A 57,671-nucleotide genomic window follows, 5' to 3' on the forward strand; every position below is an offset into this window, starting at 1 on the left:
GGTTGATAGGCCGGATCTGGAAGCCAGGTAACTGGTGGAGGTGACCGGTACTAATAGGCCGAGGGCTTGTCCTCAGTTGCTCGCGTCCACTGTGTAAGTTCTGAGGCAACGAACAGTTGCCGGCTTTGAGTAGAACGCATAACAGAAAAGTGTGCTTGTTCGCTCGAAACCATTAGGGTTTCGGTGGCCATAGCGTGAGGGAAACGCCCGGTTACATTTCGAACCCGGAAGCTAAGCCTCACAGCGCCGATGGTACTGCAGGGGGGACCCTGTGGGAGAGTAGGACGCCGCCGAACAATCTTTGGAGGACCCCTGGTCCCAGCGTTCAGCTGGGACCAGGGGTCCTTTTGTTTTTACAATGCTTGCGGTACCGAAGACAGGAGTCACCATGTCCACCAACTCTCCCGACGATCGACCGGAGCGCGACCAGCGGCGACGGGACAGTGGTGACCGGGGCGACCGCGGCGGCGACCGCGGCGACCGGGGCGGCTTCCGTCGCGACAACGACCGTGGCAGCTACGGCCGGCGCGACGACCGCGGACCGCGCCGTGACGACCGGGGCGACCGGGGTTCGCGTCCGGGCTTCCAGCGGGACGACCGCGGACCGCGTCGCGACGACCGGCGTGATGACCGTCGTGACGACCGGGGTGGCGACCGGGGTGGCGACCGCGGTGGTTACCGGGGTCGCGACGACCGTGGTGGCTACGGCGACCGTGGTGAGCGTGGCAGTTACGGCCGCCGCGACGACCGTCGTGAGGGCGACCGGGGTTCGCGTCCGGGCTTCCAGCGCGACGACCGCGGACCGCGCCGTGACGACCGGGGCGACCGCGGTGACCGTGGTGGCTTCCGTCGCGACGACCGTCCCGCCTACCGCCGTGACGACGAGCGTCCCGCGCACCGCCGCGACGACGACCGCGGCAGCTACGGCCGCCGCGACGACCGCGGCGGCGAGCGTCGCGACGACCGGCGTGGTGGCTACGGCGACCGGGGTTCGCGTCCGGGCTTCCAGCGGGACGACCGCGGACCGCGTCGCGACGACCGGCGTGATGACCGTCGTGACGACCGGGGTGGCGACCGGGGTGGCGACCGCGGTGGTTACCGGGGTCGCGACGACCGTGGTGGCTACGGCGACCGTGGTGAGCGTGGCAGTTACGGCCGCCGCGACGACCGTCGTGAGGGCGACCGGGGTTCGCGTCCGGGCTTCCAGCGCGACGACCGCGGACCGCGCCGTGACGACCGGGGCGACCGCGGTGACCGTGGTGGCTTCCGTCGCGACGACCGTCCCGCCTACCGCCGTGACGACGAGCGTCCCGCGCACCGCCGCGACGACGACCGCGGCAGCTACGGCCGCCGCGACGACCGCGGCGGCGACAGCCGTGGCGGTTACGGCGATCGCGGTGGCTTCCGCCGTGACGACCGCCGTGACGACCGGGGCGGCGACCGTCGTGACGACCGGGGTGGTGACCGCGGTGGTTACCGGGGTCGCGACGACCGGGGCGGCCGTGGGCCCCGCAGGGACGACCGCGGTGGTCGGCCCGGTGGCTTCCGCGGGCGGGACGGCCGTGACGACCGGCGCGACGACCGCCGTGGCGGTGGCCGCTTCCGCGACGAGCGGGACCGGGACCGTGAGCCGATCAAGCGGCTGCCGATCCCGGAGGACGTCACCGGCGAGGAGATCGACAAGGACGTCCGGCAGGAGCTGCTGAGCCTGCCCAAGACGCTCGCGGAGGACGTCGCCAAGAACCTGGTGATGGTCGCACGGCTCATCGACGAGGACCCCGAGGGCGCCTACGGCTACTCCAGGGTGGCCCTGCGTCTGGCGTCCCGAGTGGCCGCCGTGCGCGAGGCAGCCGGGTTCGCCGCGTACGCCTGCCAGAAGTACAGCGAGGCGCTCGCGGAGTTCCGGGCCGCCCGGCGCATGACCGGCACCGTCGACCTGTGGCCGGTGATGGCCGACTGCGAGCGCGGGCTCGGCCGTCCGGAGAAGGCGCTGGACATGGCCGGTGCCCCGGAGGTGCAGAAGCTGGACAAGGCGGGCCAGGTCGAGATGCGGCTCGTCGCGGCCGGTGCCCGGCGTGACATGGGTCAGCTGGACGCGGCCATCGTGACCCTGCAGAGCCCGGAGCTGGCCTCCAACTCGGTCCAGCCGTGGACCGCGCGCCTGCGCTACGCGTACGCCGACGCCCTGCTGGCGGTCGGCCGCGAGGGCGAGGCGCGGGAGTGGTTCGCCAAGGCCGTCGAGGCCGACCGGGACGGCAGCACGGACGCCTCCGACCGCCTCGCCGAGCTGGACGGCGTGGAGTTCGTCGACGCTTTCGACGAGAGCGAGAACGACGACGAGAACGACGACGAGCCGGAGAAGGGCGCCGAGGCCGGCGCCGTCGACGACGGTGAGTCCGCCGGTGGCTCCGAGGAGCACGGCGACGAGGACTGAGCGCTGACGCCGGTCGAGTGAGAAGAGGGCAGGCTCCCTGTGGAGCCTGCCCTCTTTCGTGTTTTCCGGCCCTTCGCGGCCGGCTCAGATCTCCAGTGCCCGCAGCACCAGGCCGGAGGCGGGCTTGGGTCCGAACGACGTGGACTTGCGGGGCATCGTGACGCCCTGGCGGGCCAGGTCGCGGACGACCTCCTCGCGGACCGGGTGCATCAGGACGGCCGTCCCTCCGTCGCGTTCCGCCTTCGCTACGGTCGCCGCGGTGTCGTGTATGTAGGCGATGTGCGCCGTGGAGTCCTCAGGGATGTGCCAGACGTGCTCCAGCAGCGTGGCGTGCAGGACGGTGGCGTCCAGGGACCGCCAGGCGGCCGGACGGTCGGCCGGGATCGTACGGGCCAGGAGGCCGGGGTCCGGGCGGTCGATGAGGTGGAAGGCACCGTCTCCGGCCAGCAGGAAGGCGTTGCCCGCGCAGGACGCGTCCGCCAGTGCCGCCAGCGCCTCGGGGAGGTCCCCATCGAGGTGTCGTACCCGGAACAGGCCCCTCACGGCCGTCAGCGCGTCCGCCACCGGCAGCCCGTGCAGCAGGCGGTGGATGGCGCGGACGCGCAGCGGGTAGCGGACGGTGTCGACGAGGAGGACCAGGCCGTAGTCCCAGGGGCTGGGGGAGGGGTGTTCCGCGCGCAGCCGGAGGTAGGTCGCCCAGCGGTGGTGGCCGTCGGCGATCAGGGCCTGGTGGTGCGCCAGGTCGGACTGGATGCGGGCCACGTCGGAGGGGTCGGTGATGGACCAGAGGCGGTGGCCGAAGCCGTCCTCGGTGGTCGTGGCCAGCAGTGGCGGCTTCTCCGCGGTGCGTTCGACGACCTCGGCGGCCGCGCCGTTGCCGCGGTAGGTCAGCAGCAGCGGTTCGAGGTTGGCGCGCGTGGCGCGCATCAGGGCCGCGCGGTCGGCGACCACGGGCGGCATGACGTCCTCGTGCGGCAGCACCACGCCCTCGGCGGGCTCCGAGACCCGCAGCGCGCCGATGACACCGCGCTGCAGCATCCCGTTGCCGTCGCGCTGCTCGTACACGTACAGACCGGGTTCCGGGTCCGCGGTGAGGATGCCCTCGTCCAGCCAGCGGTGCAGGGTGTCGGCCGCCTGCTCGGTGCCCGCGCTGGGCGTTCCCGCCTGGGGCAGGATCAGCCGGACGATGTTGTGCGGGTCGGCCGACTGGAGGTGGTGGACCCCGTCGGGCCGTACGACGACGTCGTACGGCGGGGAGGTGACGGAGGCCAGGCTGCCGACCCGGTCGGGGTCGTAACGAAGGCCTCGGAACGGGTTGAGTTCCAGGCCCCGGTGCGCCGTTGCTTCCGAGTGACCTGCAGTGTTCATCCCGGCATCGTACGTGTGTCAGTGGCATGCGGGATGATCGGGGGAAAGGCGAATGAACGAGGAGCGATGCGGATATGAGCCACGGCGTCAGGACGAGGCCCGAGGGCAACGGCCGCCCCCTGAGCGAGGCGTACGACACGGCGCTGCTCGATCTGGACGGGGTGGTGTACGCGGGTGGCAACGCGATCGCGCACGCCGTCGACTCGCTGGAGCGGGCCCGGGCGGGCGGGATGCACCTGGCCTACGTCACCAACAACGCCCTGCGCACCCCGGACGCGGTGGCGGAGCACCTGACCGAGCTGGGGATGGCTACGGGGGCGGATGACGTCATCACCTCGGCGCAGGCGGTGGCGCGGCTGATCAGCGAGCAGGTGCCGGCCGGCGCCCGGGTGCTGGTGATCGGCGGGGAGGGGCTGAAGGTGGCCCTGCGCGAGCGGGGCCTGACCCCGGTGGAGTCGGCGGACGACGATCCGGCGGCGGTCGTGCAGGGGTACGGCGGACCCGATCTGACCTGGGGGCGGTTCGCGGAGGCGTCGTACGCGGTCGCGCGCGGGGTGCCGTGGTTCGCGTCCAACACGGACCTGACGATCCCGAGCGGCCGTGGGATCGCGCCGGGGAACGGTGCGGCGGTGGAGGTCGTGCGGATCGCGACCGGCGCGGAGCCGCAGGTGGCGGGCAAGCCGCTGCCGCCCATGCACAAGGAGACGATCATCCGGACCGGTGCCGAGCGGCCGCTGGTGGTGGGGGACCGGCTGGACACCGACATCGAGGGTGCGTTCAACGGCGGGGTGGACTCGCTGCTGGTGCTGACCGGTGTCACCGACGGGGCGCAGCTGCTGGCCGCTCCGCCGCAGCACCGGCCGACGTATGTGGACGCGGATCTGCGGGGGCTTCTCACCGGCCAGCCCGAAGTCACCCCCGCGGGTGACGGTTTCCGTTGCGGCGGGTGGACGGCGACGGCCGGGGCGGACCGGCTGGAGCTGGAGGGCGACGGCGAGGCCCTGGACGGCCTGCGTGGCCTGTGCGCGGCGGCCTGGTCGGCGGCCGGAGAGGGTTCCTGCCGGCTGGACGGCGGCAAGGCGCTGGCGAGACTCGGGCTCTGACGCCGTACCGGCTTCCGGGTACCCGGGGATCGAGATCCTGAGCGAGGGTAGGCTAACCTAACCTCGTGTTGGTCGACAGTCCTCCGGAACCGCGCGCGGAGACCGCCCCCGCGCCCCCAACCCGCCGGGCGGCAAGGGCTCTTGGGCTCCTGCTCTCTCTCGCGATCCTGGTGCTCGTCGCCCTGGCGAGCATCGCGATCGGAGCCAAGGCGCTCCCGCTCGACCAGGTCTGGCACGGCCTGTTCCACGACACGGGCACGTACGGCGACGTCGTCGTGGACGAGCGGCTCTCACGCACGCTCCTCGGTCTGCTGGCCGGGGCCGCGCTCGGTCTGTCGGGCGCGGTGCTCCAGGCGCTCACCCGCAACCCGCTGGCCGACCCCGGACTGCTCGGCATCAACGCCGGCGCGTCGGCGGCCGTCGTCACCGCCATCACCTACTTCGGGGTCACCAGCCTCACCGGCTACGTGTGGTTCGCCTTCCTCGGGGCGGCGGCGGTGGGCGCGCTGGTGTGGTTCCTCGGCGGCAGCCGGGGCGCCACCCCGGTACGGCTGGCGCTCGCCGGTACGGCGATCAGCGCGGCCCTGTACGGCTATCTCCAGGCCGTGATGATCATGGACGGCGCGGCCCTGGGCCGGATGCGGTTCTGGACGGTGGGCTCGCTGGCCTCGGCCACCGGCTCCACCATCGCGCAGGTGCTGCCGTTCATCGGGGCCGGCACGGTCCTCGCGCTCGGGCTCGCCCGGCCGCTGAACGCCGTGGCGATGGGCGACGACACCGCCCGCGCCCTCGGCGCCGATCTCACCCGCACCCGGGCCCTGGCCATGCTGGCCGCCACCGTGCTGTGCGGCGCCGCGACCGCCGCCTGCGGGCCCATCGTCTTCGTCGGCCTGATGGTCCCGCACGCGGTGCGCTCCTTCACCGGCCCCGACCTGCGCTGGATCCTGCCGTACGCCACGGTCCTGTCGCCGGTGCTGCTGCTCGGCGCCGACGTCGTCGGCCGGGTCGTGGCCCGCCCCTCGGAACTCCAGGTCGGCATCGTCACCGCGGTCATCGGCGGCCCGGTCTTCATCTTTCTCGTACGACGGCGGAGGACGGCCCAGCTGTGAGGACACACACCAGGAGCCGTGCCGTACGGGCCCCCGGCGGGCTCTCCCTGCGCCTGGACGTCCGGGCCCTGATCGTCGTCGTACTGCTGCTGGCCGCGGCCTGCGCCGCGGGCGTCGCGCTGATCGGTACCGGCGACGCGAAGATCCCGGCGGCCGACGTGCTGCGGACCCTCGCCGGGCACGGCACCGCCTACCAGGACTTCATCGTGAACGAGCTGCGGCTGCCGCGCGTCCTGGTCGGGCTGCTGGTGGGCGGCTCGCTGGGCCTGGGCGGCGCACTGTTCCAGGCGGTCTCCCGCAATCCGCTGGGCAGTCCTGACGTGCTGGGTCTCTCGCAGGGCTCGACGGCGGGCGCGCTGGTCGTGATCGTGCTGATGTCCGGCAGCGCCACCCAGGTCACCGTCGGTGCGCTGATCGGCGGTCTCGCGACCGGTCTGGCCATCTACCTGCTCGCCTGGAAGCAGGGTGTGCACGGATACCGCCTGGTCCTGGTCGGCATCGGGGTCTCCGCGGTCGTCACCGCGGTCAACGGCTATCTGCTCACCAAGGCCGACCTGGTCGACGCGGCCCGCGCGGTCGTCTGGATGACCGGCTCCCTCGACGGCCGTGACTGGGACCAGGTCCGCCCGCTGCTCGCCGTGTGCGCCGTCCTCGTCCCGCTGGTCCTGTGCAACGCGCGGGGCCTGCGGATGACGGAGATGGGCGACGACACCGCGAACGCCCTCGGGGTGCGGGTGCAGCGCGTCCGGCTGCTGCTGATGGTCTGCGCCGTGCTGCTCACCGCGGCCGCCACCGCCGCCGCCGGCCCGGTCGGCTTCGTCGCGCTCACCGCCCCGCAGCTCGCCCGCCGCCTGACCCGCTCGCCGGGTCCGAACCTGGTGCCCTCCCTCTGCATGGGCGCCGCCCTGCTGGTCGCCGCCGACTGGGCGTCGCAGCGCGTCTTCGGCGCCGACCAGATGCCCGTCGGCGTGGTCACCGGGGTCCTCGGCGGCGGCTATCTGCTGTGGCTGCTGGTCACCGAGCGCAGGGCGGGCCGGATATGAACGGCACGCACCCGAACACCCCTAGGAGCACTGTGAACCGCCTGTCCGCGGAGAACGTCACCCTCGCCTACGACCGGCGCGTCATCGCCGAGCAGCTGTCGGTGGAGATCCCCGACCGGTCCTTCACGGTGATCGTCGGCCCGAACGCGTGCGGCAAGTCGACGCTGCTGCGGGCGCTGTCACGGATGCTGAAGCCCACCGAGGGCCGGGTGCTGCTCGACGGGCAGGTCATCCAGTCGCTGCCCGCCAAGAAGGCCGCGCGCACCCTCGGCCTGCTTCCGCAGTCCTCCGTCGCGCCGGACGGCATCACGGTCGCCGACCTGGTCGGCCGGGGCCGCTACCCGCACCAGGGCCTGCTGCGCCAGTGGTCGGCCGAGGACGAGCGGGTCGTACAGGAGTCGATGCGGCAGACCGGCGTCGCCGAGCTGGCCGACCGGTACGTCGACGAGCTGTCCGGCGGACAGCGCCAGCGCGTCTGGATCGCCATGGCGCTGGCCCAGCAGACCCCGCTGCTGCTCCTGGACGAGCCGACCACGTACCTCGACATCCAGCACCAGATCGACGTCCTCGACCTGTGCGCGGAGCTGCACGAGACCCAGGAGCGCACCCTGGTCGCCGTCCTGCACGACCTCAACCACGCGGCCCGCTACGCCACCCATCTCATCGCCCTGCGCGACGGTGCGGTGATCGCCGAGGGGGCCCCGAACGACATCGTCACGGCCGAGCTGGTCGAGCGGGTCTTCGGGCTGCGCTGTCAGGTCGTCGACGACCCAGAGACGGGGACCCCGCTGGTGGTGCCGGCCGCGCGCGGGGCCCGCACGCGGCGGGTCACAGCAGCTTCCTGAGCCGGAACAGGTCCAGCAGGCTCGCCTCGAGGCGCACCCGGCCCCTGCCCCACGCGGTGGCGAAGTTCAGCTCGCCCGCCACCAGGGCCACCAGGTCGTCGCCGGCCAGGGTGAGCCGTATCTGCGCCCGCTCGCGCGGGGGGCCGGGACGGGTCTCGTCCACCTCGATCCGGCCACCGGTCATCCGGCCGACGAAGGTGACGTCCAGGTCCGTGATGTGGCAGCTCACCGAGCGGTCCATGGCCGCCGCCTCACGGACGTCGCCCTCGGCGCCCTGCATGTTGTCCGAAAGCTTTCCCAGTGCTGCGCGGCACTCCTCGATCGTGGCCATCGCCACCGACGGTACCGCAGCTGTTCGGGGTAGCGTCTGGGCATGAGCGAGTCCGTGTCCGAGACCCCCGCGCCGGCCGCGGCGGAGCCCGGCCCCGAGTACGATCCCGCCGCCCCGGCCCCCCTGGACGTCCCGCGCGCGCCCACCGGCAACGCCGAGGTCGACGCCCAGCTGGCCCGGCTGGCCGACGCCGACCACCTCGCCACCGACGGACACGTGGAGGTGTACGAGGATGTACACCGGGGGCTGCGCGACGCGCTGACCGCGCTCGACGCCCGCCCGGGACCCCCGGCGCCCCCTACGTCCCACCAGAGCAGGAGCTGAACCGAACGTGGCAGGAGTCGCACGCCGCCGTCTGGACGCGGAGCTGGTCCGCCGGAAGCTCGCGCGCTCGCGCGAGCACGCCAGCCAGCTGATCGTCGCAGGCCGGGTCACCGTCGGCAGGACTGTCGCGACCAAGCCGGCCACCCAGGTGGAGACCGCCGCGGCGATCGTGGTCCAGAGCGACGACGGCGACCCCGACTACGTCTCCCGGGGCGGGCACAAGCTGGCCGGCGCGCTGGAGGCCTTCGTGCCGCGGGGGCTCGTGGTCGAGGGCCGGCGGGCGCTGGACGCCGGCGCGTCCACCGGAGGCTTCACCGATGTCCTGCTGCGCGCAGGCGCCGCGCACGTCGTCGCGGTGGACGTCGGATACGGCCAGCTCGCGTGGTCTCTGCAGAACGATGAACGCGTCACCGTCAAGGACCGTACGAACGTACGCGAGTTGACGCTCGAGGCGATCGATGGGGAACCTGTGGATCTTGTCGTGGGTGATCTGTCCTTCATCCCGCTCGGCCTCGTGCTGCCCGCCCTGAAAAGGTGCGTGCGGCCCGACGCCGACCTGGTGATGATGGTCAAGCCGCAGTTCGAAGTGGGGAAGGAACGGCTCGGCAGCGGGGGTGTCGTACGGAGTCCGCAACTGCGGGCGGAGGCCGTGCGGGGAGTGGCCGAGAAGGCCTGGGAGCTGGGGCTCGGGGTGCGTGGAGTCACCGCCAGTCCACTGCCGGGCCCCTCGGGGAACGTCGAGTACTTTCTGTGGCTGCGGTCCGGCGCCCCCCGCCTGGACCCGGCCGATGTCGACCGTGCAGTGGCGGAGGGGCCTCGTTGACACAGAACCGGGCGCGTACTGTTTTCCTGCTGGCCCACACCGGGCGGCCCGCTGCGATCCGCAGCGCGGAACTCGTCGTCAAGGGCCTGCTGGGGCATGGCATCGGTGTGCGGGTGCTGGAGGAGGAGGCGCGCGACCTGCCGCTCCCGGACGAGGTGCAACTCGTCGGGGAAGCGACCCCGCAGTGCCTCGACGGGTGTGAACTGCTGATCGTGCTGGGCGGCGACGGGACGCTGCTGCGGGGGGCCGAGTTCGCGCGGGCCTCCGGGGTGCCGATGCTCGGCGTCAACCTGGGGCGCGTCGGGTTCCTCGCGGAGGCGGAGCGCGACGACCTCGACCGGGTGGTCGACCGGGTGGTCGCACGGTCGTACGAGGTCGAGGAGCGGATGACCGTCGATGTCGTCGTGCACCGCAACGGGGACATCGTGCACACCGACTGGGCGCTGAACGAGGCGGCCGTGCAGAAGGCCGGCGCCGAGAAGCTGCTGGAAGTCGTGCTGGAGATCGACGGGCGGCCGGTGACGGGCTTCGGGTGCGACGGGGTGGTCCTGTCCACGCCCACCGGGTCCACGGCGTACGCCTTCTCCGCCGGGGGGCCCGTGGTGTGGCCCGAGGTGGAGGCGCTGCTGATGGTGCCGATCAGCGCGCACGCGCTGTTCGCGAAGCCGCTGGTCACCTCTCCGGACTCGGTGCTCGCGGTGGAGGTGCTGCCGCACATCCCGCCCGGCGTCCTGTGGTGCGACGGGCGCCGGACCATCGAGCTGCCGCCCGGGGCGCGCGTGGAGGTCCGGCGGGGCGCGGTCCCGGTGCGCCTGGCCCGACTGCACCACTCCTCCTTCACCGACCGCCTGGTGGCCAAGTTCGCCCTGCCCACCACCGGCTGGCGGGGCGCGCCGCACTGAGCCGTCGTTGACGGCCCGCGTACGTACTCCATCCCGGGCAGGGTCTGCCCTGTCCGGGTGGCCGGAACACGGCTGGCATATTTTTCTGGCAATGTCCGGATATATCTCGTCGTGCAGCCCCGTTCCCACGCGAGCCGGCCGGCCCGGCTGCGAGGCGAGCCGGCACCAAGGAGACGACGATGAACCATCAGCACGTGGCGCTGGCCGGCAGCACCCGCCCCGCCAAGGCCGACGCGACCCGGCTGCGGGACGCGGACCCCCAGCACCGGGTGGACGTCACCCTCACCCTGCGCGGCAAGGTGGCCCCCACCGACCAGATCCCGAACGAGCGGCACCAGGACGCCGAGAAGACCAAGGCCGTGCTCGAACGGTACGGCCTGTCGGTCGACCAGGTCCGGCTCGAACCGGGCAGCATCGTGGCCAGCGGTCCGGTGTCCGCCATGAACGCCGCCTTCAAGGCGGACCTCGGCATCTACCACAGCGCCGAGCAGGGCGACTTCCGCGGCCGCGAGGGCGAACTGCAGATCCCCGCCGAACTCGAGGGCATCGTCACCGGCGTCTTCGGCCTGGACGAACGGCAGATGGCCCGGCGCAAGTCCGTCCAGGGCTCCGGCTTCCACGGATCGATGACGCCGGACGATCTGGAGCGGATGTACAACTTCCCCGCCGGTGACGGGGAGGGGCAGAGGATCGGCATCGCCGAGTTCGGCGGCTTCTACTTCGACGACGACGTCAAGGCCTTCTGCACCGCGCACAACCGGCCGGCGCCGCAGATCGACGTGGTCCCCCTGGACTTCGATCCACCGAGGACACTGGAGCAACTGCGGCAGCTGCCACCCGAGGAGCAGCGGTTCGCGGCCGAGGCGGGCGGCGAGGTGATGATGGACGTGCAGATCGTCGCCGGACTCTGCCCGCAGGCCCGGATCTCCCTCTACTTCGCCTCGTTCGACCAGCGCGGCTGGATCGAACTGCTCGACCGGGTCATCGCGGACCGGCCGGTGACCGTCCCCATCAGCTGGGGCATGACGGAGGACCACCCCAGCTGGTCGGCGAACGCGCTCCGGGAGATCAACAAGCGCCTCGAGGGCGCGGCGGACGCCGGCATCACGGTCTGCGTCGCCTCCGGCGACGACGGCTCGGGCGACCAGATCCCGGACGGCCGCTCGCACGTCGACTTCCCGAGCTCCAGCCCGTTCGTGCTGAGCGTCGGCGGCACCATGATCGACGAGTCCGGTCAGGAGGTCGCCTGGTGGGAGGCGCCCGGCCACCGGACCAGGCACGGCGGCGGGGCGAGCGGGGGCGGGGTCTCCACGAAGTTCGACCGCCCGGTCTACCAGCAGAACATCCCCGTCGACTCCCAGAACCCGGACAGCATCAAGGGCCGGGTGGTGCCGGACGTGTCGGCGCTCGCCGGCCCGCCGTTCTACGACCTGACGCTCCTCGGGCAGCCGGCACCCAACGGCGGCACCAGCGCCTCCACCCCGCTGTGGGGCGCCCTGATCGCCCGTGTCGACGCCCTGCTGCCCCAGGACAAGCGGCAGCGCTTCCTCACGCCGCTGCTGTACGACAGCGGCACCAACGGCCGGCCACTCGGCGAGATCGCCTGCCGGGACATCGGGGCCGGCCACGACAACGGCTCCCACCCGCCGGCGGTGGGCTACCCGGTGAAGACCGGGTACGACGCCGTCACCGGGTTCGGCGTGTGCGACGGTGTGACCCTGCTCAAGGGACTTCACTGAGGCGCCGCGACCGGCGCGCCGCAGTGACGGTGCTGCACTCGGCCGGGTGACAGCGCGGGGCCGAGACACCTTCGTCACCTGCTCCTTCACAGAACGTGTCCGGGGCCCGTCGCACTCCGGGCCCCCGACCTCGTAAGGTCTTGTCCGTGTTGGAGGAGATGCGGATACGGTCGCTCGGGGTCATCGACGACGCCGTCGTGGAGTTGTCGCCCGGGTTCACCGCCGTCACCGGTGAGACGGGTGCGGGCAAGACCATGGTGGTCACCAGCCTGGGGCTGCTGCTCGGCGGGCGGGCGGACCCGGCGCTGGTGCGGATCGGGGCCGAGAAGGCGGTCGTGGAGGGGCGGATCGCCGTCCCCGCGGGTGCCGCCGCCGTCGTACGGGCGGAAGAGGCCGGGGCCGAGCTGGACGACGGTGCGCTGCTGATCAGCCGTACCGTTTCCGCTGAGGGCCGGTCCCGGGCGCACCTGGGCGGGCGCAGCGTGCCCGTGGGGCTGCTCGCCGAGCTGGCGGACGACCTGGTGGCCGTGCACGGGCAGACCGACCAGCAGGGGCTGCTGAAGCTGACCCGGCAGCGGCAGGCGCTGGACCGGTACGCGGGCGACGCGGTCGCCGTGCCGCTCGCCAAGTACGGCGAGGCGTACCGCCGGCTGCGGTCGGTCTCCACCGAGCTGGAGGAGATCGTCACGCGCGCGCGTGAGCGGGCGCAGGAAGCCGACATGCTGCGCTACGGACTCGACGAGATCGCCGCCGTGGAGCCGCGCGCCGGGGAGGACGTGGAGCTGGCCGAGGAGGCGGAGCGGCTGGGGCACGCGGAGGCCCTGTCGTCCGCCGCGACGGCCGCGCACGCCGCTCTCGCGGGCAATCCGGAGGACCCCGAGGGGATCGACGCCTCGACCCTCGTCGCGGGCGCCCACCGGGCGCTGGAGGCCGTGCGGTCGCACGATCCGGCGCTGGCCGCGCTCGCCGGCCGGATCGGGGAGATCGGGATCCTGCTCGGCGACGTCGCCGGCGAGCTAGCGGGATACGCCGACGACCTGGACGCCGACCCGCTGCGGCTGGCCGCCGTGGAGGAGCGCCGGGCCGCGCTCACCGCGCTGACGCGTAAGTACGGCGACGACGTGAACGCCGTCCTCGCCTGGGCCGAGCAGAGCGCCACGCGGCTGACCGAGCTGGACGGCGACGACGAGCGCATCGACGAGCTGACCGCGGAGCGGGACGCGCTGCGCACCGAACTGGGCGGACTGGCCCAGGCGTTGTCGGACGCGCGGGCGGAGGCCGCCGAGCGGTTCGCCGCCGCCGTGACGGCCGAGCTGGCCTCGCTGGCCATGCCCCACGCGCGCGTGTCCTTCGACATCCGGCAGACCGAGGACCCCGAGGGCGTCGAGGTCGGTGGTCGCACGGTCGCGTACGGGCCGTCGGGCGTGGACGAGGTCGAGCTGCTGCTCGCCCCGCACCCGGGCGCCCCGCCGCGGCCCATCGCCAAGGGCGCCTCCGGCGGTGAGCTGTCCCGGGTGATGCTGGCCGTGGAGGTCGTCTTCGCGGGCACCGACCCCGTCCCGACGTACCTCTTCGACGAGGTCGACGCCGGTGTCGGCGGCAAGGCCGCGGTCGAGATCGGCCGGCGCCTCGCCAAGCTGGCCAGGACCGCGCAGGTCGTCGTGGTGACCCACCTGCCCCAGGTGGCGGCGTTCGCCGACCGGCAGCTGCTGGTGGAGAAGACCAACGACGGGTCCGTCACCCGCTCCGGTGTGAAGGTCCTGGAGGGCGAGGAGCGGATCCGCGAGCTGTCCCGGATGCTGGCGGGCCAGGAGGACTCGGAGACCGCCCGCGCCCACGCCGAGGAACTGCTGGCGACGGCCCGGGGGGACGCGTAGCCGGAGCCTTCCGGGCCCGATGCCTGCCGGGCGGGGCCTAGGGCCTGTCTGACCACTCCCGTCTGCCGCGCGCGGCGCCATGCACGCACGCTCGCCGCGCCGGTCCCAGACCTGAGCACGTCGAGTACGAGGGCCTGGGGCCGGCACGCCGAGAGCACGCGCCTGACGCCGGGCGGCCGCCCTTCGGGCGACGACGCGCATGGTCAGACAGGCCCTAGGGTGACGGGATGATCCGCATGCCGAAGGCCCGCTCCTTCCTGCTGTCCGCCGTGCTCACCCGCACCGGTTTCGTCCTCCTGCGCGCCAACCCGCCCGGCGGGCCCGCGCGTTGGGAGCGTGGGAACCACGCCGGGCGGAGCGTCGGGCTGTACTCCGGGCCGGCTTCGGCGCTCGGTGCGGCGGCCGCCGCGGCGCGGGTGTGCCCCGCTGCCGGGGCCGCCGTGCTCGCCGCCGGGGCCTGCGGGGCGTACGACGACGTCGCCGGGGACGACCGGCGCGGGTTCCGGGCTCATCTGCGGGCGTTGCGCGCAGGCGAGATCACCAGCGGGTCCGTGAAACTGTTCGGGATCTCGGCCGCCGGGCTGGTCGCGGGGGCGCTGATGAAGGAGCGCGGGCTGGACAGGGCGCTCGCCGGGATCGTGATCGCCGGTGCCGCGCACTTCGTCAACCTGGTCGACGTACGGCCGGGGAGGGCGCTCGGGGCGGTGCTCGCGTTCGGGGCGCCGGGGCTGCTGCGCGGGGGCCCGGGCGGGGAGCTGGCCGCCGTCGCGATGGGCGGCGCGTCGGCCGTGCTGCGCGAGGACGCCGGCGAGCAGACCATGATCGGGGACACGGGGGCGCACGCACTGGGTGCCGCGCTGGGGGCGGCCGTGGTGGCGGGCAACCGGCGCGCGGGACTTCTCGCGCACGCCGCCGCGGTGGTGGCCGCCGCCGTGTACGGGGACCGGGTCACCGCCTGGGCGCGCTCGCTGTGACCGTCTGACCTGGTCGTACGCGGACGCACGGGACACGGCCGGGCCGGCCCCTTCTTCACCCGTGTGGGTGACGTGCTCCGGCGCATTGCCCCGGCCCGTCGCACCGTGCGCCCTCCCGGTTTTCCCGCAACGAGCGTGCCTCCTGGCATGCTTGGACATGAACACGGTCCGCGCGGGAGGCGCGCGGGGTACGACCTTCCGCCCCTGTGAGCCCGCTACCTTCTGTACGTTCTCTCGTGACCGCCCACGCCGAACCAGGAGCCCCGGCCCCGTGAGCCCCCTGAGCAGCAATGCGCCGCACGGCCAGTCGCCGCTGCGCACCGTGCAGGTGCTCGGCGGAGGCAACGCCGGCAGCAGCGCGCACGTGCGCTCCCTGGCCGAGGGGCTCGTGGCGAGGGGCGTACGAGTCACGGTGTGCGCCCCTTATGAGGCCGATCGCGCCTACGACTTCACCGGGACCGGCGCCGAGCACGTGCACGTGCCGCGCAGCAGCGACCCGGCCTCGGTGGCCGCGCTCCGGGCGGCCTGCGCCGACGCCGACCTGGTGCACGCGCACGGGCTGCACGCCTCCTTCCGCACCGTCCTCGCGCTCGGCGGACGCACCACTCCGCTGGTCGTCACCTGGCACAACCGGGCGCGCGCGGAGGGCGCGAGGGCGCATCTGCTGCGGCTGCTGGAGCGGCGCGTGGTACGGACGGCGGCCGTGGTTCTCGGCAGCAGCCCCGACCTGGTCGACCGGGCCCGCAGGACCGGCGCGCGGGACGCCCGGCTCGCGGCCGTCGGCCTGCCCGGGCAGCACCGGCCCGCCGCCCCGCCGGACGACCCCGACCGCCTTCGGCCCAAGGTGCGGGCCGAACTCGGCGCCACCGGGCGCCCGTTGCTCATCGCGGTCGGCTCCCTCGACCGGTACCGGGGCTACGAGGTCCTGCTCGACGCGGCACGCGCCTGGCGTGACCTGGATCCGGTGCCGCTGGTCGTCGTCGCGGGGGAGGGGCCGCTGCGTGCGGTGCTGCAGGCGCGCATCGAGGACGAGGAGCTGCCGGTGCGGCTCATCGGGCGCCGCGAGGACGTGCCCGAACTGCTCGCCGCCGCCGATCTGGCGCTGCTGACCAGCAGTTGGGAGTCGCGGTCCGTCCTCGCCCAGGAGGCGCTGTACGCGCGGGTGCCGCTGGTCGCGACCCGCGTCGGCGGTGTCCCCGACCTCGTGGGCGACGCCGCCGAACTCGTTCCGTACGGCGACCCGGCAGCGCTCGCCGACACCGTCGTACGGCTCCTCGCCGATCCGGAGCGCCGGGAGGAGCTGCGCGAGGCGGGTGCCCGGCAGGCCGCCGAGTGGCCGACCGAGGACGAGACGGTGGCCCAAGTGCTCAGCGTGTACGACGAGTTGACCCAGCCGAGACCGCTGGCCTAGGGCCTGTCTGACATTTCGCGGCAGACGGGAATTGTCAGACAGGGCCTAGGGGACGTGCCGGCGGGCCCGCAGGGCCAGGCTCAACGCCAGGACCGTCTGCGGGTCGTCGAGGTCGGTGCCCAGCAACTCCCCGATGCGGGCTAGCCGGTTGTAGAGGGTCTGCCGGTTCAGATGCAGCTCGCGGGCCGTCTCCGCCTTGCGGCCCGCGTGCGCGAGGTAGGTCTCCAGGGTCGGCAGCAGCGGCGGCTTGGAACGGTGGTCGTGGTCGCGCAGCGGGCCGATCGCGCGGTCCACGAAGGCGGCGAGGTCCGGATGGTCGCGCAGCCGCCACAGCAGCAGGTCGATGTCGAGGCGGCGGGCGTCGTACCACGGCCGGTCGGTCAGGCCCTGTGCCGCCGTCGCGGTCTCCGCCGCGTGCCGCAGCCCGGCCGAGGCCGCCGCCCAGCCGCCCGCCACGCCGACGACCACGACCGGCGGCGGGGAGCCCGGCCGCCGCATCCCGGCGCGCTCCACGCCCGCCCGCAGCGCCGCCGCCACCCGGTCCGCGACCGCCGAGCGCTCCGTCTCCGAACGCAGCCCGAGCAGCACCAGCACCCGGCCCTCCACCGGCCGCACGCCCAGCAGCACCGGGACCCCCACCGAGGCCAGCTCCTCGGAGACCGCGCGGGCCAGCACCGCCCAGCCACCACCGGGCGCGAGGGGGTCGCCGACCCGCATCACCACCGGCAGCAGCGGACTGCTCCCCGGCTTGAAGCCGAGCACACGGGCCTGGGCGGGCGCGTCCTCGGCCGAGATCCGCCCCTCGGCGAGGTCGGTGAGGAAGTCGCCGCGCCCGCGCGCGGCCAGCTCCTCCTCCTGCCGGGCCTGCATCAGCACCACGGCCAGGATGCCCGCGGCCCGCTCGGCGGCGATCCGGTGGACCGGGGCCAGCGGGGAGAGCACCGGCAGCAGCACCAGCCTCGCGCGGACCGAACCCGCGGTGCCGGGGCCGCCGCCGGGCACGTCCACCAGCACCGAACCGGCGGGCGGGGTCGCGTCCTTCTGCGGTCCCCGCAGCCCCTCCCACACCTGCAGCGGATCCGTGCCCTCCGGCCCCTCCCCGGCGGCGTACAGCAGCCGGCCGTCCGCGGTCTCCAGGAACACCGGGTTGCCGCTGAAGCCGGCCAGGATGCCCAGCACCTGGGGCACCCCGCCGCCGCCGAGCAGGGCCTCGGTACAGCGCCGGTGCACCTCCTCCGCCCGCTGCAGCAGCGCGTAGTGGCCGTTGACGATCTCGGTGTGGATCTCCTCGGTGACCGTCACGAACGGCACCTCGCGGTGCAGCTGGACCAGCGGCAGCCCGGCGCTGCGGGCGGTGTCCACGAGGGCGGCCGGGAGCCTGGCGAAGCGCGGGCCCAGCTCCACCACCAGGGCGGCGATCCCGCGCTCGGCGAGCGTGCGCACGAACGCCCGCTGCTCGGCCGGGCGGGTGCCCAGCCCGTATCCGGTGGTGAGCAGCAGCTCGCCGCCCTTGAGCAGCGAGGCGATGTTCGGCACCTCGCCCGCGTGCACCCAGCGCACGGTACGGCCCAGCCGGTCCGTGCCGGCCAGGATCTCCGGCAGCCCGCTGCGCAGCCCGGGCAGTTCCAGCGCCCGCTGAACGGTGATCCCGGCGCCCTGCGTGGCGAGTCTGCTCTCCGTGCCGCTGTCCATGCAGCGGACGCTACCTGCGCGGACGCCCGAAGAACATCTCCGGACTACACGGGCCTGATGTTGTGGTTGAAGCGGAACACGTTGTCGGGGTCGTACCGCCGTTTCACCTTCTCCAGGCGCAGCGTGTTGCCCTCGCCGAGGCCCGCCCGCACCCGGTCCGGGCCCTCGTCGCCGATGAAGTTGAGGTGGACCGCGCCGGTGCTCCACGCCCGTACCCCCGCGCGCACGTCCCGCACCCAGGCCGCGGCCCGCTCGTCACCGGCCGGGTCCGCCCAGGCGCCGAGCGGGTGCGCCGCCCACGCGGCGTCCCGGAACGGCACCGGGTACCCGTGCGGACCGGCGGTGACCGCCCCGCCCTGCGGGAACAGCAGCTGCCGGCTGCCGCTCGGCACCGGCATGTCCTCCGCGCGGGCGCAGAAGACGTCCACCAGCTCGTCGGGCAGCTCGGCCAGGTGCTCCGCCGACCAGTGGTTGCGCAGCCCCGGCGGGTCGTCGAGCATGCACTGCACATCGGCGTACGCCATGTCCCCGGCCAGTTCCACCTCGTGCGGCAGCGCCAGCAGCGGCTCGGCGAGCTTGCGCAGATCGTCCTCGCCGCCCGCGTACGTCAGCAGGACACCGCACAGCAGCCGGCCCACCAGCTCCGGGGGCACGAACTCCTCGGCCGGGCCCGTCTCGTACAGGATCGCTCCGCTCAGCTCGTCGGGGCCGGTGCGGATGATCTCGCGGAAGGTGCGGACGGCCGCGGGACCGAACCGGGGCAGGCACATCAGCAGGACGACCGAGAACTCGGGCAGCTCGTACAGCCCCAGGGTGAGCGCGGTGGCGACACCGAAGTTGCCGCCCCCGCCGTGCAGCGCCCAGAACAGCTCGGGGTTCTCGTCGGCGTTCGCATGCACCCGCTCCGCGTCGGCGGTCACCAGTTCGACACCGAGCAGGTTGTCGACGGCGAGGCCGAAGGCGCGGTCCAGCCAGCCGGTGCCGCCGCCGAGCACGAAGCCCCCGACACCGGTGGTGGAGGCCCGCCCGCCCGTCGTCGCGAGGCCGTACGGCTGGGTCGCCCGGTCCAGGTGGCGCATCGTGGCACCGCCCTCGACGCGGGCCGCCTCGCCCGCCGGGTCGACACTCACCCCGTGCATCCGGCGCAGATCCACCACGAGCGCTCCGTCGCCGAGGGCCGCGCCGGACACGCCGTGCCCGCCGCCGCGCACCGCGATCGGCAGGTCCAGCTCCCTTCCGAAGCGCACGGCCCGTACCACGTCAGCGGCGTCCGCGCACCGGGCGATCACGGCCGGGCGCCGGTCGACCATCGCGTTGAACACCGTGCGGGCCTCGTCGTAGCCGGCGTCCCCCGGCGCGAACACGTCGCCGACCAGATCCTCGCGCAGCGCGGCGAGGGCCGCGCGAGCCTTCGAGGGGGAAGCCATGGCGGCCCCCCTTCCGGAAGGGGAAGTCATGCGCTTCCACACTAGGCGGGCGCGGCCGGGCGGGCGCGCTCAGCCGCCGTACGCCCCCGACGCCGTCAGCCGCAGCGCGGTGTCGATCAGCGGCACGTGGCTGAAGGCCTGCGGGAAGTTGCCGACCTGGCGCTTCAGGCGCGGGTCCCACTCCTCGGCGAGCAGGCCGAGGTCGTTGCGCAGCGCGAGGAGCTTCTCGAACAGCTTGCGGGCCTCGTCCACCCGGCCGATCATCGCCAGGTCGTCCGCCATCCAGAAGGAGCAGGCGAGGAAGGCGCCCTCGTCGCCGGGCAGGCCGTCGACGCCCTCGTCCTCGCCCTCCGTCGGGTAGCGCAGGATGAACCCGTCCGAGGTGGACAGCTCGCGCTGGATCGCCTCGATGGTGCCGATCACCCGCTTGTCGTCCGGGGGCAGGAAGCCCATCTGCGGGATCAGCAGCAGCGAGGCGTCCAGCTCCCGGGAGCCGTACGACTGGGTGAAGGTGTTGCGTTCCTTGTCGTAGCCCTTCTCGCACACGTCCCGGTGGATGTCGTCGCGCAGCTCGCGCCAGCGCTCCAGCGGGCCGTCCGCGTCACCGGACTCGATCAGCTTGATCGTGCGGTCCACCGCGACCCAGGCCATCACCTTGGAGTGCACGAAGTGCCGGCGCGGGCCGCGCACCTCCCAGATGCCCTCGTCCGGCTCCTGCCAGTGGTCCTCCAGGTAGCGGATCAGTTTCAGCTGGAGCAGGGAGGCGTAGTCGTGGCGGGCCAGACCGGTCATGTGGGCCAGGTGCAGCGCCTCGGTGACCTCGCCGTACACGTCCAGCTGGAGCTGGTGCGCGGCGCCGTTGCCCACCCGGACCGGGGCCGAGTTCTCGTAGCCGGGCAGCCAGTCCAGCTCGGCCTCGCCCAGCTCGCGCTCGCCCGCGAGGCCGTACATGATCTGCAGGTTCTCCGGGTCGCCGGCGACCGCGCGCAGCAGCCACTCGCGCCAGGCGCGGGCCTCCTCGCGGTAGCCGGTGCGCAGCAGCGAGGACAGCGTGATCGCCGCGTCCCGCAGCCAGGTGTAGCGGTAGTCCCAGTTGCGCACGCCCCCGATGTCCTCGGGCAGCGAGGTGGTGGGGGCCGCGACGATCCCGCCGGTCGGGGCGTACGTCAGCGCCTTCAGGGTGATCAGCGAGCGGACCACCGCCTCGCGGTAGGGCCCGTGGTACGTGCAGTGGTCCACCCACTCGCGCCAGAAGTCCTCCGTCGCCTCCAGCGACTGCTCGGGCTCCGGCATCGGCGGCGGCTCCTTGTGCGAGGGCTGCCACGAGATCGTGAACGCGATCCGGTCACCCGGGGCGACCGTGAAGTCGGCGTACGTCGTCAGCGCCTTGCCGTAGGTCTCGGCCTCCGTGTCGAACCACACCGAGTCCGGACCGGCCACGGCGACCGTGCGCGCGTCGTGCTTGTGCACCCAGGGCACCACACGGCCGTAGGAGAACCGCATCCGCAGGGCCGAGCGCATCGGCACCCGGCCGGTGACGCCCTCCACGATCCGGATCAGCTGCGGGGCGCCGTCACGCGGGGGCATGAAATCGGTCACCCGCACGGTGCCGCGCGGGGTGTCCCACTCCGACTCCAGGATCAGCGAGTCCCCGCGGTAGGTCCGCCGGGCGGCCGAGGGGGGCTGCGCGTCGGCCGCGTACGCCGGGCCGAGCCGCCAGAAGCCGTGCTCCTCGGTGCCCAGCAGGCCGGCGAAGATGGCATGCGAGTCGAAGCGGGGCAGGCACAGCCAGTCCACCGTGCCATCCCGGCAGACCAGTGCCGCGGTCTGCATGTCTCCGATGAGTGCGTAGTCTTCGATGCGCCCGGCCACGTGCAACTCCAGTCGAACGGCCACGTCACCCCCGCGCAGGGGGGCTGTCGCTAGTGCGGTCAAGGGGTCGTTGTTGTGCGTCTATGAGCGGTGAAGCAAAGCAGTCCGCGAGCCCTGAGGCAACACGACAGTCTCTGCTCAACGAACTGCCGCGCTCTCGTTGTTCCGGTTGGTGCGGGCGGGGGTGTGCCGTCGTTCCGGCCGGGCCCGGCAGTGAATGTCCGAGCAGGATACGACGCACGTAGATGATCTGCGTGCCGCTCCGGGCAACCGGTGTGAGCCGAACGAGTGAGCCGCCGGTGATGACCGTGTGACCGGTGTGCACCTGTGCTGCCACCTGTGACGACCCGTTCCGTGCCCGCCCGGGCGCGGAGCGTGGCCGGAAGCCATCGCCTCCGGGCGCTGATACCCTGGTAGCCCGTGGACCGGTGGGCCTGAAACCCCCGAACCGCAGCGACGGCGCCTCCGCCCGGAAGCACACCCGGGACGGCAGCCGCACCGCACGACAGCCAGCGACCACGGGAGCCCCCTCTTGGCCATGCCGCCGAAATCTACGACGACCAAGCACATCTTCGTCACCGGGGGTGTCGCCTCCTCGCTCGGCAAGGGCCTCACCGCCTCCAGCCTGGGCATGCTGCTCAAGGCCCGTGGCCTGCGCGTCGTGATGCAGAAGCTGGATCCGTACCTGAACGTCGATCCGGGCACCATGAACCCCTTCCAGCACGGTGAGGTCTTCGTCACCAACGACGGTGCCGAGACGGACCTCGACATCGGACACTACGAGCGTTTCCTCGACCGTGACCTGGACGGCACCGCCAACGTCACTACAGGGCAGGTGTACTCGACCGTGATCGCCAAGGAGCGGCGCGGCGAGTACCTGGGTGACACGGTGCAGGTCATCCCGCACATCACCAACGAGATCAAGCACCGGATCCGGCGCATGGCCACCGACGAGGTGGACGTCGTCATCACCGAGGTCGGCGGCACCGTCGGCGACATCGAGTCGCTGCCCTTCCTGGAGACCGTCCGCCAGGTCCGCCACGAGGTCGGCCGGGACAACGTCTTCGTCGTGCACATCTCGCTGCTGCCCTACATCGGCCCCTCCGGCGAGCTGAAGACCAAGCCGACCCAGCACTCGGTCGCCGCGCTGCGGAACATCGGTATCCAGCCCGACGCGATCGTGCTGCGCTGCGACCGCGAGGTCCCGACCGCCATCAAGCGCAAGATCTCGCTGATGTGCGACGTGGACGAGGCCGCCGTCGTCGCCTGTCCCGACGCCCGCTCGATCTACGACATCCCGAAGGTCGTGCACACCGAGGGCCTGGACGCCTACGTGGTGCGCAAGCTGGACCTGCCCTTCCGGGACGTGGACTGGACGACCTGGGACGACCTGCTGGACCGCGTCCACAACCCGGACCACGAGATCACCCTCGCCCTGGTCGGCAAGTACATCGACCTGCCCGACGCATATCTGTCGGTCACCGAGGCGCTGCGCGCGGGCGGCTTCGCCAACAAGGCCCGTGTGAAGATCAAGTGGGTCACCTCCGACGACTGCAAGACCCCGGCCGGCGCCGCGGCCCAGCTCGGTGACGTCGACGGCATCTGCATCCCGGGCGGCTTCGGCGACCGCGGTGTGCTCGGCAAGGTCGGCGCCATCCGCTACGCCCGCGAGAACAAGATCCCGCTGCTCGGCCTCTGCCTCGGCCTGCAGTGCATCGTGATCGAGGCCTCCCGGAACCTGGCGGGCATCCAGGACGCCAACTCCACCGAGTTCGACCCGGCCACCGCCCACCCGGTCATCTCCACGATGGCCGAGCAGCTGGACATCGTCGCCGGCGAGGGCGACATGGGCGGCACCATGCGCCTCGGCATGTACCCGGCCAAGCTGGCCGAGGGCTCCATCGTGCGCGAGGTGTACGACGGCAAGGAGTACGTGGAGGAGCGGCACCGGCACCGCTACGAGGTCAACAACGCCTACCGCGCGGAGCTGGAGAAGAAGGCCGGCATCCTCTTCTCGGGCACCTCGCCGGACGGCAAGCTCGTGGAGTACGTGGAGTACCCGCGTGACGTCCACCCCTACCTGGTCGCCACGCAGGCGCACCCGGAGCTGCGCTCGCGGCCGACCCGTCCGCACCCGCTCTTCGCCGGCCTCGTGAAGGCCTCGGTCGAGCGGAAGATCTCGAAGTAACACAGGAGTTGTACGGTGGCCGGGGCGCGCGCATTCACATGGATCGCCGCCCCGGCCACTTGCGCACGTGTGGAAGGACAGGGCATGACGACGATCAAGGACACCCCCGAGGAGTGGGAGGTCCGGGCCACCGCGACCCCCTTCACCGGGAACAAGACCTCCGTGCGCACGGACGACGTGGTCATGCCCGGCGGCTCGGTGGTCCGCCGCGACTACCAGGTCCACCCGGGCTCGGTCGCCGTCCTCGCCCTCGACGAGGAGGACCGGGTGCTGCTGATCAACCAGTACCGCCACCCGGTGCGGCACAAGCTGTGGGAGATCCCGGCCGGCCTGCTCGACGTGCCCGGTGAGAACCCGCTGCACGCGGCCCAGCGGGAGCTGTACGAGGAGGCGCACGTCAAGGCCGAGGACTGGCGGGTGCTGACCGACGTCTACACCACGCCCGGCGGCTGCGACGAGGCGGTACGGATCTTCCTCGCGCGCGATCTGTCCGAGGCCGAGGGCGAGCGCTTCGAGGCGGAGGACGAGGAGACCGACCTCCAGCACGCGCGCGTGCCCGTCGAGGAGCTCACGCGCCGGATCCTGGCCGGCGACGTGCACAACAACTGCCTCGTCGTCGGGGTGCTGTCCCTGGTGGCCGCCCGCGGCGGGGACGGCCTCGACGCCCTGCGCCCGGCCGACGCGCCCTGGCCCGCGCGTCCCTTCGAGTCCTGAACCCGCACCGTCACGCATTGGTGTGACCATCGCCTGATCCGATCGAGGGACCTGCCCGCCGTGCTCCTTCGGGAACGTCGCAGAGCGTGAACTAGGCTCGTCGCGAGCGAGCCGAAGGGGCGCGCCGGCGTCGGGAGCGCGCACGCGCGAGAGCCCTCACGGGTGAGCGTGGAACGCGCTCCCGGCGCCGGCCCGGCCCCGCAGGCGAGGGAGCCGATAAGCAGGTGAGAGGCCCGTACCGGGGATCCGGCGGGCTTGCGCGTGCTGTGTGGACGGGAGTGTGGCCCGTGACGGACCAGGCGGTGGACACAGGCGGTGCGCGGCTGACCGCGCACCCGGCCCTGGAGGACCGTTTCCTGGGCCGGGCACGCGAGTTGAAGGAACTGCGCGCCGACATCGAGCGCGCCGGGCTCGACACCCTCTCCGGCCGCAAGGCGCCCCGCGCGCGGGTGCTGCTGATCGCGGGCGGCCCGGGCTCCGGCCGGACCTCGCTCGCCGGGGAACTGGCCCGCCGGATCGCCGACCGCTACCCCGACGGGGTGCTGCGGGCCCGGCTCAGCGAGCCCGACGGCACGCCGGTGCCGGTCGAGCGGGTCGCGCGCGAACTGCTCGGCGCGCTGGACGAGCCCGCCCCGGCCGGTGCCGCCGAGGACGACCTGGCCGCGGCGCTGCGCGCGGCCCTCGCCGGCCGGCGCGCGCTGCTGCTGCTGGACGACGCGGCAGGCGCCGAACAGGTCGACGCGCTGCTCCCGGACGCCCCGGACTGCCTGGTGGTGGCCGTCTCCGGGGGCCCGCTGACCGGCATCGCGGACGTCCGCCCCTGCACGCTCGGCGGCCTCGACACCAAGTCCGCGGTGGAGCTCCTCACCCGCTACGCCGGCTCGGTCCGCGTGACCGTCGACCCGCGCTCCGCGGAGAGCCTGGTGGAGGCCTGCCAGGGGCACCCGGCCGCGCTCGTCCTGGCGGGCGGCTGGCTCGCCGCCCGCCCCAAGGCCGCCGTCTCCGACCTCGCCAAGCGCATGCACGCGATGCCGGACGACAGCACGGCGGGCACCCCGCTGGCCCGGGTCTTCCGGCTGGTGTACGACGAGCTGCCCGCTCCGGCCGCCCGCATACTGCGACTGCTCTGCCTGGCCCCGGCCGGGCTGATCGACACCCACACCGCCTCCGCACTGGCCGGCTGCTCGGTCGAGGCCGCCCGCGCCACCCTGGACGACTTCGTCGCCCTCGGCCTGCTGCACGCGGCGGACTCGCCGCTGCCCGAGTACGACGTCCCGGGCCGGCTGCACCCGCTGCTGCGCGCCCTCGCGGAGAGCCAGGAGCGGCCCGGGGAGCTGCAGCTGGCCCGGGCCCGGATGCTGGAGCGGACGGTACGGCTGCTGCAGTCCTGCCGGGCGATCACCGAGACGGACAGCCCGCAGTCCCGGGAGAAGCTGCAGGGCATGCCCCCCGCGGTGCGCTTCGCGACGCCCCGGGCGGCCGCCGACTGGCTGCGCATCCGCAGGCCCGCGCTGCTGGCCTCCGCGCGGCTCGCGGTCGCCGACGGGGAACTGGACACCCTGGCCAGGCGGCTGCTGTCCCAGCTGGTCAGGGCCATGGCGGCGCATGTCGGCACCCAGGCGGCCGCCCCCGACCTGTACGGCGTGCACCGCCTCGTGCTGGATGTCGCCGAGCGGCGCGGGCTGCCCCGGGAGAAGGCCGCGGCCCTGCTGAACCTGGGCGATCTGGACGCGCAGACCGGCCGCACCCGGGATGCGCTGGCCCGCTACCGGGCCGCGCTGGACGCCGGACGGGAGGCGAACGACCCGTACGCGACCGGCCGCGCGATGGAATCCGTAGGCGGCACCTACCAGGAGCTGACGGACTACGACCGGGCCGCCGACTGGTTCGGGCGGGCGCTGGCCGAGCGGCTGGCCAGGGGCGAGCGGGCGGAGGCCGCCCGGCTGTACGGCCGGATCGCCACCGCCCACACCTACGCGGGCCGCTACGGCGAGGCGCTGCGGAACTGGCGGGCGGCGGCGTCGGCCTACCGCAAGAGCGGCGATGTCGCCGCCCACGCCCGGGCGTTGAGCGAGGTCGCCCGGGTGCAGGAGTACGCGGGCCGGCCCCAGGAGTCGCTGCGCACCTGCCAGGAGGCGGTGGAGTGGGCCCGGCGCGCGGAGGACGTCCGGCTGCAGGCCGCGCTGCAGCTGCGGCTGGCCGACACCCTGGAGCACCTCGGCGATCCGACGGCGGCCCGGCTGCACCGCTCGGCGGCCGGACATCTGCTGAGCGAGGAGCCGTCGGAGGGCGATTCCGCCCCTGATCAGGACGGTAATGCCTGCGAAATCCGCAGTGGGTCCGCTGAAGATTGATGCAATGAAAGGCTAGACAGCCGGAACACCTTCATTAAACTGGCTCTGCCGCATGTTCCTGACGGGTCTCCCGGTATGCCCCCGCATGTCTGGGTACGTCTTGTAATGCACCCCCATACCCTCTGAGCCAAGGACCGTGATCCACGTGAAGGTCGGCATCCCCCGCGAGGTCAAGAACAACGAGTTCCGGGTGGCCATCACCCCCGCCGGCGTGCACGAGCTGGTGCGCAACGGCCACCAGGTCGTCATCGAGCGCGGCGCCGGCCTCGGCTCCTCGATCACGGACGACGAGTACGTGGCCGCCGGTGCCGAGATCCTGGGCACGGCGGACGAGGTCTGGACCGCCGCCGATCTGCTGCTGAAGGTCAAGGAGCCCATCGCGGAGGAGTACCACCGCCTCCGCAAGGACCAGATCCTCTTCACCTACCTGCACCTCGCCGCCTCCAAGGAGTGCACGGACGCGCTCATCGAGTCCGGCACCACGGCCATCGCCTACGAGACCGTCGAGCTGCCGAGCCGCGCCCTGCCGCTGCTCGCCCCGATGTCCGAGGTCGCGGGCCGCCTGGCCCCGCAGGTCGGCGCCTACCACCTGATGCGCGCGCACGGTGGCCGCGGCGTGCTGCCCGGCGGTGTCCCCGGTGTGACCCCCGCCAAGGCCGTGGTCATCGGCGGCGGTGTCTCCGGCTGGAACGCCACCCAGGTCGCCGTCGGCATGGGCTTCGACGTGACCCTGCTCGACCGCGACATCAACAAGCTGCGCGAGGCCGACAAGATCTTCGGTACGAAGGTCAAGGCGATCATGTCCAACGCCTTCGAGCTGGAGAAGGCCGTCCTCGACGCCGACCTCGTCATCGGCGCGGTGCTCATCCCGGGCGCCAAGGCCCCGAAGCTGGTCACCAACGAGCTGGTGGCCCGCATGAAGCCCGGAAGTGTCCTTGTCGACATCGCGATCGACCAGGGCGGCTGCTTCGAGGACTCCCGTCCCACCACGCACGCCGAGCCGACCTTCGAGGTCCACAACTCGGTCTTCTACTGCGTCGCCAACATGCCGGGCGGTGTCCCCAACACCTCCACCAACGCCCTCACCAACGCGACCCTGCCGTACATCGTCTCCCTCGCCAACAACGGCTGGGTGGAGGCGCTGCGCCGGGACGCCGCGCTCGCCAAGGGTCTCAACACCCATGACGGCAAGGTCGTTTACAAGGAGGTCGCCGAGGCCCACGGCCTGGAGCACGTCGAGCTGGAGACCCTGCTCGGCTGACCACGGCCAACGGTGGCGACCGGGTGAGTCGCCAAGTCGCCACCAGGCAAAAGGCGATACGTCAACACGCTTCGTCAACACCACGCACCCGGCCGGACCTTGCCCGACAAGGTCCGGCCGGATGTGTGTATGGTCACTTTGCGCCGCTCGGTCAACTCGCCTCGAACGCAACCCTTCGACCGATTCGTACACCGGTGAAACCTGCTGTGCGACGGCCGTACGCCCTTGACAGCGAGATGTTTCATTGCCGACACATCCTGCCGGGTCCGGCGGATTGTGTTGCTGCGGACCGCCGACACGCCATAGAGTCGCCAACCGTCGGCATGGTGCCACGCTGACCTTGTCTAGAAGTTTCCTGGTCACCAAGGAGGTAAGACGACTTGTGAATGAGTCGACATTTTCTCCCGGGGGTGGTCAACCAGGAATGCCTGCACGGGGCCAGGGCTCCGGGGGATTCGAGGCTGTCGGCTCCGTAGCTGTGCGCACCTTCGCAGCCCACCAGAGTCCGGGTCCGCAGACCGCCCGGACAGCACACCAGAGCATGGATGGCCATCACGTGAACGCCATGGCCGGCGACGGAAGTGGCGCGCCCCACAACCACTTCGCCGACTACGACGAACTGCCCGAGGGGCACTTCTACGACCCCGACGCCGAGTACGAGCCCGATCCGGAGTACGCGGCCACGCTCGCGCCCGACGCGGCCCGCCAGCGCCGTGAGCGCATCGGTCCGACCGGACGCCCGCTGCCGTACTTCCCGATCCCGGGCCCGCTGACCGACCACGGCCCCGCGAAGATCATCGCGATGTGCAACCAGAAGGGCGGCGTCGGCAAGACGACGTCGACCATCAACCTGGGTGCCGCGCTCGCGGAGTACGGCCGGCGCGTGCTGCTCGTGGACTTCGACCCGCAGGGCGCGCTGTCGGTGGGTCTCGGTGTCAACCCGATGGAACTCGACCTGACGGTCTACAACCTGCTCATGGAGCGGGGCATGTCCGCCGACGAGGTCCTGCTGAAGACCGCGGTCCCCAACATGGACCTGCTGCCCTCCAACATCGACCTGTCGGCCGCCGAGGTCCAGCTGGTCTCCGAGGTCGCGCGCGAGTCGACGCTCCAGCGGGCGCTGAAGCCGCTGATGTCCGACTACGACTACATCGTGATCGACTGTCAGCCCTCGCTCGGCCTGCTCACCGTCAACGCGCTGACGGCCGCGCACAAGGTGATCGTGCCGCTGGAGTGCGAGTTCTTCGCGCTGCGCGGTGTGGCCCTGCTGACCGAGACCATCGAGAAGGTCCAGGAGCGGCTCAACCCCGAGCTCGAACTGGACGGCATCCTCGCCACGATGTACGACTCGCGCACCGTGCACAGCCGTGAGGTGCTCGCGCGTGTCGTCGAGGCGTTCGACGACCACGTCTACCACACGGTCATCGGGCGCACGGTCCGCTTCCCGGAGACCACGGTCGCCGGTGAGCCGATCACCACGTACGCCTCCAACTCCGTCGGTGCCGCCGCCTACCGCCAGCTCGCCAGGGAGGTGCTCGCCCGGTGTCCCGCCGAGTGAGTCTGCCGGGGGCCGACGAACTCTTCCGTACGACAGGGGGGATGGCGCTCCAGCCGTCGACTCCACGGCGCACGGCCAACGGTGAGGCCCGGGTGCCGGCTCCCGCGGGGGAGAGCGACGCCGTGGCCGCCGAGGACGCACCGACGTCCGTGCCCGTCCAGGGCGGCGACGGAGAGGGCGCGGAGCACGTCGCGGCGGAGGCGGAGCCCGCCGACGCCGGCGAGTCCCGCACCCGGCCGTCCCGGCGCCAGTCGCCGCAGGAAGGTTCTGCCGCCGCCCAGCCGCGCAAGAAGGGGCGCGCGGCGGCCCGGCGGCCCAGCGGGCGCGAGCGCCACGACGAGAAGATCACGGTGTACGTCTCCGCCGAGGAGCTGATGGACCTGGAGCACGCCCGCCTGGTGCTCCGCGGCGAGCACGGGCTCGCGGTGGACCGCGGCCGCATCGTCCGCGAGGCGGTGGCCGTGGTCCTGGCCGACCTGGAGTCCCGAGGGGACGCGAGCATCCTCGTGCGACGGCTGCGCGGACGGTAGCGGTAGCCTGCGGGGGCTATGACCTCCTCCGACGGCCCTGCTCCCGGCGCGAACGCCGGCCGCAGGCGTGCCCTGGGCCGGGGCCCGGGGACGGCACCGTCCGAGCCGGGCGCGGCGCCCACGGGGACACCGGAGCCTGAGCCCGCCGGGCCCGAGACTGCCCGGCCCGAGGCGTCCGAGTCACGGGATGCCGCCCGGCCCGAGGCACCCGAACGGGAGGTCTCCGCGCCCGAGCCGGACCCTGTGGCGGAGCGCGAGGCGGCCGAGCCCGTTGCCGACGGTGTCTTCAAGGTCCGGCTGGCCAACTTCGAGGGGCCCTTCGACCTGCTGCTCCAGCTGATCTCCAAGCACAAGCTGGACGTCACCGAGGTCGCCCTGTCCAAGGTCACCGACGAGTTCATGGCGCACATCCGGGCCATGGGACCCGACTGGGACCTGGACCAGACCACCGAGTTCCTGGTCGTGGCGGCGACGCTGCTGGACCTGAAGGCGGCCCGGCTGCTGCCCGCCGCCGAGGTGGAGGACGAGGCGGACCTGGCGCTGCTGGAGGCACGCGACCTGCTCTTCGCGCGGCTGCTGCAGTACCGCGCGTACAAGCAGATCGCGGACATCTTCAACGCGCGCGTCGACGAGGAGGCCCGCCGCTGGCCCCGTACCGTCGGCCTGGAACCCGAGCACGCGGAACTGCTGCCCGAGGTCGTCATCAGCATCGGGCCCGAGGGCTTCGCCAGGCTGGCGGTCAAGGCGATGCAGCCCCGACCCAAGCCGCAGGTGTACGTCGACCACATCCACGCCCCGCTCGTCAGCGTGCAGGAACAGGCCGGGATCGTGGTCGCGCGGCTCCGGGAGCTGGGCGAGGCCAGCTTCCGGGCGCTGGTCGAGGACACCGAGGACACCCTCACCGTCGTGGCCCGCTTCCTCGCGCTGCTGGAGCTGTACCGGGAGAAGGCCGTCGCCCTGGAGCAGGAGGCCGCGCTGGGGGAGCTGCTGGTGCGCTGGACCGGCGGGGACACGGAGACGGCCCCGATGGTCACCGACGAGTTCGACCGGCCGCCCGAGGTGCCCAAGGAGGACAAGAAGCCGTGAGCGAGACCACCGAGGCCCCCGCGGGGCCGGACGCCGTGGCCGGGCTGGACCTGAAACCCGCCCTGGAGGCGGTTCTCATGGTCGTGGACGAACCCGCGACCGAGGACCACCTGGCCAAGATCCTGGCGCGCCCGAAGCGGCAGATCGCGGACGCCCTGCGCGAACTGGCCGACGAGTACACCGTGCAGGGCCGCGGCTTCGAGCTGCGGTTCGTCGCGAACGGCTGGCGCTTCTACACCCGGGCCGCCTACGCGCCCGCCGTCGAGCGGCTGGTCCTGGACGGCCAGACCGCCCGGCTCACCCAGGCGGCACTGGAGACCCTCGCGGTCGTCGCCTACCGCCAGCCGGTCAGCCGCAGCCGCGTCTCGGCCGTGCGCGGAGTCAACTGCGACGGTGTGATGCGCACCCTCCTGCAGCGGGGTCTGGTCGAGGAGGCGGGCACGGAACCCGAAACAGGTGCGATCCTGTACAGGACGACGAACTACTTCCTGGAGCGGATGGGCCTGCGCGGCCTGGACGAGCTCCCGGAGCTCGCGCCCTTCCTCCCGGAGGCGGAGGCGATCGAGGCCGAGACCCAGGAGGGCGTGCCGTCGTTCGATCCGGACGCTCCGGATTCCGAGGACGCAGACGACAAGACGGAACTTTGATGCGAAGCAGCAGCGGCAGGAACAGCAGCGGAAACAACGGCGGGAGCCGTGGTGGCAACAGCGGCGGCCGCGGCGGGAGCAGCGCTGGCCGCGGTAACTACCGCGGCGCCGGCAATGCCCGCGATGACAAGCAGGGCTCCGGCCGGCCGAAGAAGCCGCGCCCGGAGGAGCGTCGTTACGACGTAGGCCCGGCCGCCACCCAGGACGGCCCGAAGTCCGGCCGTGGCGCCTCGGCGCGCGGCGGCGCCAAGGGCGGCCCCCGGCAGAGCCAGGGCACCGGGCGCGGCCGTACGGCGCCGGCGAGTTCCCGTGAGTACGACGCCCGCGCCGAGGAGCGCAACCGCGAGCGGTACGCGGGCAAGAAGGACGTCAAGCTGCCCAAGACCTTCCCGGGCGCCGAGCAGGAGGGCGAGCGGCTGCAGAAGGTCCTCGCGCGCGCGGGCTACGGCTCCCGGCGTGCCTGCGAGGAGCTCATCGAGCAGGCGCGGGTCGAGGTCAACGGCGAGATCGTCCTGGAGCAGGGCAAGCGCGTCGACACGGAGAAGGACGAGGTCAAGGTCGACGGCCTGACGGTCGCGACGCAGTCGTACCAGTTCTTCTCGCTGAACAAGCCCGCCGGTGTCGTCTCCACCATGGAGGACCCCGAGGGGCGGCAGTGCCTCGGTGACTACGTCACCAACCGTGAGACGCGGCTCTTCCACGTCGGGCGGCTGGACACCGAGACCGAGGGCGTCATCCTGCTCACCAACCACGGCGAGCTGGCCCACCGTCTCACCCACCCCAAGTACGGCGTGAAGAAGACCTACCTCGCCGCGATCGTCGGCCCGATCCCGCGCGACCTCGGCAAGCGCCTGAAGGACGGCATCCAGCTGGAGGACGGTTACGCGCGCGCGGACCACTTCCGGGTGGTGGAGCAGACCGGCAAGAACTACCTGGTCGAGGTGACGCTGCACGAGGGCCGCAAGCACATCGTGCGCCGCATGCTCGCCGAGGCTGGCTTCCCGGTCGAGAAGCTGGTGCGCACCTCCTTCGGCCCGATCACCCTGGGCGACCAGAAGTCGGGCTGGCTGCGCCGCCTGTCGAACACCGAGGTCGGGATGCTGATGAAGGAAGTCGACCTCTAAATCGCCTTGCCGCGATCACCGTCCCCCTTTATTGTCATGATGACGATAAAGGGGGACGATTCACATGCCGAAGCAGCCGGCGACCGGAGCACTCCTGGGCCTCGCCCTCGGGGACGCCCTGGGCTTCCCGACCGAGTTCCACGACGTGCCCCAGATCCTCGCCAAGTGCGGGCCCTGGCGGGACATGGAGTTGCCCGGGCGCGCCTTCGTCTCCGACGACACGCAGATGACCCTCGCCGTCGGCCGGGCGCTGCGGACGGCCATGGAGCGCGGCTACCTCGCCCCGAAGCGGCTGGAGCGGCCGCTGCGCGAGGAGTTCGTCGAGTGGTACCAGTCGCCGGAGAACAACCGGGCCCCGGGCCGCACCTGCCTGACCGCCTGCGGTCTGCTCAAGGAGGAGGGGCGTGCCTGGCAGGACGCGAGCCAGGTCGGCTCCAAGGGCTGCGGGGCCAACATGCGGGTCGCCCCGATCGGGCTCGTCCCCGGCCTGAGCGACGAACAGCGATCCGGCGCCGCCCAGTTGCAGTCCGCGCTCACCCACGGCCACCCCACCGCGCTGGCCGCCTCCGACCTCACCGCGCGTGCCGTCCGGCTCCTCGCCGAGGGCACCGAACCGGCCGCGCTGCTCGGACGGCTGCGCTCCTACGCGCTCGACAACCGCACCCGCTACGACCACACGTGGCTCGGCGACCTGTGGACCCGGTCCCAGGACCCCGGCCCCGAGCACTTCATCGCACGCGGCTGGGACGAGTGCCTGGAGATCCTCGACCGGCTCGACGACGCCGTGCGGACCGCCTCCCCGGAGGCCGACCCCTGCCTGGCCACCGGCGAGGGCTGGATCGCCGAGGAGGCCTTCGCCACCGGGCTGCTGTGCTTCCTGTTCTTCCCCGACGAGCCCGTCACCGCCCTGCGCCGGGCCGCCTGCTCCTCCGGGGACTCCGACTCCATCGCCTGCCTGACCGGCGCCTTCGCGGGCGCGTGGCGGGGCGTGGACGCCTGGCCCGCCGACTGGGCCGAGCGGATCGAGTACCGGGGCGACCTGTTGGCGCTGGGCACGCTCTGGGACGCTTAGGCCCGTGATCGAAGACCTCGACATCGACCTGACCCCCGTGGTCGCGGAGCAGCCCCACCCCCTGCTGTTCGCGACCGTCTCCGGAGCACACCTCTACGGCTTCCCCTCGCAGGACTCGGACGTGGACCTGCGGGGCGTCCACCTGCTGCCCGCCGCCGACCTCCTCGGGCTGCGCGAGCCGGAGGAGACCCGCTCGCGGGCCTGGGTGCGCTACGGCGTCGAACTCGACCTCGTCACCCACGACCTGCGCAAGTTCGTACGGCTGATGCTGCGCCGCAACGGCTATGTGCTGGAGCAGCTGCTCTCGCCGCTCGTCGTGCACACCGGCGACGCGCACCGCGAGCTGGCCGCGCTCGCCCCCGGCGTCCTCACCAGCCACCACGCCCACCACTACCGGGGGTTCGCGGTGACCCAGTGGCGGCTGTTCGAGAAGACCGGCGAACTCAAGCCGCTGCTCTACACGTTCCGGGTACTGCTCACCGGCATCCACCTCATGCGGACCGGCGAGGTGCAGGCCCATCTGCCCACGCTCCGGGAGCTGGTGGACGCCCCCGCGTACGTGCCCGACCTGATGGCCGCCAAGGCGGAGCGCGAGCACGGGACGGCCGCGGTCGACCACGCGCGCGCGGAGGCCGACGTGGAGCGGCTGCACGCCGTGCTCGACGAGGCGCAGGCCGCCTCAGCCCTGCCCGACACGGCCGGCGCCCACGACGCCCTGCACGACTTCGTGGTGCGCCTGCGCCTCCAGCGCTGAGTCCCGGCGCACCCGGAACAGGAAGTCCGCCACGCGCGCGTGGTCCGGCTCCGGCGGCAGCGGGGTGCCCCGCAGGGCCTCCTCGGTCTGTGCCGCCAGCCGGGCCATCCACGCCTCGGCCTCGGCCCACGGGACCTCGCCCCGCTTCACGGCGAGCAGCGGCTCCCGCTGGTCGCCCACGTCGACGCGCAACTCGCCGGTGCGCAGCAGGTCGCGGGCGCTCATCAGCAGGCGCAGCAGGTGCATGGCGTGCTTCCAGCGCGGGGCGCCCGTGGTGCGCACGTCCGCGTCGAGCTTCCTGCGCTGGCCGAGGGCGTAGCGGGTGAAGGTGTCGTACGCGCGGCGGGAGAGGAAGGCGCCGCGCAGGGACAGCAGCTCGCGGCCCGTGTCGTCCACGTGCTCCACCAGCGGGGAGTGCAGGCACTCCAGGATGTTCGGGTTGCCGCGCAGCGCCAGTTCGCAGAAGCGCTCCAGCTCCCAGGAGAACCGCTCCTCGCCCGGCCCCTCCACATGCGCCGGCGGCTTCGCGAACCGCCAGAACAGGGCCGTGGGGGCCAGGAACACCCCCCGCCGGTCGGTGTCGCTCCCGTCCGTCGCCAGGCCGAAGGCACGTGACCCCATGACACAGGCGTAGACGGTGTGGTCGCGTACGAGATCCTCTGGCCCCATGCCCGGAGCGTACGCGGGCCGGTCACGACAGCTGGATCGAATTTCCCTCCACCGTGATCGTCTTCTGCGGCAGCGGCTTGGTCGCGGGGCCGTGGGCCACCGAGCCGTCGGCGATGTGGAACCTGCTGCCGTGGCAGGGGCAGTCGATGGTGCCGTCCGCGACCTTGCTCACCGTGCAGCCCTCGTGGGTGCAGATCGCGGAGAAGGCCTTGAAGTCGCCCTTGGACGGCTGGGTGACCACGACCTTGCGCTCCTTGAAGATCTTGCCGCCGCCCTCCGGGATGTCGCTGACGTTCGCCAGCTTCGCGCTCGCGGACTGCGTCAGTGCGCCCTGGGTGCCCATGGTGCCGGTGGTCGCGGGGCTGGTCGCGGGCTGGTTGGAACTGCTGGTGCTCTTGCCGCCGCAACCGGTGGCGAGCGCCGCCGCGCCCGTCGCGATAACCGTGCGCCTCGTCGCGCCCTGGGTCATGTCACCACTCCGTACACACATCGGGATGAAGGCCTGAAACCGGAGGTACCGGAACCCCGGCATCGTCTCAGTGATCGGGCGCCGCGCGACCCGGGCACGCTGGCTGACTACGCTGGACGGGCGAGCACGAACACACATGTCAGCGAGGAGCAGCGCCGTGGCGGTACGAGCGGTCCGGGGGGCCGTCCAACTGGAGCGGGACGAGGCCGGGCACATGGACGAGCAGGTCGGAGCCCTGCTCACCGCCGTCCTGGAGCGGAACGGGCTGACCGGCGAGGACCTGATCAGCATCTGGTTCACGGCCACCCCCGACCTGCACAGCGACTTCCCGGCGGCCGCGGCCCGCAAGCTCGGCATCGTCGACGTCCCCCTCATCTGCGCCCAGGAACTGGACATCGAGGGCGCCATGCCCCGAGTCGTCAGGATCCTCGCGCACGTCGAGTCGGACCGGCCCCGCGCCGACATCGCCCACGTCTACCTGGGGGCCGCGGGCGCCCTGCGCAAGGACATCGCCCAGTGAGAACCGCACTCGTCATCGGCACCGGACTGATCGGCACCTCCGCGGCCCTGGCCCTGGCCCAGCGCGGCGTCACCGTGTACCTCGCCGACCACGACCCCGCGCAGGCCCGCACGGCCGCCGCACTGGGCGCCGGCACCGACGAGACCCCCGAGGGCCCGGTCGACCTGGCGATCGTCGCCGCACCGCCCGCGCACGTGGCCGCCGTCCTCGCCGGCGCCATGCGCCGCGGGCTGGCGCGGGGCTACCTGGACGTGGCCAGCGTCAAGGGCGGCCCGCGCCGCGAGCTGGAGGAGCTCGGCCTGGACCTCTCCGCCTACCTCGGGACGCACCCGATGTCCGGCCGCGAGAAGTCCGGCCCGCTGGCCGCGACCGGCGACCTCTTCGAGGGCCGGCCCTGGGTGCTCACCCCCACCCGGGACACCGACACCGAGGTGCTCAACCTGGCCCTGGAGCTGGTCTCGCACTGCCGGGCGGTCCCCGTCGTCATGGACGCCGACGCCCACGACCGCGCCGTCGCCCTCGTCTCCCACATGCCCCACCTGGTGTCCAGCATGGTCGCCGCGCGCCTGGAGCACGCCGAGGAGGCCGCCGTACGGCTGTGCGGGCAGGGTATCCGGGACGTGACCCGCATCGCCGCCTCCGACCCGGGCATGTGGATCGACATCCTGTCCGCCAACCCGGGCCCGGTCGCCGACCTGCTCTCCGACGTCGCCGCCGACCTGGACGAGACCGTGCAGGCCCTGCGGGCCCTGCAGTCCTCCGACGAGGACAAGCGGCGCGTGGGCGGCGTGGGCATCGAGGACGTGCTGCGCCGCGGGAACGCGGGCCAGGTGCGGGTACCCGGCAAGCACGGCACCGCGCCGCGGGTGTACGAGGCCGTGGTCGTGCTGATCGACGACCAGCCGGGCCAGCTGGCCCGTATCTTCGCGGACGCGGGCCGGGCCGGGGTCAACGTGGAGGACGTGCGCATCGAGCACGCCACGGGCCGGCAGGCCGGTCTGATCCAGCTCTTCGTCGAGCCGAGGTCCGCCGAGGCCCTGAAGGAGGCGCTGCGGGAGCGCGGGTGGGCGCTGCGCCAGTAGCGCGCCGGGTGCGGGTGGCACGCGTGCGTCCGGACGAGTGACCCGCACCCAGTAACCTTGTGCGGGGCGCTCTCGCTCCCCGCACCCCGCCCGCACCGCACCAGGAAGGTGTCCCCCGTGGAAAACGGCGCCGCCCCGACCGACAAGCCCGTGATCGTCGCGATCGACGGTCCCTCCGGCACGGGCAAGTCGAGCACGTCGAAGGCCGTGGCCGCCAAGCTCGGCCTGAGCTACCTGGACACCGGAGCCCAGTACCGGGCGATCACCTGGTGGATGGTGACCAACGGCATCGACCTGGAGGACCCGACCGCCGTCGCCGCCGTCGCGGGCAAGCCGGAGATCGTCTCCGGCACCGACCCCGCCGCCCCGGCCATCACGGTCGACGGCGTGGACGTGGCCGGCCCGATCCGCACCCAGGAGGTCACCTCCAAGGTCAGCGCGGTCAGCGCGGTGCCCGAGGTGCGCACCCTGATCACCGAGCTGCAGCGGTCGCTGGCCGCCACGGCGGAGCACGGCATCGTGGTCGAGGGCCGGGACATCGGCACCACCGTCCTCCCGGACGCCGACCTGAAGATCTTCCTCACCGCCTCCCCGGAGGCCCGTGCGGCCCGCCGCAGCGGCGAGCTGAAGGGCGCGGACGTCCACGCCACCCGCGAGGCGCTGATCAAGCGGGACGCCGCCGACTCCAGCCGCAAGACCTCGCCGCTCGCCAAGGCCGACGACGCGGTCGAGGTCGACACCACCGAGCTCACCCTCGCCCAGGTCATCGAGTGCGTCGTCACCCTGGTCGAGGAGAAGCGGGCCGGGAAGTGAGCGTTCCGCCGGTCGCTTCGGAGCGGGGCGCCGAGGTCGGGCGGCGCATCGGCGTCGGCCTGATGTACGGGCTGTGGAAGCCGCGCGTGCTCGGCGCGTGGAAGGTGCCGGCCACCGGCCCGGTGATCTTCGCGGTGAACCACTCCCACAACCTCGACGGCCCGATGGTCATGGGTGTGGCGCCCCGGCCGACGCACTTCCTGATCAAGAAGGAGGCGTTCACCGGCCCGCTGGACCCCTTCCTGACCGGCATCGGCCAGCTGAAGGTGGACCGCACCTCCGCCGACCGCACCGCGATCACCCAGGCCCTCGGCGTGCTCGGGGCCGGGGGAGTGCTGGGCATCTTCCCGGAGGGCACCCGGGGCGAGGGCGACTTCGCCTCGCTGCGCGCCGGGCTCGCCTACTTCGCGGTCCGCGGCGGGGCACCGATCGTGCCCGTCGCCGTACTGGGAAGTGCCGAGCGGCCCGGCCGGTTGATAAAGGCGCTGCCCCCGCTGCGCTCCCGTGTCGACGTCGTCTTCGGCGACCCCTTCGAGGCGGGCGACGGCAGCGGGCGGCGGACGCGCGCGGCGCTGGACGCCGCGACCGAGCGCATCCAGAAGCAGCTCACCAGCCACCTGGAAAACGCCAGGCGCCTGACCGGGCGCTAGGCGACACTTGAGTAGTGGATCAGCCCGCGGGGATCCGCCCGGCAGGGACTGTTCCACCGATCACCACGATGAACGACGAGGTACGGACTTCATGAACGACGACATCCAGCCCGACGGCTCGGCCGCGCACGAGTACGAGCACGGGGCTCTCGGCGACGCCGAGTACGCGGAGTTCATGGAGCTCGCCGCGGAAGAGGGCTTCGACGTCGAGGACGTCGAGGGCGCCATCGAGGCGGCGGGCCACGGTCCGCTGCCCGTGCTCGCCGTCGTCGGCCGCCCGAATGTCGGCAAGTCGACCCTGGTCAACCGGATCATCGGCCGCCGCGAGGCGGTCGTCGAGGACAAGCCCGGCGTCACCCGCGACCGTGTCACCTACGAGGCCGAGTGGGCCGGCCGCCGCTTCAAGGTGGTCGACACGGGCGGCTGGGAGCAGGACGTCCTCGGCATCGACGCCTCCGTGGCCGCGCAGGCCGAGTACGCGATCGAGGCCGCCGACGCGGTCGTCTTCGTCGTGGACGCCAAGGTCGGCGCGACCGACACCGACGAGGCGGTCGTCCGGCTGCTGCGCAAGGCCGGCAAGCCGGTCGTGCTGTGCGCCAACAAGGTCGACGGCCCGAGCGGCGAGGCCGACGCCTCCTACCTGTGGAGCCTGGGCCTCGGCGAGCCCCACCCGGTCTCCGCCCTGCACGGCCGCGGCACCGGCGACATGCTCGACGCCGTCCTGGAGGCGCTGCCCGAGGCGCCCGAGCAGAGCTTCGGCACCGTGATCGGCGGTCCCCGCCGGATCGCGCTCATCGGCCGCCCGAACGTCGGCAAGTCCTCCCTGCTGAACAAGGTGGCGGGCGAGGAGCGCGTCGTCGTCAACGAGCTGGCGGGCACCACCCGCGACCCGGTCGACGAGCTGATCGAACTCGGCGGTGTCACCTGGAAGTTCGTGGACACCGCGGGCATCCGCAAGCGGGTCCACCTCCAGCAGGGCGCCGACTACTACGCCTCGCTGCGCACGGCGGCCGCCGTGGAGAAGGCCGAGGTCGCGGTCATCCTGATCGACGCCTCCGAGAACATCTCGGTGCAGGACCAGCGGATCGTCACCATGGCCGTCGAGGCGGGCCGCGCGGTCGTCCTCGCCTTCAACAAGTGGGACACCCTCGACGAGGAGCGCCGCTACTACCTGGAGCGGGAGATCGAGACCGAGCTGGGCCAGGTCGCCTGGGCGCCCCGGGTGAACGTCTCGGCGCGCACCGGCCGCCACATGGAGAAGCTGGTCCCGGCCATCGAGACCGCCCTCGACGGCTGGGAGACCCGCGTCCCCACCGGTCGGCTGAACGCCTTCCTCGGTGAGCTGGTCTCGGCCCACCCGCACCCGATCCGGGGCGGCAAGCAGCCGCGCATCCTGTTCGGCACCCAGGCCGGCACCAAGCCCCCGCGGTTCGTGCTCTTCGCCTCCGGCTTCATCGAGGCGGGCTACCGGCGCTTCATCGAGCGCCGGCTGCGCGAGGAGTTCGGCTTCGAGGGCACCCCGATCCACATCTCGGTGCGGGTGCGCGAGAAGCGCGGCGCGAAGAAGAAGTAGCGGCGGTACGACGTGAGGGGCGGCCCCTGGTTCTCCAGGGGCCGCCCCTCACGCACGTGTGTCACACGCCCCGGCGCGGCCCCGGCGGCAGGGCCGCCGGCACATGGTGCATCTCCGAGTCCTGCTGCGGCCGCCCCAGCGTGCCCACCCGCTGCCACTGGGACTGCTGCCGTGCGCTGTACGCCCCCGCGCTGTAGGCGCTGTAGGAGCTGCTGAACGACCCCGCCCGGTGGCCGCCGTACGACCCCGGACGGTCCGGCAGCGGGCCGAAGGGGCTGAACCTCAGCTCGTCCTCGCCGCTGCGGTCACCCGGCAGCGTGCGGAAGGTCTTGACCCACTCCGCGTAGAGCGAGTCGTAGATCGGCGTGGCCGAGGCCCCACCGGACCCTTCCTGTCCCGCCCGGGCGGACGGGATGGAGGAGAAGGAGGACCGGTGGGACGGAGTGTCGTATGCGTGCACGTATGTCCAAACGACCGCGTCTCCAAAGAGATGCGGTCCGGCGGCGGGGCTTCGGGGGCGCGGGGCCCGGACGGTCAGGTGCCGGCGAGGGGCAGCGCGGCCGCCACCAGCTGCCCGTTCGCGGCCGCCTTGTCGAGGGAGTCCCGCAGCAGGTCCTCCCGCGGCTGACGCCCGATCGACCCGACCGGCGCCGCGAACATGAGGACCTGCTGGTGCTTGTTGGCGGCGGCCCGCCAGCTGTCCGTGACCTGCAGCGGCTGGTGCGCCTGCCACCAGGCGACCGGGCGGCTGCCGTTCGGGCCCGGCTGCAGGACCGCGTGCAGCTGGCCCACGGCCAGCAGCACCGACCAGCCGTGCAGCACCGGCGGCACGGAGACCAGCTCGGTCACCGGCATGAAGCCCTGCTCGATGAGCAGCGGCAGGAAGTCGTCGCCCGCCCCGGTGCCGCCCGGGCGCATGATGGGCGAGGTCGGCTCGACGACCAGCGCGGGGTGCAGTTCGCCCTCCACGAGCACGAGTCCGCTGGTCACGCCGAGCACCGCCTGCTCGGGCACGGCCCCGTGCGGCTCGCCGCCGGCCGGGGCGCCGCCGGTGCCGCCGATGGAGCGGACGGCACCCTGCAGCTGCTCCTCGGTGACCTGGACGACCTGCGAGGGCAGGCAGCTCGCGTGGGCGAAGGCGAGGACCGCGGTCTCCTCGCCGACGAACAGGACGGTGCTGGTGCGCTCCTGTTCGGAGTCGCCGGGGGTGCGGCAGGACGTGCAGTCGTAACTGCCAGGGGCGTTCTCTCCGGCGAGCAGCCGGTCGGCTTCTTCGTCGCCGATCTCGGCGCGTACGGCGTCGCTGACGTCGAGCATGCGCGGCACGGGTGGCTCCCTCGGGATGCTGTGCTGGGTCGGCCGGGTGGCTCCCGGCCGCCGAGTCCCGGGGCTCCGGGGCTCATGAAGAAGACAACGGGCGTCCTGTGGTGGGAGTCACGCCCGAGCGCGTACCGGTTCGCACCATCCACCGCACACGGTCACCTAAGGTGCAGAATCGGCCACTCACCGTCAACTACGCGCGGAGTCAAGCAACTTGAATGGGTGAAGTGGGTCACAGATCGCTTCAGTCGCTGGTCGAAAAATCAGGAAATCAGGGAATGTAGTGGGTGGCCGGAAATCGCCGATACCTGGGGTAACGGCCAACTGGCCTGGAACGACGGTCAGTTGGTTGATGGCGGGCGCCCGTCCTCCATACATTCCTCCGCCGTGTGCAACGAGCACCGCTCGGGTACGTCCGCCGGCCGGCACCAGGCAAGCACGATCACGGGACCGGCCGTGGCGGACGGGGCGGGCACGAGGAACCGCGGCCATGCGCGGCGAGACGTGCTCCGCCCGGGGGAACCCGGGTTCGTGGAGAGGGAATTACATGTCCGAGTGTGCCGATACCACCCGCAGGACCGCCCGTGACGACAGCGCCCGCAAGGGCCGTACGACGGCCGTGCTCGCCGGAGCCGCCCTGCTGGCCCCGCTGGGGCTGCTGGCCGCGACCGGCAACGCCGCGGCGGCGGACAACGGAGTGTGGGACCGCATCGCCCAGTGCGAGAGCGGCGGCAACTGGCACATCAACACCGGCAACGGCTACTACGGCGGGCTCCAGTTCTCCGCCGGCACCTGGCGCGCCTACGGCGGCGGCGCCTACGCCGCGACGGCCGACCAGGCCTCCAGGAGTGCGCAGATCGCCGTGGCCTCCAGGGTCCAGCAGGCCCAGGGCTGGGGCGCCTGGCCGGTCTGCTCGGGCCGGGCCGGCGCCGCCGGGCCCGCCCCGGCGGCCGCGTCCACCGGTTCGAGCTCGTACAAGGGCGACGTGACGACGAAGTCCGCCCCCGCGAAGACCCCGGAACGCACGAGCGGCCACACCAACCGCAGCGCCTCCCGCGGCGGCAGCGGCGACTACACCGTCCGCGAGGGCGACACGCTGAGCGTCATCGCCGCCCGGCACGGCACCACCTGGCAGCGGCTCTACGCCGCCAACAAGGCCGTCATCGGCGGCGACCCGAACCTGATCGTGCCCGGCCAGCGCCTGTCGGTCTGAGCACGCGTCACCGCGCGCCGGGGCAGCCGCAGTTCCCGCCGGGGACGGCGGCTGCCCGCGCGCGGGCCCCCGGACGGGTCACCGGTCCGCCTGGTGCCGCTCCGGCTCCGGCCGCGGAGCCCGGGCCGCGTACTGCGGGCGGTGCAGGTCGAAGGCCGGGGACTCCGAACGGATCCGGGGCAGGGTGACGAAGTTGTGCCGGGCGGCGGGCAGGAAGGCGCCGATCGACGACATCGTGTTGAGCGTGGTGAAGCCGTCGGCAGCCAGGTAGTCGGCGTACCTGCGGGGCATGCCCTCGGCGCCCAGCCAGTGCTGTACCAGGAACGTGGTGTGGAACCCCACGAACAACGTCCAGAACTGGACCACGAAGTACGAGTCCGTGACGTGGAAGTCCATCGGCGGCGAGGCCAGCAGCACCGCGCCGGTCGCGAACATGTGGTGCGCCCAGACCACGACCGACAGCCCGGTGATCGCCATGGTCGCGCCGACCAGGGTCAGGTAGCCGAAAACCGGCTTGCGGCTGAAGACCGGGATGATCTCGGTGATGATCCCGAAGAACGGCAGCGCGATGATGTACACCTCGGGATGCCCGAAGAACCAGAACAGGTGCTGCCACAGCAGCGCCCCGCCGTCGGCCGCCTCGAACACCCGCGAGCCGAACCGCCGGTCCGCCTCCAGCACCGGGAACGCCAGCAGGATCAGGACCGACGTGAACAGCGTGTTCCAGGTGAAGATCGGCATCCGGAACATCGTCATGCCCGGCGCCCGCATGCCGATGATCGCTCGCCCCTTCGCCGCGTCGCCCCCGGGTCCGCCCAGCCCGCGGCACGCGTACCCGCGAGCTGCCGCCATGATGCTCGCGGGCCGTCCGCGCCGACAGGGGGCCGACGGCCCGGTTGTGCCGAATCCGTGAATTGCCTATGCGGTGTCAGCTCCCGGCGCAGCACGCCGGATTCCGTGGGGGATTCGCGCTCCGGTACCGTCCCGGTCATCGCTCGGGCGCTTTAGGGCGGGTAATTGGAAGCGGCGCCGCGACACGCGTGAATTCTGTTCGATTACCCCGGCGGGCGGTACGGAAACCCCCGTTCGTGTGACGGAGTTCGGGGTGACGGGGGCCGGGAAGCTGTGACCGAAGTGTGACGGGAGCCGGATCCTGCTCTTACCCGGCCGTGCCCGGCTTCCGCCGTCGCGGGATGCGGCCTAGCGTGGCCGCATGGCACCGATTCCCACTCCGCCAGCGGAGCCCCAGGACAGTCCGGACGGGTACGTCGGCCTCGACGCCGAGAACGCCGAGCGGCTCGCCCGGGAGCGCGGGTGGCCGACGGTACGGTCGCTGCCGCCGGGCGCGATCATCACCATGGAGTACCGGGCCGGACGGCTCAACTTCGAGGTGCGGGACGGCCGGGTGGCCCGCGCGTGGAAGGGCTGACCACCCGACTCCCTGCCGTGTACACGACGAAGGCCCCGCTCCCGGGTGAGGGAGCGGGGCCTTCGTCGTGGCGCGGGGGCGGTGTGCGTACCGGGTTCCCGACGCCGTCCCGGCCGTCAGCCGCCTGTCAGGGGGCGGGCCGGCTGGGAGGTGCCGCGCGGCACCCGGTCGGCGCCCGCCGGGCGGCGGCTGCCCGCCGGCGTGACCGGGCTGCGTTCGGAACGGGGCGTGTGCGGTCCGGGGGCCAGGTGCACCAGACCCCGGGAGGCGCGCGTCGAGGAGACCGGCTCGCGGGCCGGTGTCGGCTGCTCGGCCGCGCTTCCCCGTGGCATGAGCACCACCGGTGCGACCGGGGCGACGGGTTCGGGCAGGGGCAGGCTGCGACGGGCGCGCCAGCGGTCGCGCAGGTCGAAGAGCCAGACCTCGGTCCTGGCGATCAGCGGCTCGAACCACGGCAGGGCGAGCAGGATCAGCAGACCGGCGGCCCAGCCCAGCAGCACATCGCTCAGCCAGTGCGTACCGAGGTAGACGGTGGTGAGGCCGACGCCGAGGGAGGTGACCGCCGACAGCGCCGACAGCCAGCGGCGCGCCCTCGGGGTCGAGGCCAGATACGCCAGGATGCCCCAGGTGACCACCGCGTTGGCGGTGTGGCCGCTGGGAAATATATCGCCGCCCAGACCCATCTCGTTCGAGCCGATCACGGTCGCGTAGTGCGGACCGAGCCGCCCCATGCCGTACTTGGCGGCGCCGACCGTGGCGTTCAGCAGGAGCAGCGAGGTGGCCAGGGTCAGCAGTGGGCGGAGCGTGTGCTGCCGCCAGGAGCGCCAGCCGAGCCAGGCCGCGACCATCACCGCGGTAGGGCCGCGCTGGCCGAGCACCACGTAGTAGTCGAGGAAGGCGTGGATCTGCGGCCACTGCTGGTACGGCCGGAAGAACATGACCTGCCAGTCGAGCCGGACCAGCCAGGAGGTGATCACCACGGCCCAGACGATCGCCAGGTAGAAAGCCAGGGTCGCGGTGAACAGAACGACCCGGTGCCGGCTCATCCTCGGCACGTCGATGTGAGCCGGCCGTTCCGGCTCACGGTCCAGCCTGGCGAACACCCGGTCCAGACGCCGGGTGAGGTTTCGTTCGGTACGCACCCAATCGACGTTACAGCGAGTGAGCTGTGTTCCCGGTCGAAACAGGGGCTTTGTGATGACGATGTGATGTGGGAAACCTCTCAAGCGCGGTCCGAATTCAAGGGATTCCGCAATCCTGTGAGGGTCGCCACCCGCAATTCCTTTGATCATGCCGGGCGTTGTTTATATGGCGCTTATGAATGCGTTAACCCGGTCCTGGCGCCGAATTCTCCGGAGTGTCATCGCCCGCTTGAGTGGATCATGGCGGCCCGGAACCGTTCAGCCAGAACGCGCCGTACACCGCCGAGGCGGCCGCCAACCCCGCCGTCACCAGGGTGGATCGGGAGGTCCGCAGCCGGGCGAGGGCGCGGGCGAGCGGGAACAGCACCGGGAAGGCGGGCAGCAGCAGCCGGGGCTTGGAGCCGAAGTAGCTCGACGCGCACAGGGCGAGCGCGAGGACGACGCCCGTGTACACCAGCAGCGCGAGCGGCTGGCCCTGGCGCACACAGGTGACGTACAGCCAGATCAGCAGGCCCACCCCGATGATCAGACCGACGCCCGCGAGGGCGGACGGAAATGACGTGAACTTGTCGGCCACGAAGCGCCCGAAGGCGTAGCCGCCGTCGAAACCGTTGCGCCATCCGGCCTGGACGTCCAGATAGCCGAGCGGGCCCTTTCCGGTGCGGTGGCCCACCCAGAGCACATAACCCGCGGCCCCGAGCGGGGCGATCGCCATGCCCAGAACGCGGCGCCACCCCGGGGCCTCGCGCGCCGGAGAGGGGGCGCGTGTCGTCTCGCGCGCGCCGTCCGCGCGCGACGCGCTTCGGTCCCGCCCGAACGAGACCACGGCCGCGACCCACACCGCGGCGACCACCGCCGCCCCCACCGGCCGGGTCAGCCCCGCCAGCGCCGCCAGCAGGCCTGCGCCGATCCACCGCCCGGTCAGCACCGCGTAGAGCGACCAGGCCGCGAGCGCCGTGAACAGTGACTCGCTGTAGGCCATCGACTGCACGATCCCGACCGGCAGCACGGCCCAGACGAGCACGGCGCAGACGCCCACCCGGGGGCCGTACACATGGTCGGCGACCGCGAAGATCCCCGCCGCCGCGGCGAGCGAGGCCACCAGGCTCACCGCGAAACCCGCGTCCGCGTACGACAGCGGGGTGAGCGCGTGCAGCAGCCGCTCCAGCCACGGCAGCAACGGGAAGAACGCCAGATCCGAGTGGACGTCCCCGTTCGGGAGCCGCACCTGGTAGCCGTACCCGGCGTCGGCGACCCGGGTGTACCAGAGCGAGTCCCAGCGCGCGGTCAGCAGTTTGTAGGCGCTCCTGCCGCGCGCGTCGCTCCACAGCGCCAGCACGACCAGCCCCAGGGCGCGGACCGCCGCGAAGCCCAGCAGGGCCGGAACCGCCCGGCGCAGGAGTGGGGCGTGGGGCGGGGCCACGCGCGTCTCGAGATCGGTCACGGGCTCGATTATCGACCGGACGGTGAACCGGACCGGCCGCCGGGGCGTGGTCAAGAGGAGGGGAAGTGGCCTACGCCACACGGGTTCGCCGAGGCGCGTGAGATGTCCGCCACGTGTCCGTGCGGCGAACTCGCGTACGCTGGCGAGTCACCTCCGTGGGTTTCGCGCGGGCCGGCGACACCGCTCCTCTCCGGCCGAACGACAGGGAGTCCCCGCCCCGTCCGTCCGCACCACACGAGGGATCATCTGGGAGGTACGTACATGTCCGGGACGACCACGGCTGCCGCACGGCAGCGCCGTCGGGCGGCCGGGGCCGGTGCCAACCGCTGGGTCGTCCTCGTCGTGCTCTGCGTCAGCCTGCTGCTCGTCGCCCTCGACGCCACCGTGCTGCACGTGGCGGTCCCCGCGGTCACCAAGGACCTCAGGCCCGGTGCCGTGCAACTGCTGTGGATCGTCGACGTCTACCCGCTGGTGTGCGCCTCGCTGCTGATCCTCTTCGGCACCCTCGGCGACCGGGTGGGCCGCAGGCGCGTCCTGCTGCTCGGCTACGGCCTCTTCGGTGTCGCCTCCGGCGTGGCCGCGCTCGCGCACTCGGCCGGGGCGCTCATCCTCGCCCGCGCCCTGCTCGGCGTGGGCGGTGCGATGATCATGCCCGCCACGCTGTCGATCCTCCGCCAGGTCTTCCCCGACCGGCGCGAGCGCGCGGTCGCCATCGGCATCTGGAGCGCGGTCGCCGCGGTCGGCGCGGCGGTCGGGCCACTGCTCGGCGGCTTCCTCCTGGAGCACTTCTGGTGGGGCGCGGTCTTCCTGGTCAACATCCCGCTGATGCTGATCAGCCTCCCGGTCGGCCGGCTCCTGCTGCCCGAGTCCCGGGGCGACCGCGACGGCCCCTGGGACGTGGCCGGCGCGCTGATGGCGGCGGCCGGCCTCTTCGGCATGGTCCTCGGCGTGAAGCGGCTCGGCGGCGGCGAGGAGCCGGCGGGCCCCCTGACCGTGCTGTCGCTGGTGGCCGGCGCGACCCTTCTCCTCCTCTTCGTGCGACGCCAGCGGCGGCTGCCGCACCCCCTGGTCGACCTGCGCATGTTCCGCAGGCCCGCGTTCAGCACCTCGGTGGGCTGCATCGTGCTGGCGATGCTCGCCCTGGTCGGCCTGGAACTGATCGCCGCGCAGTACCTGCAGCTGGTGCTCGGCCTGTCGCCGCTCGCGACCGGCCTGCGGCTGCTGCCGCTGACCGTCGCGGCGATGGCCGCGGGCCTCGCGGGCGCCCGGATGCTGCGCCGGTTCGGGCCGCGCCGGATGGTGTGCTTCGGCTTCTGCCTGACGGCGGCCGCGGTGCTGACCCTGACGGCGATGGGCGCCACCGACGACCCGGCGCTGCTGCTCTCCGGCTTCGTGCTGCTCGGGTTCGGCCTGGAGACCACGCTCTTCGGCGCCTACGAGTCGATGCTCAGCGAGGCCCCGGTGGACCAGGCCGGCGGCGCGGCGGCGATCGGCGAGACGTCGTACCAGCTCGGCGCCGGCATCGGCATCGCGCTGCTCGGCAGCGTGATGAACGCGGCCTACGCCCCCGGGCTCCGCTCGGTGCACGGGGTCCCGTCCGGGGCCTCGCACGCGGCCGGACGCTCGCTGGGCGAGGCCTACGACATCGCCGGACGCCTCGGCGGGTCCGCGGGGGCGGCACTGCGCAGCGCGGCACGGGACTCCTTCGTGCACGGGCTGCACGTGACGCTGATGGTGAGCGCGGGCCTGTTGCTGCTGGGTGCGGTGATGGCGCTGCGGCTGCCGCGGATCATGCAGTGCGGCGAGCCCCCGGCCGTGGTGGAGCTGCCCGCGCCGAGGGAAGTGGCGGAGGCGGAGTCCCCGGTGTCGGTCTGACGTACTGGACGTGCGGGAGACTGCACCGTAACGTCGGCACCGACAAGTAACTAGCGGTGCTAGTTTTCGGTGTGCCGGAGGATGTCCCATGTCCGCGTCCACGAAGTTGCCCCCCTTCGATCCCGCCGACCCGCTCGGGATCGACGATCTGCTGGAGCCGGAAGACCTGGCCGTGCGGGACACCGTGCGCGCCTGGGCGGCGGACCGCGTGCTGCCGCACGTCGCCGAGTGGTACGAGAACGGGGAGCTGCCCGGCATCCGCGAGCTGGCGAAGGAGCTCGGCGGGATCGGGGCGCTCGGGATGTCCCTCACCGGGTACGGGTGCGCGGGGGCAAGTGCCGTGCAGTACGGGCTCGCCTGTCTGGAGCTGGAGGCCGCCGACTCCGGGATCCGGTCCCTCGTCTCCGTGCAGGGCTCCCTCGCCATGTACGCGATCCACCGCTTCGGCAGCGAGGAGCAGAAGCGGGAGTGGCTGCCGCGCATGGCGGCCGGCGAGGTCATCGGCTGCTTCGGCCTGACCGAGCCCGACCACGGCTCCGACCCCGCCTCCATGCGCACCTACGCCAAGCGCGACGGCGGCGACTGGGTGCTCAACGGACGCAAGATGTGGATCACCAACGGTTCGGTCGCCGGGGTGGCCGTGGTCTGGGCGCAGAGCGAGGAGGGCATCCGCGGCTTCGTCGTCCCGGCTGGCAGCCCCGGCTTCTCCGCCCCGGAGATCAAGCACAAGTGGTCCCTGCGCGCCTCCGTCACCAGCGAACTCGTCCTGGACGACGTACGGCTGCCCGCCACCGCCGTGCTGCCGGAGGGCACCGGTCTGCGCGGCCCGCTCAGCTGTCTGTCCCACGCCCGCTACGGCATCGTCTGGGGCGCGATGGGCGCCGCGCGCAGCTGCTTCGAGACCGCGGTGGACTACGCGAGGACGCGGGAGCAGTTCGGGCGGCCCATCGGGGGCTTCCAGCTCACCCAGGCCAAGCTCGCCGACATGGCGGTCGAACTGCACAAGGGGATCCTGCTCGCCCACCATCTGGGGCGGCGGATGGACGCCGGCCGCCTGCGTCCCGAGCAGGTCAGCTTCGGCAAGCTCAACAACGTCCGCGAGGCCATCGAGATCTGCCGTACCGCGCGGACGATCCTCGGTGCCAACGGGATCTCCCTGGAGTACCCCGTGATGCGGCACGCCACCAACCTCGAGTCGGTGCTCACCTACGAGGGCACCGTCGAGATGCACCAGCTCGTGCTGGGCAAGGCGCTCACCGGGCTCGACGCGTTCCGCTGAGCCCCCCGCGGGGGCAGGGCCGGTGAGCGGCCCTGCCTCAGCTCTGGTTGAAGAAGCCGTCCTCGCGGTGCGCGGACGCGTCACCGCTGATGATCTCCGTGTCGGCGGGCGTCAGCAGGAACACCCGGTTCGACACCCGGTCGATGGAACCGCGGAGCCCGAAGATGAGGCCGGCGGCGAAGTCCACCACCCGCTTGGCGTCGCCGGGCTCCATGTTCGTGAGGTTCATGATGACCGGGACCCCGTCCCGGAACAGCTCGCCGATGGCGCGGGCGTCCCGGAAGCTGTCCGGGGTGACCGTGCCGATCCGGCGGCCCTTCTCCTCGGCCGTGTCCGTGGCCACCTTCACCCGGGGGTCGGTGACCCAGGCGTCCCCGGACTCGGTGCCCTCGGAGTAGTCGTCGTCGTAGTAGCGCTCGTCATCGTTGTCGTCGACGAGGCCGAGCCACGCACTCGCCTTGCGTACCGATCCCATGGACGCCTCCTCTCACAGCGGTCTCGCGTGCTTTCCGCACCCCTATGGTCATCCATGATGCTGACAGCGCGCCAAGTGGATAGTCGCCGCGCGGGGGGTTTGTGACGGTACTGGTGCACAGCGGATCCGTCGAGAGTCCTTGTGCCCCAAGGGTTGCGACTCATACGGCTGCTGACTGTGAGTGAAATATGATTGTCGGCGGCGGATGGGTGACGCGCGGTGCGTCCGGGTGAAGCCAACGTCATGTCATCACACGGGGGATCGCTGTGTTCGGAATCGTCAGACCCTGCGCGCACCGGCTCGGCGAGCGCTTCAAGGCCGAGTGGATGGCGCATCTGTGCGGGCTCTGTCTCGCCCTGCGCCGCGACCACGGACAGCTGGCACGCATCGTCACCAACTACGACGGCCTGCTCGTCTCGGTTCTGACGGAGGCTCAGGCCGGCTCGGCCGGCAAGAGCCGTCGTACGGCCGGGCCGTGCGCGCTGCGCGGGATGCGCACGGCGTCCGTGGCCCAGGGCGAGGGCGCCCGGCTCGCCGCCGCCGTCTCGCTGGTGCTCGCCGCGGCGAAGGTGCGCGACCACGTCGCCGACCGGGACGGGCTGCTGGCCCGCCGGCCCGCGGCCGCCGCCGCGCGCCGGGTCGCCGCGAGCTGGGGCCGGGCGGGCGCGCACAGCGGGGCGGCGGTCGGGTTCGACACCGGTGTCCTCGTCGAGGCCGTCGACCGGCAGCTCGGCATCGAGACCCTGGCCGGGCCCGGCACCCCGATCCTCACCGTCACCGAGCCCACCGAGACGGCCACCGCCGCCGCCTTCGCCCACACCGCCCGGCTCGCCGGCCGCCCCGGCAACGCGGAGCCCCTCGCGGAGGCCGGCCGGCTCTTCGGGCGGCTCGCGCACCTCCTGGACGCGGTGGAGGACCAGGACGCCGACGCCCGCTCCGGCGCCTGGAACCCGCTCACCGCCACCGGCACCTCCCGCGCCGAGGCCCGGGGGCTCGCCGACGACGCGGTGCACGGCATCCGGCTCGCGCTGCGCGAGGCCGAGTTCACCGACGGGCGGCTCGTCCATCTGCTGCTGGTGCACGAGCTGCGGCGGTCCGTGGACCGGGCGTTCGGCACCGCGTCCTGCGGGCACACGCCCGGGGCCGCCGTGCCCGGGGACCACGGCGACCACGGCCCCGAGGGCGTCTTCGGACCGGGGGGCGGCCCGGGACACCGGGTGACCGGGGGTCCGGACCCCAGACAGCCGTGGGCCCCCGGGCCGCCGTACGGCGCCCCCTTCGGCGGCGGGCAGCCGCCGCGCCCGGACAAGCGGGGCTTCTGGGCCGGCTGCGCCGCCGCACTCGGCCTGTGCTGCACCTGCAAGGTGTGCTGCGCGGACGAGTTCGAGGGGCCCTGGTCGCGCAAGAGGCGTGAGGGCTGCTGCGGTGCGTGCGACTGCAACTGCGACTGGTCGTGCTGCGAGGCCCTGGAGTGCTGTGAGTGCTGTGAGTGCTGCGACTGCGGCTGCTGATCCCGTTCCGTTCGCAACTCCTGCGGCGAGGTTTCCGACTTGGAGAGCGGCGGGCGGGCGTACGGGTCTACGACCCCGGCGCCGGGGCGCGCCGGGCGTTCCGGGGGCATCGAGGCCACCCCGTACCACCCGCGCTGGTCGGTGCCGGGCCCCTTCACGCCGTACGAGGAGCAGCGCAGCGTGTGGGTCGGCAACGCGGACGGCCGCGAACGCGGGCTCGCCCTCGCCGGCGAACTCGCCTTCACCCCGGACGGCCGGGAGCACACGCTGCGGGTGGCGCGGCAGGGCGGCGGGCGGCTGTGGGCGGTGTTCGCCGACGCCACCAGCGGCGACTCCAGCTTCCGGTTCCGCTTCCTCTTCCCCCGGCCACCCGGACGCCGAGGGCCGCACGACCGTCGACTTCAACCGCGCCCAACTCCCGCCCTGCGCCTTCGCCGACCATTTCGTCTGCCCCCTTCCGCCGCCCGGCAACACGCTGGACGTGCCGATCGAGGCGGGGGAGCGCGCGCTGCGTTGACGCCGACGCCGACGGGACGTCAGGAAGCGCGGGGAAAAGGTGGTTTAAAGTCCAACGGCCGAAAGGCACCCTTGTGCCGACCGGTCGTTCGGCCGAATACTCCCCCCAGCGCTTGTCAGGGGCATGAGTGTTCGGAATCCGGCCACCCCCTGGCTGCGCCTCACCGGGCCCCGACCCCACGCGGGCCCCCGACTTCCCTTGGAGGGAACGAAAAGTGAGGATCAAGCGCACCACTCCCCGCAGCGGCACCGCCAGACGGACCCGGCTGATCGCCGTGGCGACCGGCTTCCTGGCAGCGGCCGCGTTCGCCGCCCCCACGGCGAACGCGAGCGACGCCCACACGTTCAGCGCGACCCAGCTCACCCGGGCCGGCGACTCCGTCCTCCAGGCGGACGTCCCCGGTACGGCCTGGGCCGTCGACGGCACGACCGACAGGGTCGTCGTCACCGTCGACAGCACGGTCTCCAAGGCCGAGATAGCGAAGATCAAGAAGCAGGCGGGCGCCGACTCGGGCGCGCTGACCATCAAGCACACCGCCGGCAGGTTCACCAAGCTGATCAGCGGCGGCGACGCCATCTACGGCGGCCAGTACCGCTGCTCGCTCGGCTTCAACGTGCACAGCGGCAGCACCTACTACTTCCTGACCGCCGGGCACTGCGGCCAGGTCGCCTCCACCTGGTACAGCAACTCCAGCCACAGCACGGTGCTCGGCACCAACGTCGGCTACAGCTTCCCGGGCAACGACTTCGCGCTGGTGCGGTACACCAACTCCTCGATCGCGCACCCGAGCGCGGTCGGCAGCCAGTCCATCACCAGGGCGGCGACGCCCAGCGTGGGCACGACCGTCTACCGGCGCGGCTCCACCACCGGTACGCACAGCGGCCGCGTCACGGCGCTGAACGCCACCGTCAACTACGGCGGCGGCGACATCGTGTACGGGCTGATCCAGACCACCGTCTGCGCCGAGGGCGGTGACAGCGGCGGTCCGCTCTACGGCGGCACCACCGCCTACGGGCTCACCTCCGGCGGCAGCGGTGACTGCACCTCCGGCGGTACGACGTTCTTCCAGCCGGTGACCGAGGCACTGAGCTACTACGGGGTCACGCTTCCCTGACGTGTCCGGCCCCGGCGAGCCCCCGCACGCTTCGGTGTGCGGGGGCTCTTCCGCGTCCGGCGGGGAAAGAAACCGGCCATGACGGATCGTCACGTTCCGGTGAATGTTACTTGCGCGTAGTGTTTGCAGCGCGAATTCCCTGGCGTGACCGTGACAGTCAAGCGGGCGAGGGCGCGCACGCGCTCCCCGGGTGCGTCCGGAAGTCGGCCTTGTGTGCTCCCTGTGCGGTTCGGAAGAGTGGGCGGCCGTCAACCAGCCTTCCGGCCCGCCGGGTCCCCACAACCCGGTCGGCCATCCCCCCACAGGAGGACGTGAGTTGAAACACCGACGCATACCCGGGCGGCGGGCCGCTCTGGCCGGTGCGGGAATCGCCGCGCTGGTCGCAGCGGGGGTCACCTTGCAGAACGCGAACGCCAGCGAGCCCGCGAAGTCCACCGCCGAGCCGCGGCTCCTGTCCGCTCCGGCGGCCGGAACCCTTGCCTCCTCGCTCCGTTCGGACCTGGGCTCCGCGGAGGCGGGCAGCTATTACGACGCCCGGACGCGGAACCTCGTCGTCAACGTGCTCGACCGGACCGCCGCGAGGGCCGTCGAGGCGGCCGGGGCCAGGGCGAGAGTCGTCGCCAACTCGCTCGCCGAACTCGACGGCGCGCGCTCGACGCTGAAGGAGGACGCGACCATCCCGGGCACCTCCTGGGCCACGGACCCCGTCTCCGACAAGGTCGTCGTCACCGCCGACAGGACGGTGTCCGGCGCCGGGTGGGCCAAGCTGAGCAAGGTGGTCGACGCGCTCGGCGGCAAGGCCGAACTGAAGCGGTCGCAGGGGCGGTTCAAGCCCTTCATCGCCGGCGGCGACGCCATCAGCGGTTCCGGCGGGCGCTGCTCGCTCGGCTTCAACGTGGTCAAGGGCGGCCAGCCGTACTTCCTGACCGCCGGGCACTGCACCGCGGCCATCTCCACCTGGTCGGACGCCGCCGGCAAGCAGATCGGGCAGAACGCGGAGTCCCACTTCCCGGGCACCGACTTCGGCCTGGTCAAGTACAGCTCGACCACCGATCACCCGAGCGAGGTCGACCTGTACAACGGGTCGACCCAGAAGATCACCGGCGCCGCCGAGGCCACGGTCGGGATGAAGGTCACGCGCAGTGGATCGACGAGCCATGTGCACGACGGCACGGTCACCGGCCTGAACGCCACCGTGAACTACTCCGAGGGCACGGTCAGCGGACTGATCCAGACCAATGTGTGCGCCGAGCCCGGTGACAGCGGCGGCTCGCTGTTCTCGGGCGGCAACGCGATCGGACTGACCTCCGGCGGGAGCGGCGACTGCACCTCCGGCGGGGAGACCTTCTTCCAGCCGGTCACCGCGGCCCTGTCGGCCACGGGTACGCAGATCGGCTGACCGGTTCTGCAGGAAGCCCCGCCCCGGGCACCCGGGGCGGGGCTTCGCCGTTCCGGCGCGGGTGCCCGGCCCAGGCCCCTTCGCGATCTTGGGGACGGGTGTTTGTGCAGGTGGGACGCGTGCGAGCGGATGTCGCACAGATGTTCGAGAATGGAGGTATGGTGGTGACGGGGAAGCTGGGAACTAGTGTTCGATAAATGTTCGGGAGGTGTGCGTGCCGGGCTTCGTGCATCTGCACACCGTCTCCGGGTTCTCCATGAGGTACGGGGCCTCGCACCCGGAGCGGCTGGCCGAGCGTGCCTCGGAGCGGGGCATGGACGCCCTCGCCCTCACCGACCGCGACACCCTCGCCGGCACGGTCCGCTTCGCCAAGGCCTGCGCCGGCGCGGGGGTCCGTCCACTGTTCGGCGTGGATCTGGCGGTGGAGGCGGAGGCCGTACGCGGTGACCGGCGCCGCACCCCGGTGCGGGGCGGTGCCTTCGTCGACGAGTCGGCGCCCCGGGTGACCTTTCTCGCCCGGGACGGCGCCCGGGGATGGGCCGATCTGTGCCGGCTCGTCACGACGGCGCACGCGGGGGAGGGGGCCCCGCTGCTCCCCCGGTCCGGCAACCACGGCGACGGCCTGGTCGTCCTGCTCGGTCCGGGGTCGGACGTCGGGCGCGCCCTCGCCGCGGGCCGTCCCGACCGGGCCGCGAGACTCCTGGAGCCCTGGCGTGAGGTCTACGGGGACGCGCTGCGTCTGGAGGCCGTGTGGCACGGCCGTACCGGCACGGGGCCCGGTTCGCTGCGGCTCGCCGCCCGCACGGTCGGCTTCGCCGCCGAGCAGCGGGTGCGGCCCGTGCTCAGCAACGCCGTCCGGTACGCCGATCCCGGGACGGGGCCGGTCGCCGACGTACTCGACGCCGCCCGCCGCCTGGTCCCGATCGACCCGCGCGGGGAACTGGACTCCGGTGCGGCCTGGCTGAAGGACGCGCAGGCCATGCGGGGGGTCGCCGAGCAGGTGGTGGAGGCGGCCGGCTTCCGGCGGGACACCGCCCACCGGCTGCTGGAGCAGACCCGGGCCACGGCCGCCGAGTGCCGGGTCGACCCCGAGGACGACCTCGGTATCGGCACCGTCCACTTCCCCGAGCCGCACCTCGTCGGCGCCGGTCGCCGCACCGCCCAGCGGGCGCTCGCCTCGCGGGCGGCGGCGGGGATGGTGCGGCTCGGGTACGGCGGCAGGCGCGCGTACTGGGAGCGGATGCACCATGAGCTGGACATCATCGCCCACCATGGATTCGCCTCCTACTTCCTGACCGTCGCCCAGGTCGTGGACGACGTCAGGGAGATGGGGATCCGGGTGGCCGCCCGCGGCTCCGGCGCCGGATCGCTCGTCAACCATCTGCTCGGGATCGCGCATGCCGACCCGGTCGAGCACGGGCTGCTGATGGAACGCTTCCTGTCGAAGGAGCGCGTCGTGCTGCCCGACATCGACATCGACGTGGAGTCCGCGCGCCGGCTGGAGGTGTACCGGGCGATCATCGGCCGGTTCGGCGAGGAGCGGGTCGCGACCGTCTCCATGCCGGAGACCTACCGGGTGCGGCACGCGATCCGGGACGTGGGCGCCGCCCTGTCCATGGACCCGGCCGAGATCGACCGGGTGGCCAAGTCCTTCCCGCACATCCGGGCCCGGGACGCCCGCGCGGCACTGGGGGAACTGCCCGAGCTGAGGCGGCTGGCGGGGGAGAAGGAGAGGTACGGCAGGCTGTGGGAGCTCGTCGAGGCGCTCGACGCCCTGCCGCGGGGGATCGCCATGCACCCGTGCGGGGTGCTGCTCTCCGACGCCTCCCTGCTCGCCCGTACGCCGGTGGTGCCGACCAGCGGTGAGGGGCTGCCGATGGCGCAGTTCGACAAGGCGGACGTGGAGGACCTCGGGCTGCTCAAGCTCGATGTGCTGGGCGTGCGGATGCAGTCGGCCATGGCGCACGCGGTCGCCGAGGTGGCGCGGGCGGCGGGGGAGCGGGTCGACCTGGACGCGGTGCCGCCGGGGGACCCGGAGACGTACCGGCTGATCCGTTCCGCCGAGACGCTGGGCTGCTTCCAGATCGAGTCGCCCGGCCAGCGCGACCTGGTGGGGCGGCTGCAGCCGAGCACCTTCCACGACCTGGTCGTGGACATCTCGCTGTTCCGGCCCGGCCCCGTCGCCGCCGACATGGTGCGGCCGTTCATCGAGGCGCGGCACGGACGGGCGCCGGTGCGCTACCCGCACCCGGACCTGGAGCCGTCGCTGAAGGGGACGTACGGGGTCGTCGTCTTCCACGAGCAGGTCATCGACATCGTCGCCGTCATGACCGGCTGCGGGCGCGGCGAGGCCGACCGGGTGCGGCGCGGGCTGTCGGACCCGGAGTCGCAGGGGCGGATCCGGGTGTGGTTCGCGCAGACCGCGGCGGCCCGCGGCCACGACGCGGAGACGATCGGGCGGACCTGGGAGATCGTGGAGGCGTTCGGGTCGTACGGGTTCTGCAAGGCGCACGCCGTCGCCTTCGCCGTGCCCACGTACCAGTCGGCCTGGCTGAAGGCCCATCACCCGGCCGCCTTCTACGCCGGGCTGCTCACTCACGACCCGGGGATGTACC

49 protein-coding genes, 1 rRNA gene and 2 pseudogenes (1 of these 52 running past the window's edge) are annotated in these 57,671 nt (G+C 72.7%); 38 read left to right on the forward strand and 14 right to left on the reverse strand.

Annotated features, from left to right (window positions below):
- Nucleotides 1–179: 179 nt before the first annotated feature.
- Nucleotides 180–296 (forward strand): 5S ribosomal RNA (gene rrf, locus ACZ7FF_RS36350).
- Nucleotides 297–325: 29 nt separating this feature from the next.
- Here rrf and ACZ7FF_RS36355 read toward each other — a convergent pair.
- Nucleotides 326–1,318, reverse strand: coding sequence for a hypothetical protein (locus ACZ7FF_RS36355; protein WP_470818066.1), 993 nt, complete (start codon nt 1,316–1,318; stop codon nt 326–328).
- Between the two features lie 324 nt (nt 1,319–1,642).
- Here ACZ7FF_RS36355 and ACZ7FF_RS36360 point away from each other — a divergent pair, with 324 nt between their 5' ends.
- Nucleotides 1,643–2,434, forward strand: a complete 792-nt coding sequence (locus ACZ7FF_RS36360; protein ID WP_470818057.1) for a tetratricopeptide repeat protein — start codon at nt 1,643–1,645, stop codon at nt 2,432–2,434.
- 84 nt (nt 2,435–2,518) lie between these two features.
- Here ACZ7FF_RS36360 and ACZ7FF_RS36365 read toward each other — a convergent pair whose 3' ends face one another.
- A complete protein-coding gene (locus ACZ7FF_RS36365; protein WP_470817917.1) occupies nt 2,519–3,802 on the reverse strand; it encodes a DUF1015 domain-containing protein in 1,284 nt (427 codons plus the stop codon).
- 74 nt (nt 3,803–3,876) lie between these two features.
- Here ACZ7FF_RS36365 and ACZ7FF_RS36370 point away from each other — a divergent pair, with 74 nt between their 5' ends.
- From ACZ7FF_RS36370 to ACZ7FF_RS36385, 4 genes are all read left to right on the forward strand, one after another.
- Entirely contained in the window at nt 3,877–4,905 is a 1,029-nt protein-coding gene (locus ACZ7FF_RS36370; RefSeq protein WP_470817918.1) for an HAD-IIA family hydrolase, read from the forward strand.
- A gap of 65 nt (nt 4,906–4,970) precedes the next feature.
- The gene (locus ACZ7FF_RS36375; protein ID WP_470817920.1) at nt 4,971–6,014 is read left to right on the forward strand and encodes a FecCD family ABC transporter permease; all 1,044 of its coding nucleotides are present in this window, start codon (nt 4,971–4,973) and stop codon (nt 6,012–6,014) included.
- Nucleotides 6,011–7,057, forward strand: coding sequence for a FecCD family ABC transporter permease (locus ACZ7FF_RS36380; RefSeq protein WP_470817921.1), 1,047 nt, complete (start codon nt 6,011–6,013; stop codon nt 7,055–7,057). Before ACZ7FF_RS36375 ends, ACZ7FF_RS36380 begins: the two co-directional genes overlap by 4 nt.
- Nucleotides 7,054–7,902, forward strand: coding sequence for an ABC transporter ATP-binding protein (locus ACZ7FF_RS36385; RefSeq protein WP_470817923.1), 849 nt, complete (start codon nt 7,054–7,056; stop codon nt 7,900–7,902). The genes ACZ7FF_RS36380 and ACZ7FF_RS36385 overlap by 4 nt, the downstream gene beginning before the upstream one ends.
- Here ACZ7FF_RS36385 and ACZ7FF_RS36390 read toward each other — a convergent pair.
- A complete protein-coding gene (locus ACZ7FF_RS36390) occupies nt 7,886–8,233 on the reverse strand; it encodes a sterol-binding protein (RefSeq protein ID WP_470817925.1) in 348 nt (115 codons plus the stop codon). The two genes, ACZ7FF_RS36385 and ACZ7FF_RS36390, sit on opposite strands and share 17 nt — an antisense overlap.
- Before the next feature lie 42 nt (nt 8,234–8,275).
- On the opposite strand from ACZ7FF_RS36390, the gene ACZ7FF_RS36395 reads away from it, so the two are divergent.
- The 7 genes from ACZ7FF_RS36395 to ACZ7FF_RS36425 all read left to right on the forward strand — a co-directional run bounded on the left by ACZ7FF_RS36395 (nt 8,276) and on the right by ACZ7FF_RS36425 (nt 16,283).
- Nucleotides 8,276–8,557 carry a hypothetical protein gene (locus ACZ7FF_RS36395; RefSeq protein ID WP_470817927.1) on the forward strand — a complete coding sequence of 94 codons (282 nt, stop codon included), beginning with the start codon at nt 8,276–8,278 and terminating at the stop codon, nt 8,555–8,557.
- 7 nt (nt 8,558–8,564) lie between these two features.
- A complete protein-coding gene (locus ACZ7FF_RS36400) occupies nt 8,565–9,380 on the forward strand; it encodes a TlyA family RNA methyltransferase (RefSeq protein ID WP_470817928.1) in 816 nt (271 codons plus the stop codon).
- Nucleotides 9,377–10,282 (forward strand): NAD kinase, encoded by a 906-nt coding sequence (locus ACZ7FF_RS36405; protein ID WP_470817930.1) that lies wholly within the window; start codon nt 9,377–9,379, stop codon nt 10,280–10,282. The genes ACZ7FF_RS36400 and ACZ7FF_RS36405 overlap by 4 nt, the downstream gene beginning before the upstream one ends.
- Nucleotides 10,283–10,461: 179 nt before the next feature.
- Nucleotides 10,462–12,021 carry a S53 family peptidase gene (locus ACZ7FF_RS36410; RefSeq protein WP_470817931.1) on the forward strand — a complete coding sequence of 520 codons (1,560 nt, stop codon included), beginning with the start codon at nt 10,462–10,464 and terminating at the stop codon, nt 12,019–12,021.
- Between the two features lie 158 nt (nt 12,022–12,179).
- Entirely contained in the window at nt 12,180–13,898 is a 1,719-nt protein-coding gene (recN, locus tag ACZ7FF_RS36415; protein ID WP_470818058.1) for a DNA repair protein RecN, read from the forward strand.
- A gap of 227 nt (nt 13,899–14,125) precedes the next feature.
- A complete protein-coding gene (locus ACZ7FF_RS36420) occupies nt 14,126–14,872 on the forward strand; it encodes a hypothetical protein (protein WP_470817932.1) in 747 nt (248 codons plus the stop codon).
- Between the two features lie 271 nt (nt 14,873–15,143).
- The gene (locus ACZ7FF_RS36425) at nt 15,144–16,283 is read left to right on the forward strand and encodes a glycosyltransferase family 4 protein (protein WP_470817934.1); all 1,140 of its coding nucleotides are present in this window, start codon (nt 15,144–15,146) and stop codon (nt 16,281–16,283) included.
- Between the two features lie 45 nt (nt 16,284–16,328).
- Here ACZ7FF_RS36425 and ACZ7FF_RS36430 read toward each other — a convergent pair whose 3' ends face one another.
- From ACZ7FF_RS36430 to ACZ7FF_RS36440, 3 genes are all read right to left on the reverse strand, one after another.
- Nucleotides 16,329–17,975 (reverse strand): PucR family transcriptional regulator, encoded by a 1,647-nt coding sequence (locus ACZ7FF_RS36430; protein ID WP_470817935.1) that lies wholly within the window; start codon nt 17,973–17,975, stop codon nt 16,329–16,331.
- Between the two features lie 44 nt (nt 17,976–18,019).
- Entirely contained in the window at nt 18,020–19,402 is a 1,383-nt protein-coding gene (locus tag ACZ7FF_RS36435; RefSeq protein WP_470817936.1) for an FAD-binding oxidoreductase, read from the reverse strand.
- Between the two features lie 69 nt (nt 19,403–19,471).
- The gene (locus ACZ7FF_RS36440) at nt 19,472–21,274 is read right to left on the reverse strand and encodes a glycoside hydrolase family 15 protein (protein ID WP_470818060.1); all 1,803 of its coding nucleotides are present in this window, start codon (nt 21,272–21,274) and stop codon (nt 19,472–19,474) included.
- 538 nt (nt 21,275–21,812) lie between these two features.
- Here ACZ7FF_RS36440 and ACZ7FF_RS36445 point away from each other — a divergent pair.
- From ACZ7FF_RS36445 to ACZ7FF_RS36495, 11 genes are all read left to right on the forward strand, one after another.
- Nucleotides 21,813–23,462: a CTP synthase gene (locus tag ACZ7FF_RS36445; RefSeq protein ID WP_470817938.1), complete on the forward strand. Its 1,650-nt coding sequence runs from the start codon at nt 21,813–21,815 to the stop codon at nt 23,460–23,462.
- 84 nt (nt 23,463–23,546) lie between these two features.
- Nucleotides 23,547–24,176, forward strand: a complete 630-nt coding sequence (locus ACZ7FF_RS36450) for an NUDIX domain-containing protein (protein WP_470817939.1) — start codon at nt 23,547–23,549, stop codon at nt 24,174–24,176.
- A gap of 287 nt (nt 24,177–24,463) precedes the next feature.
- On the forward strand, nt 24,464–26,530 hold the full coding sequence (locus ACZ7FF_RS36455) for a tetratricopeptide repeat protein (protein WP_470817940.1): 2,067 nt from the start codon (nt 24,464–24,466) through the stop codon (nt 26,528–26,530).
- A gap of 136 nt (nt 26,531–26,666) precedes the next feature.
- Entirely contained in the window at nt 26,667–27,791 is a 1,125-nt protein-coding gene (gene ald / locus ACZ7FF_RS36460; RefSeq protein ID WP_470817942.1) for an alanine dehydrogenase, read from the forward strand.
- A gap of 424 nt (nt 27,792–28,215) precedes the next feature.
- A complete protein-coding gene (locus ACZ7FF_RS36465) occupies nt 28,216–29,349 on the forward strand; it encodes a ParA family protein (protein ID WP_470817944.1) in 1,134 nt (377 codons plus the stop codon).
- A complete protein-coding gene (locus tag ACZ7FF_RS36470) occupies nt 29,334–29,879 on the forward strand; it encodes a hypothetical protein (RefSeq protein WP_470817945.1) in 546 nt (181 codons plus the stop codon). The genes ACZ7FF_RS36465 and ACZ7FF_RS36470 overlap by 16 nt, the downstream gene beginning before the upstream one ends.
- A gap of 18 nt (nt 29,880–29,897) precedes the next feature.
- A complete protein-coding gene (locus tag ACZ7FF_RS36475; RefSeq protein WP_470817947.1) occupies nt 29,898–30,965 on the forward strand; it encodes a segregation and condensation protein A in 1,068 nt (355 codons plus the stop codon).
- Nucleotides 30,962–31,612, forward strand: coding sequence for an SMC-Scp complex subunit ScpB (scpB, locus tag ACZ7FF_RS36480; protein ID WP_470817949.1), 651 nt, complete (start codon nt 30,962–30,964; stop codon nt 31,610–31,612). The genes ACZ7FF_RS36475 and scpB overlap by 4 nt, the downstream gene beginning before the upstream one ends.
- A complete protein-coding gene (locus tag ACZ7FF_RS36485; protein WP_470817951.1) occupies nt 31,612–32,736 on the forward strand; it encodes a pseudouridine synthase in 1,125 nt (374 codons plus the stop codon). Before scpB ends, ACZ7FF_RS36485 begins: the two co-directional genes overlap by 1 nt.
- A gap of 64 nt (nt 32,737–32,800) precedes the next feature.
- Nucleotides 32,801–33,808, forward strand: a complete 1,008-nt coding sequence (locus ACZ7FF_RS36490; RefSeq protein ID WP_470817953.1) for an ADP-ribosylglycohydrolase family protein — start codon at nt 32,801–32,803, stop codon at nt 33,806–33,808.
- Nucleotides 33,809–33,812: 4 nt separating this feature from the next.
- Nucleotides 33,813–34,562 carry a nucleotidyltransferase domain-containing protein gene (locus ACZ7FF_RS36495; protein WP_470817955.1) on the forward strand — a complete coding sequence of 250 codons (750 nt, stop codon included), beginning with the start codon at nt 33,813–33,815 and terminating at the stop codon, nt 34,560–34,562.
- Here ACZ7FF_RS36495 and ACZ7FF_RS36500 read toward each other — a convergent pair.
- Nucleotides 34,488–35,231: a nucleotidyltransferase domain-containing protein gene (locus tag ACZ7FF_RS36500; protein WP_470817957.1), complete on the reverse strand. Its 744-nt coding sequence runs from the start codon at nt 35,229–35,231 to the stop codon at nt 34,488–34,490. The genes ACZ7FF_RS36495 and ACZ7FF_RS36500 overlap by 75 nt on opposite strands.
- A 22-nt stretch (nt 35,232–35,253) precedes the next feature.
- Nucleotides 35,254–35,700 (reverse strand): Rieske (2Fe-2S) protein, encoded by a 447-nt coding sequence (locus ACZ7FF_RS36505; RefSeq protein WP_470817958.1) that lies wholly within the window; start codon nt 35,698–35,700, stop codon nt 35,254–35,256.
- 157 nt (nt 35,701–35,857) lie between these two features.
- On the opposite strand from ACZ7FF_RS36505, the gene aroH reads away from it, so the two are divergent.
- The 5 genes from aroH (at nt 35,858) to der (ending at nt 40,338) form a co-directional block, all read left to right on the forward strand.
- A complete protein-coding gene (gene aroH / locus ACZ7FF_RS36510) occupies nt 35,858–36,220 on the forward strand; it encodes a chorismate mutase (RefSeq protein WP_470817959.1) in 363 nt (120 codons plus the stop codon).
- Nucleotides 36,217–37,302: a prephenate dehydrogenase gene (locus tag ACZ7FF_RS36515; RefSeq protein WP_470817960.1), complete on the forward strand. Its 1,086-nt coding sequence runs from the start codon at nt 36,217–36,219 to the stop codon at nt 37,300–37,302. The genes aroH and ACZ7FF_RS36515 overlap by 4 nt, the downstream gene beginning before the upstream one ends.
- A gap of 117 nt (nt 37,303–37,419) precedes the next feature.
- Nucleotides 37,420–38,115, forward strand: a complete 696-nt coding sequence (gene cmk, locus ACZ7FF_RS36520; RefSeq protein WP_470817962.1) for a (d)CMP kinase — start codon at nt 37,420–37,422, stop codon at nt 38,113–38,115.
- A 62-nt stretch (nt 38,116–38,177) separates the two neighbouring features.
- Complete coding sequence (locus ACZ7FF_RS36525) at nt 38,178–38,765, forward strand: lysophospholipid acyltransferase family protein (protein WP_470818062.1); 588 nt, start codon at nt 38,178–38,180, stop codon at nt 38,763–38,765.
- Nucleotides 38,766–38,856: 91 nt separating this feature from the next.
- A complete protein-coding gene (der, locus tag ACZ7FF_RS36530) occupies nt 38,857–40,338 on the forward strand; it encodes a ribosome biogenesis GTPase Der (RefSeq protein ID WP_470817963.1) in 1,482 nt (493 codons plus the stop codon).
- A gap of 61 nt (nt 40,339–40,399) precedes the next feature.
- Here der and ACZ7FF_RS36535 read toward each other — a convergent pair whose 3' ends face one another.
- Together ACZ7FF_RS36535 and ACZ7FF_RS36540 are read right to left on the reverse strand one after the other, a co-directional pair.
- Entirely contained in the window at nt 40,400–40,798 is a 399-nt protein-coding gene (locus tag ACZ7FF_RS36535; RefSeq protein WP_470817964.1) for a hypothetical protein, read from the reverse strand.
- Nucleotides 40,799–40,872: 74 nt separating this feature from the next.
- Nucleotides 40,873–41,664: a hypothetical protein gene (locus ACZ7FF_RS36540; RefSeq protein ID WP_470817966.1), complete on the reverse strand. Its 792-nt coding sequence runs from the start codon at nt 41,662–41,664 to the stop codon at nt 40,873–40,875.
- 541 nt (nt 41,665–42,205) lie between these two features.
- Between ACZ7FF_RS36540 and ACZ7FF_RS36545 the strand changes: the two genes are divergently transcribed.
- Nucleotides 42,206–42,871 (forward strand): LysM peptidoglycan-binding domain-containing protein, encoded by a 666-nt coding sequence (locus ACZ7FF_RS36545; protein ID WP_470817967.1) that lies wholly within the window; start codon nt 42,206–42,208, stop codon nt 42,869–42,871.
- A 78-nt stretch (nt 42,872–42,949) separates the two neighbouring features.
- On the opposite strand, the pseudogene ACZ7FF_RS36550 reads toward ACZ7FF_RS36545, so the two are convergent.
- Nucleotides 42,950–43,708: pseudogene (locus tag ACZ7FF_RS36550) on the reverse strand (cytochrome c oxidase subunit I); the annotation flags it as partial.
- Nucleotides 43,709–44,084: 376 nt separating this feature from the next.
- Between ACZ7FF_RS36550 and ACZ7FF_RS36555 the strand changes: the two are divergent.
- Entirely contained in the window at nt 44,085–44,300 is a 216-nt protein-coding gene (locus tag ACZ7FF_RS36555; protein WP_470817968.1) for an I78 family peptidase inhibitor, read from the forward strand.
- Nucleotides 44,301–44,416: 116 nt separating this feature from the next.
- Here ACZ7FF_RS36555 and ACZ7FF_RS36560 read toward each other — a convergent pair whose 3' ends face one another.
- Together ACZ7FF_RS36560 and ACZ7FF_RS36565 are read right to left on the reverse strand one after the other, a co-directional pair.
- The gene (locus ACZ7FF_RS36560) at nt 44,417–45,442 is read right to left on the reverse strand and encodes a phosphatase PAP2 family protein (protein WP_470817969.1); all 1,026 of its coding nucleotides are present in this window, start codon (nt 45,440–45,442) and stop codon (nt 44,417–44,419) included.
- 238 nt (nt 45,443–45,680) lie between these two features.
- On the reverse strand, nt 45,681–46,886 hold the full coding sequence (locus ACZ7FF_RS36565; protein WP_470817970.1) for a glycosyltransferase family 39 protein: 1,206 nt from the start codon (nt 46,884–46,886) through the stop codon (nt 45,681–45,683).
- 261 nt (nt 46,887–47,147) lie between these two features.
- On the opposite strand from ACZ7FF_RS36565, the gene ACZ7FF_RS36570 reads away from it, so the two are divergent.
- Both ACZ7FF_RS36570 and ACZ7FF_RS36575 read left to right on the forward strand, forming a co-directional pair.
- Nucleotides 47,148–48,761, forward strand: coding sequence for an MFS transporter (locus ACZ7FF_RS36570; RefSeq protein ID WP_470817972.1), 1,614 nt, complete (start codon nt 47,148–47,150; stop codon nt 48,759–48,761).
- A gap of 88 nt (nt 48,762–48,849) precedes the next feature.
- On the forward strand, nt 48,850–50,040 hold the full coding sequence (locus ACZ7FF_RS36575) for an acyl-CoA dehydrogenase family protein (protein WP_470817973.1): 1,191 nt from the start codon (nt 48,850–48,852) through the stop codon (nt 50,038–50,040).
- A 37-nt stretch (nt 50,041–50,077) separates the two neighbouring features.
- Here the strand turns inward: ACZ7FF_RS36575 and ACZ7FF_RS36580 are convergent, their stop codons facing one another.
- A complete protein-coding gene (locus tag ACZ7FF_RS36580; RefSeq protein WP_470817975.1) occupies nt 50,078–50,515 on the reverse strand; it encodes a cell division protein SepF in 438 nt (145 codons plus the stop codon).
- Nucleotides 50,516–50,781: 266 nt separating this feature from the next.
- On the opposite strand from ACZ7FF_RS36580, the gene ACZ7FF_RS36585 reads away from it, so the two are divergent.
- The 5 genes and pseudogenes from ACZ7FF_RS36585 to ACZ7FF_RS36605 all read left to right on the forward strand — a co-directional run.
- Nucleotides 50,782–52,026: a DUF5685 family protein gene (locus ACZ7FF_RS36585; protein WP_470817976.1), complete on the forward strand. Its 1,245-nt coding sequence runs from the start codon at nt 50,782–50,784 to the stop codon at nt 52,024–52,026.
- A gap of 56 nt (nt 52,027–52,082) precedes the next feature.
- Nucleotides 52,083–52,543, forward strand: a pseudogene (locus ACZ7FF_RS36590) (DUF1684 domain-containing protein); the annotation flags it as partial.
- Nucleotides 52,544–52,757: 214 nt separating this feature from the next.
- Complete coding sequence (locus ACZ7FF_RS36595) at nt 52,758–53,657, forward strand: S1 family peptidase (protein WP_470817978.1); 900 nt, start codon at nt 52,758–52,760, stop codon at nt 53,655–53,657.
- Between the two features lie 316 nt (nt 53,658–53,973).
- Nucleotides 53,974–55,056 carry a S1 family peptidase gene (locus ACZ7FF_RS36600; RefSeq protein ID WP_470817980.1) on the forward strand — a complete coding sequence of 361 codons (1,083 nt, stop codon included), beginning with the start codon at nt 53,974–53,976 and terminating at the stop codon, nt 55,054–55,056.
- Between the two features lie 214 nt (nt 55,057–55,270).
- Nucleotides 55,271–57,671: the 5' portion of a DNA polymerase III subunit alpha gene (locus tag ACZ7FF_RS36605; protein WP_470817982.1), read on the forward strand. Its footprint extends 1,094 nt past the window's final position; only the first 2,401 of its 3,495 coding nucleotides appear in the window; it begins with the start codon at nt 55,271–55,273; its stop codon lies off the right edge, out of view.

It is taken from the genome of Streptomyces sp. NPDC037126 (genome assembly GCF_055605965.1).

What these genes read in the sequence shown, in the direction of transcription:
- ACZ7FF_RS36365 (WP_470817917.1), bottom strand. Translation starts at nt 3,802, where the DNA reads ATGAACACTGCAGGTCACTCGGAAGCAACGGCGCACCGGGGCCTGGAA.
- ACZ7FF_RS36370 (WP_470817918.1), top strand. Translation starts at nt 3,877, where the DNA reads ATGAGCCACGGCGTCAGGACGAGGCCCGAGGGCAACGGCCGCCCCCTG.
- ACZ7FF_RS36385 (WP_470817923.1), top strand. Translation starts at nt 7,054, where the DNA reads ATGAACGGCACGCACCCGAACACCCCTAGGAGCACTGTGAACCGCCTG.
- ACZ7FF_RS36390 (WP_470817925.1), bottom strand. Translation starts at nt 8,233, where the DNA reads ATGGCCACGATCGAGGAGTGCCGCGCAGCACTGGGAAAGCTTTCGGAC.
- ACZ7FF_RS36395 (WP_470817927.1), top strand. Translation starts at nt 8,276, where the DNA reads ATGAGCGAGTCCGTGTCCGAGACCCCCGCGCCGGCCGCGGCGGAGCCC.
- ACZ7FF_RS36410 (WP_470817931.1), top strand. Translation starts at nt 10,462, where the DNA reads ATGAACCATCAGCACGTGGCGCTGGCCGGCAGCACCCGCCCCGCCAAG.
- recN (WP_470818058.1), top strand. Translation starts at nt 12,180, where the DNA reads ATGCGGATACGGTCGCTCGGGGTCATCGACGACGCCGTCGTGGAGTTG.
- ACZ7FF_RS36420 (WP_470817932.1), top strand. Translation starts at nt 14,126, where the DNA reads ATGATCCGCATGCCGAAGGCCCGCTCCTTCCTGCTGTCCGCCGTGCTC.
- ACZ7FF_RS36430 (WP_470817935.1), bottom strand. Translation starts at nt 17,975, where the DNA reads ATGGACAGCGGCACGGAGAGCAGACTCGCCACGCAGGGCGCCGGGATC.
- ACZ7FF_RS36435 (WP_470817936.1), bottom strand. Translation starts at nt 19,402, where the DNA reads ATGGCTTCCCCCTCGAAGGCTCGCGCGGCCCTCGCCGCGCTGCGCGAG.
- ACZ7FF_RS36445 (WP_470817938.1), top strand. Translation starts at nt 21,813, where the DNA reads ATGCCGCCGAAATCTACGACGACCAAGCACATCTTCGTCACCGGGGGT.
- ACZ7FF_RS36450 (WP_470817939.1), top strand. Translation starts at nt 23,547, where the DNA reads ATGACGACGATCAAGGACACCCCCGAGGAGTGGGAGGTCCGGGCCACC.
- ACZ7FF_RS36465 (WP_470817944.1), top strand. Translation starts at nt 28,216, where the DNA reads ATGCCTGCACGGGGCCAGGGCTCCGGGGGATTCGAGGCTGTCGGCTCC.
- ACZ7FF_RS36475 (WP_470817947.1), top strand. Translation starts at nt 29,898, where the DNA reads ATGACCTCCTCCGACGGCCCTGCTCCCGGCGCGAACGCCGGCCGCAGG.
- ACZ7FF_RS36485 (WP_470817951.1), top strand. Translation starts at nt 31,612, where the DNA reads ATGCGAAGCAGCAGCGGCAGGAACAGCAGCGGAAACAACGGCGGGAGC.
- ACZ7FF_RS36490 (WP_470817953.1), top strand. Translation starts at nt 32,801, where the DNA reads ATGCCGAAGCAGCCGGCGACCGGAGCACTCCTGGGCCTCGCCCTCGGG.
- ACZ7FF_RS36500 (WP_470817957.1), bottom strand. Translation starts at nt 35,231, where the DNA reads ATGGGGCCAGAGGATCTCGTACGCGACCACACCGTCTACGCCTGTGTC.
- ACZ7FF_RS36505 (WP_470817958.1), bottom strand. Translation starts at nt 35,700, where the DNA reads ATGACCCAGGGCGCGACGAGGCGCACGGTTATCGCGACGGGCGCGGCG.
- ACZ7FF_RS36525 (WP_470818062.1), top strand. Translation starts at nt 38,178, where the DNA reads ATGTACGGGCTGTGGAAGCCGCGCGTGCTCGGCGCGTGGAAGGTGCCG.
- der (WP_470817963.1), top strand. Translation starts at nt 38,857, where the DNA reads ATGAACGACGACATCCAGCCCGACGGCTCGGCCGCGCACGAGTACGAG.
- ACZ7FF_RS36545 (WP_470817967.1), top strand. Translation starts at nt 42,206, where the DNA reads ATGTCCGAGTGTGCCGATACCACCCGCAGGACCGCCCGTGACGACAGC.
- ACZ7FF_RS36555 (WP_470817968.1), top strand. Translation starts at nt 44,085, where the DNA reads ATGGCACCGATTCCCACTCCGCCAGCGGAGCCCCAGGACAGTCCGGAC.
- ACZ7FF_RS36570 (WP_470817972.1), top strand. Translation starts at nt 47,148, where the DNA reads ATGTCCGGGACGACCACGGCTGCCGCACGGCAGCGCCGTCGGGCGGCC.
- ACZ7FF_RS36575 (WP_470817973.1), top strand. Translation starts at nt 48,850, where the DNA reads ATGTCCGCGTCCACGAAGTTGCCCCCCTTCGATCCCGCCGACCCGCTC.
- ACZ7FF_RS36580 (WP_470817975.1), bottom strand. Translation starts at nt 50,515, where the DNA reads ATGGGATCGGTACGCAAGGCGAGTGCGTGGCTCGGCCTCGTCGACGAC.